50 protein-coding genes and 1 pseudogene (1 of these 51 running past the window's edge) are annotated in these 55,313 nt (G+C 67.3%); 26 read left to right on the plus strand and 25 right to left on the minus strand.

What is annotated here, in order from left to right; translation table 11 throughout:
- Positions 1–230 precede the first annotated feature (230 nt).
- Positions 231–845: a hypothetical protein gene (locus tag AC1Q6P_RS15900; RefSeq protein ID WP_492665050.1), complete on the minus strand. Its 615-nt coding sequence runs from the start codon at positions 843–845 to the stop codon at positions 231–233.
- A 448-nt stretch (positions 846–1,293) separates the two neighbouring features.
- Between AC1Q6P_RS15900 and AC1Q6P_RS15905 the strand changes: the two genes are divergently transcribed.
- From AC1Q6P_RS15905 to AC1Q6P_RS15915, 3 genes are all read left to right on the plus strand, one after another.
- On the plus strand, positions 1,294–1,770 hold the full coding sequence (locus AC1Q6P_RS15905) for a BlaI/MecI/CopY family transcriptional regulator (RefSeq protein WP_492665051.1): 477 nt from the start codon (positions 1,294–1,296) through the stop codon (positions 1,768–1,770).
- Entirely contained in the window at positions 1,767–3,044 is a 1,278-nt protein-coding gene (locus AC1Q6P_RS15910; protein WP_492665052.1) for a M56 family metallopeptidase, read from the plus strand. The genes AC1Q6P_RS15905 and AC1Q6P_RS15910 overlap by 4 nt, the downstream gene beginning before the upstream one ends.
- An 80-nt stretch (positions 3,045–3,124) precedes the next feature.
- On the plus strand, positions 3,125–3,883 hold the full coding sequence (locus AC1Q6P_RS15915; RefSeq protein ID WP_492665053.1) for an SOS response-associated peptidase: 759 nt from the start codon (positions 3,125–3,127) through the stop codon (positions 3,881–3,883).
- A gap of 12 nt (positions 3,884–3,895) precedes the next feature.
- Here AC1Q6P_RS15915 and AC1Q6P_RS15920 read toward each other — a convergent pair whose 3' ends face one another.
- The 3 genes from AC1Q6P_RS15920 to AC1Q6P_RS15930 all read right to left on the minus strand — a co-directional run bounded on the left by AC1Q6P_RS15920 (position 3,896) and on the right by AC1Q6P_RS15930 (position 8,301).
- Complete coding sequence (locus tag AC1Q6P_RS15920) at positions 3,896–4,516, minus strand: IMPACT family protein (RefSeq protein ID WP_171826633.1); 621 nt, start codon at positions 4,514–4,516, stop codon at positions 3,896–3,898.
- 47 nt (positions 4,517–4,563) lie between these two features.
- The gene (locus tag AC1Q6P_RS15925; protein WP_492665054.1) at positions 4,564–5,736 is read right to left on the minus strand and encodes a hypothetical protein; all 1,173 of its coding nucleotides are present in this window, start codon (positions 5,734–5,736) and stop codon (positions 4,564–4,566) included.
- 96 nt (positions 5,737–5,832) lie between these two features.
- Positions 5,833–8,301 carry a hypothetical protein gene (locus tag AC1Q6P_RS15930; RefSeq protein WP_492665055.1) on the minus strand — a complete coding sequence of 823 codons (2,469 nt, stop codon included), beginning with the start codon at positions 8,299–8,301 and terminating at the stop codon, positions 5,833–5,835.
- A gap of 242 nt (positions 8,302–8,543) precedes the next feature.
- Between AC1Q6P_RS15930 and AC1Q6P_RS15935 the strand changes: the two genes are divergently transcribed.
- Positions 8,544–9,221 carry a response regulator gene (locus AC1Q6P_RS15935; protein WP_271007532.1) on the plus strand — a complete coding sequence of 226 codons (678 nt, stop codon included), beginning with the start codon at positions 8,544–8,546 and terminating at the stop codon, positions 9,219–9,221.
- Here AC1Q6P_RS15935 and AC1Q6P_RS15940 read toward each other — a convergent pair.
- A complete protein-coding gene (locus tag AC1Q6P_RS15940; protein ID WP_492665056.1) occupies positions 9,145–11,490 on the minus strand; it encodes an ATP-binding protein in 2,346 nt (781 codons plus the stop codon). The genes AC1Q6P_RS15935 and AC1Q6P_RS15940 overlap by 77 nt on opposite strands.
- Positions 11,491–11,607: 117 nt before the next feature.
- Here AC1Q6P_RS15940 and AC1Q6P_RS15945 point away from each other — a divergent pair, with 117 nt between their 5' ends.
- From AC1Q6P_RS15945 to AC1Q6P_RS15975, 7 genes are all read left to right on the plus strand, one after another.
- Positions 11,608–12,882 carry a cyclic di-GMP phosphodiesterase gene (locus AC1Q6P_RS15945; RefSeq protein WP_102769016.1) on the plus strand — a complete coding sequence of 425 codons (1,275 nt, stop codon included), beginning with the start codon at positions 11,608–11,610 and terminating at the stop codon, positions 12,880–12,882.
- Complete coding sequence (locus AC1Q6P_RS15950; protein ID WP_492665057.1) at positions 12,879–15,674, plus strand: response regulator; 2,796 nt, start codon at positions 12,879–12,881, stop codon at positions 15,672–15,674. The genes AC1Q6P_RS15945 and AC1Q6P_RS15950 overlap by 4 nt, the downstream gene beginning before the upstream one ends.
- Positions 15,675–15,874: 200 nt before the next feature.
- On the plus strand, positions 15,875–16,294 hold the full coding sequence (locus AC1Q6P_RS15955; protein WP_102769018.1) for a DUF6249 domain-containing protein: 420 nt from the start codon (positions 15,875–15,877) through the stop codon (positions 16,292–16,294).
- Between the two features lie 15 nt (positions 16,295–16,309).
- The gene (locus tag AC1Q6P_RS15960) at positions 16,310–16,939 is read left to right on the plus strand and encodes an RNA polymerase sigma factor (protein ID WP_492665058.1); all 630 of its coding nucleotides are present in this window, start codon (positions 16,310–16,312) and stop codon (positions 16,937–16,939) included.
- Positions 16,936–17,370: a hypothetical protein gene (locus AC1Q6P_RS15965; protein ID WP_492665059.1), complete on the plus strand. Its 435-nt coding sequence runs from the start codon at positions 16,936–16,938 to the stop codon at positions 17,368–17,370. The genes AC1Q6P_RS15960 and AC1Q6P_RS15965 overlap by 4 nt, the downstream gene beginning before the upstream one ends.
- Before the next feature lie 48 nt (positions 17,371–17,418).
- Entirely contained in the window at positions 17,419–18,555 is a 1,137-nt protein-coding gene (gene tgt, locus AC1Q6P_RS15970) for a tRNA guanosine(34) transglycosylase Tgt (RefSeq protein ID WP_102769021.1), read from the plus strand.
- Between the two features lie 4 nt (positions 18,556–18,559).
- Entirely contained in the window at positions 18,560–19,279 is a 720-nt protein-coding gene (locus AC1Q6P_RS15975) for a UPF0149 family protein (RefSeq protein WP_492665060.1), read from the plus strand.
- A 34-nt stretch (positions 19,280–19,313) separates the two neighbouring features.
- On the opposite strand, the gene AC1Q6P_RS15980 is transcribed toward AC1Q6P_RS15975, so the two are convergent.
- The 6 genes and pseudogenes from AC1Q6P_RS15980 to AC1Q6P_RS16005 all read right to left on the minus strand — a co-directional run bounded on the left by AC1Q6P_RS15980 (position 19,314) and on the right by AC1Q6P_RS16005 (position 24,231).
- The gene (locus tag AC1Q6P_RS15980) at positions 19,314–19,904 is read right to left on the minus strand and encodes a malonic semialdehyde reductase (RefSeq protein ID WP_102769023.1); all 591 of its coding nucleotides are present in this window, start codon (positions 19,902–19,904) and stop codon (positions 19,314–19,316) included.
- Between the two features lie 115 nt (positions 19,905–20,019).
- The gene (locus AC1Q6P_RS15985; protein ID WP_102769024.1) at positions 20,020–20,616 is read right to left on the minus strand and encodes an NAD(P)H-dependent oxidoreductase; all 597 of its coding nucleotides are present in this window, start codon (positions 20,614–20,616) and stop codon (positions 20,020–20,022) included.
- Between the two features lie 81 nt (positions 20,617–20,697).
- Positions 20,698–21,153 carry a MerR family transcriptional regulator gene (locus tag AC1Q6P_RS15990; RefSeq protein ID WP_492665061.1) on the minus strand — a complete coding sequence of 152 codons (456 nt, stop codon included), beginning with the start codon at positions 21,151–21,153 and terminating at the stop codon, positions 20,698–20,700.
- 29 nt (positions 21,154–21,182) lie between these two features.
- Positions 21,183–22,496, minus strand: a pseudogene (locus AC1Q6P_RS15995) (MFS transporter); the annotation flags it as partial.
- Positions 22,497–22,554: 58 nt separating this feature from the next.
- Complete coding sequence (locus AC1Q6P_RS16000) at positions 22,555–23,241, minus strand: CAAX prenyl protease-related protein (protein ID WP_492665062.1); 687 nt, start codon at positions 23,239–23,241, stop codon at positions 22,555–22,557.
- Positions 23,242–23,325: 84 nt separating this feature from the next.
- Positions 23,326–24,231 carry a LysR family transcriptional regulator gene (locus AC1Q6P_RS16005; RefSeq protein WP_492665063.1) on the minus strand — a complete coding sequence of 302 codons (906 nt, stop codon included), beginning with the start codon at positions 24,229–24,231 and terminating at the stop codon, positions 23,326–23,328.
- A gap of 123 nt (positions 24,232–24,354) precedes the next feature.
- On the opposite strand from AC1Q6P_RS16005, the gene AC1Q6P_RS16010 reads away from it, so the two are divergent.
- The gene (locus AC1Q6P_RS16010) at positions 24,355–24,996 is read left to right on the plus strand and encodes an NAD(P)-dependent oxidoreductase (RefSeq protein ID WP_492665064.1); all 642 of its coding nucleotides are present in this window, start codon (positions 24,355–24,357) and stop codon (positions 24,994–24,996) included.
- 13 nt (positions 24,997–25,009) lie between these two features.
- Here AC1Q6P_RS16010 and AC1Q6P_RS16015 read toward each other — a convergent pair whose 3' ends face one another.
- Both AC1Q6P_RS16015 and AC1Q6P_RS16020 read right to left on the minus strand, forming a co-directional pair.
- A complete protein-coding gene (locus tag AC1Q6P_RS16015; protein WP_102769029.1) occupies positions 25,010–25,867 on the minus strand; it encodes a 23S rRNA (adenine(2030)-N(6))-methyltransferase RlmJ in 858 nt (285 codons plus the stop codon).
- A gap of 70 nt (positions 25,868–25,937) precedes the next feature.
- Positions 25,938–27,176, minus strand: coding sequence for a hypothetical protein (locus AC1Q6P_RS16020; protein WP_492665065.1), 1,239 nt, complete (start codon positions 27,174–27,176; stop codon positions 25,938–25,940).
- Positions 27,177–27,310: 134 nt separating this feature from the next.
- Between AC1Q6P_RS16020 and AC1Q6P_RS16025 the strand changes: the two genes are divergently transcribed.
- Entirely contained in the window at positions 27,311–28,387 is a 1,077-nt protein-coding gene (locus tag AC1Q6P_RS16025; RefSeq protein WP_492665066.1) for an alkene reductase, read from the plus strand.
- Between the two features lie 3 nt (positions 28,388–28,390).
- Here AC1Q6P_RS16025 and AC1Q6P_RS16030 read toward each other — a convergent pair whose 3' ends face one another.
- Both AC1Q6P_RS16030 and AC1Q6P_RS16035 read right to left on the minus strand, forming a co-directional pair.
- On the minus strand, positions 28,391–30,394 hold the full coding sequence (locus tag AC1Q6P_RS16030; protein ID WP_492665067.1) for an alpha/beta hydrolase family protein: 2,004 nt from the start codon (positions 30,392–30,394) through the stop codon (positions 28,391–28,393).
- Between the two features lie 130 nt (positions 30,395–30,524).
- Positions 30,525–31,097, minus strand: a complete 573-nt coding sequence (locus tag AC1Q6P_RS16035; RefSeq protein WP_492665068.1) for an MOSC domain-containing protein — start codon at positions 31,095–31,097, stop codon at positions 30,525–30,527.
- Between the two features lie 343 nt (positions 31,098–31,440).
- On the opposite strand from AC1Q6P_RS16035, the gene AC1Q6P_RS16040 reads away from it, so the two are divergent.
- Positions 31,441–33,321, plus strand: a complete 1,881-nt coding sequence (locus AC1Q6P_RS16040) for a phosphoenolpyruvate carboxykinase (GTP) (RefSeq protein WP_492665069.1) — start codon at positions 31,441–31,443, stop codon at positions 33,319–33,321.
- Between the two features lie 117 nt (positions 33,322–33,438).
- Here AC1Q6P_RS16040 and AC1Q6P_RS16045 read toward each other — a convergent pair whose 3' ends face one another.
- Positions 33,439–33,687 carry a hypothetical protein gene (locus AC1Q6P_RS16045; RefSeq protein WP_102769034.1) on the minus strand — a complete coding sequence of 83 codons (249 nt, stop codon included), beginning with the start codon at positions 33,685–33,687 and terminating at the stop codon, positions 33,439–33,441.
- A gap of 128 nt (positions 33,688–33,815) precedes the next feature.
- Between AC1Q6P_RS16045 and AC1Q6P_RS16050 the strand changes: the two genes are divergently transcribed.
- From AC1Q6P_RS16050 to AC1Q6P_RS16065, 4 genes are all read left to right on the plus strand, one after another.
- Positions 33,816–34,796: a LysR family transcriptional regulator gene (locus tag AC1Q6P_RS16050; RefSeq protein ID WP_492665070.1), complete on the plus strand. Its 981-nt coding sequence runs from the start codon at positions 33,816–33,818 to the stop codon at positions 34,794–34,796.
- Positions 34,793–35,572 (plus strand): UPF0149 family protein, encoded by a 780-nt coding sequence (locus AC1Q6P_RS16055; RefSeq protein ID WP_492665071.1) that lies wholly within the window; start codon positions 34,793–34,795, stop codon positions 35,570–35,572. The genes AC1Q6P_RS16050 and AC1Q6P_RS16055 overlap by 4 nt, the downstream gene beginning before the upstream one ends.
- 35 nt (positions 35,573–35,607) lie before the next feature.
- Entirely contained in the window at positions 35,608–36,405 is a 798-nt protein-coding gene (locus tag AC1Q6P_RS16060) for a metallophosphoesterase (RefSeq protein ID WP_492665072.1), read from the plus strand.
- 91 nt (positions 36,406–36,496) lie between these two features.
- Entirely contained in the window at positions 36,497–36,919 is a 423-nt protein-coding gene (locus AC1Q6P_RS16065; RefSeq protein ID WP_102769038.1) for a universal stress protein, read from the plus strand.
- A 14-nt stretch (positions 36,920–36,933) separates the two neighbouring features.
- On the opposite strand, the gene AC1Q6P_RS16070 is transcribed toward AC1Q6P_RS16065, so the two are convergent.
- Positions 36,934–37,149, minus strand: a complete 216-nt coding sequence (locus AC1Q6P_RS16070) for a hypothetical protein (protein WP_133155269.1) — start codon at positions 37,147–37,149, stop codon at positions 36,934–36,936.
- Positions 37,150–37,439: 290 nt separating this feature from the next.
- Between AC1Q6P_RS16070 and AC1Q6P_RS16075 the strand changes: the two genes are divergently transcribed.
- Entirely contained in the window at positions 37,440–37,625 is a 186-nt protein-coding gene (locus AC1Q6P_RS16075) for a hypothetical protein (RefSeq protein ID WP_133155270.1), read from the plus strand.
- A 10-nt stretch (positions 37,626–37,635) separates the two neighbouring features.
- On the opposite strand, the gene AC1Q6P_RS16080 is transcribed toward AC1Q6P_RS16075, so the two are convergent.
- The gene (locus AC1Q6P_RS16080; RefSeq protein WP_271007511.1) at positions 37,636–38,562 is read right to left on the minus strand and encodes a LysR family transcriptional regulator ArgP; all 927 of its coding nucleotides are present in this window, start codon (positions 38,560–38,562) and stop codon (positions 37,636–37,638) included.
- A gap of 79 nt (positions 38,563–38,641) precedes the next feature.
- On the opposite strand from AC1Q6P_RS16080, the gene AC1Q6P_RS16085 reads away from it, so the two are divergent.
- The 4 genes from AC1Q6P_RS16085 to AC1Q6P_RS16100 all read left to right on the plus strand — a co-directional run bounded on the left by AC1Q6P_RS16085 (position 38,642) and on the right by AC1Q6P_RS16100 (position 44,507).
- Complete coding sequence (locus AC1Q6P_RS16085; protein ID WP_492665073.1) at positions 38,642–39,274, plus strand: LysE/ArgO family amino acid transporter; 633 nt, start codon at positions 38,642–38,644, stop codon at positions 39,272–39,274.
- Positions 39,275–39,298: 24 nt separating this feature from the next.
- Positions 39,299–40,579 carry a D-amino acid dehydrogenase gene (locus AC1Q6P_RS16090; protein WP_492665074.1) on the plus strand — a complete coding sequence of 427 codons (1,281 nt, stop codon included), beginning with the start codon at positions 39,299–39,301 and terminating at the stop codon, positions 40,577–40,579.
- An 85-nt stretch (positions 40,580–40,664) separates the two neighbouring features.
- Positions 40,665–41,975: an Hsp70 family protein gene (locus tag AC1Q6P_RS16095; RefSeq protein ID WP_492665075.1), complete on the plus strand. Its 1,311-nt coding sequence runs from the start codon at positions 40,665–40,667 to the stop codon at positions 41,973–41,975.
- Between the two features lie 72 nt (positions 41,976–42,047).
- Positions 42,048–44,507, plus strand: a complete 2,460-nt coding sequence (locus AC1Q6P_RS16100; protein WP_492665076.1) for an alpha/beta hydrolase family protein — start codon at positions 42,048–42,050, stop codon at positions 44,505–44,507.
- Between the two features lie 10 nt (positions 44,508–44,517).
- Here the strand turns inward: AC1Q6P_RS16100 and AC1Q6P_RS16105 are convergent, their stop codons facing one another.
- Together AC1Q6P_RS16105 and AC1Q6P_RS16110 are read right to left on the minus strand one after the other, a co-directional pair.
- Positions 44,518–45,357 (minus strand): YecA/YgfB family protein, encoded by an 840-nt coding sequence (locus AC1Q6P_RS16105; RefSeq protein WP_223696631.1) that lies wholly within the window; start codon positions 45,355–45,357, stop codon positions 44,518–44,520.
- Between the two features lie 169 nt (positions 45,358–45,526).
- A complete protein-coding gene (locus AC1Q6P_RS16110) occupies positions 45,527–46,534 on the minus strand; it encodes a LysR family transcriptional regulator (RefSeq protein ID WP_492665077.1) in 1,008 nt (335 codons plus the stop codon).
- A 95-nt stretch (positions 46,535–46,629) separates the two neighbouring features.
- Between AC1Q6P_RS16110 and AC1Q6P_RS16115 the strand changes: the two genes are divergently transcribed.
- From AC1Q6P_RS16115 to AC1Q6P_RS16125, 3 genes are all read left to right on the plus strand, one after another.
- Positions 46,630–48,156 carry a CoA-acylating methylmalonate-semialdehyde dehydrogenase gene (locus tag AC1Q6P_RS16115; RefSeq protein WP_492665078.1) on the plus strand — a complete coding sequence of 509 codons (1,527 nt, stop codon included), beginning with the start codon at positions 46,630–46,632 and terminating at the stop codon, positions 48,154–48,156.
- Between the two features lie 76 nt (positions 48,157–48,232).
- A complete protein-coding gene (locus tag AC1Q6P_RS16120) occupies positions 48,233–48,727 on the plus strand; it encodes a GrpB family protein (protein WP_492665079.1) in 495 nt (164 codons plus the stop codon).
- A gap of 58 nt (positions 48,728–48,785) precedes the next feature.
- Complete coding sequence (locus tag AC1Q6P_RS16125; protein WP_492665080.1) at positions 48,786–50,459, plus strand: diguanylate cyclase domain-containing protein; 1,674 nt, start codon at positions 48,786–48,788, stop codon at positions 50,457–50,459.
- Positions 50,460–50,501: 42 nt separating this feature from the next.
- On the opposite strand, the gene AC1Q6P_RS16130 is transcribed toward AC1Q6P_RS16125, so the two are convergent.
- The 5 genes from AC1Q6P_RS16130 to AC1Q6P_RS16150 all read right to left on the minus strand — a co-directional run.
- A complete protein-coding gene (locus AC1Q6P_RS16130) occupies positions 50,502–51,269 on the minus strand; it encodes a DNRLRE domain-containing protein (protein ID WP_492665081.1) in 768 nt (255 codons plus the stop codon).
- Between the two features lie 33 nt (positions 51,270–51,302).
- A complete protein-coding gene (locus AC1Q6P_RS16135) occupies positions 51,303–51,890 on the minus strand; it encodes a PEP-CTERM sorting domain-containing protein (protein WP_171826663.1) in 588 nt (195 codons plus the stop codon).
- Between the two features lie 37 nt (positions 51,891–51,927).
- A complete protein-coding gene (locus AC1Q6P_RS16140) occupies positions 51,928–53,415 on the minus strand; it encodes a PhoX family protein (protein WP_102769718.1) in 1,488 nt (495 codons plus the stop codon).
- Between the two features lie 118 nt (positions 53,416–53,533).
- On the minus strand, positions 53,534–54,709 hold the full coding sequence (locus AC1Q6P_RS16145) for a GGDEF domain-containing protein (RefSeq protein ID WP_492665082.1): 1,176 nt from the start codon (positions 54,707–54,709) through the stop codon (positions 53,534–53,536).
- A protein-coding gene (locus AC1Q6P_RS16150; protein WP_171826666.1) for a GGDEF domain-containing protein crosses the window boundary here: on the minus strand, positions 54,706–55,313 show its 3' portion. 589 nt of this gene lie beyond the right edge of the window; the window shows 608 of its 1,197 coding nt (coding positions 590–1,197); the start codon falls outside the window, past its right edge — the gene reads right to left on this strand; its stop codon occupies positions 54,706–54,708. Before AC1Q6P_RS16150 ends, AC1Q6P_RS16145 begins: the two co-directional genes overlap by 4 nt.

Below are 55,313 nucleotides of genomic sequence, written 5' to 3' on the forward strand. Positions count from 1 at the left end.
CATCGTCACCGCGCTGGTCAGGCCGCGACCGCCTGACTTAAACCAACAGGCCTCCTCGGAACCCGGGGCGATTCAGCTTGTGTCTCTGCTTCGGCACTGGCAGGAGAGCCGTGAGGGTCATGTCTTTAATTTGAAGAGAACAGTTGCGAGCCGCGAGGTCCAGGCCTGACCCCAACGCACCTCTCGCGACTTGACCTGACCGCCCCTAGCGCCTCTGCTTCAGCCTCCCCTTACCGCCAAGACCCACCCCCACCCAGCAGCTTGCCGATCACCAGCAAGGGCACGCCCACCAGCAGCAGGACGCCGTCGGCCGCCACCGTGACGGGGGATTTCAGCAGCTTCTCGGCGCTGCGGTTCTCCACGCCTGTGCCCCACAGCGTGATGTTGTAGGTGTTGTGCAGGGTGGTGATGTCCTCGGCGGGCACGGGGACGGGCGCGTAGCGTTTGCCGACGAAGGCCAGCTCGATCTGGCCATCGGGCTTCAAGCCGATGCGCGCACCTTCTTTCTCATCCTCGGCGTTGCGCAAGACGACCGAGAGCCCGATGGCGCAGCGCACCGTCTGATCGGGCTCGTACCTGCAATCGCTGTTTTGTGACCACAGCATGCGGGCGGCCAGCCGGCTGCGGATCAGCTCCGCCAGTCCCGGGATCTCCTGGAACACATAGTGGTACTGCTTGCCGATGAAGACCACATGCTTCTGATCCTTGGCAATCAGCACCGAGGACACCGATTCGTTGTAGTGCGGCGCCTGGTCCGGACGCCAGAGCTTGCGTGTCATGCAGCCGGACAGCAGGGTCAGGGAGAGAAGCAGGGCGGTGGTCTTTTGGAAGCGGCTGGAACGCATGGTGTGGGGTTGAGGGCCTGTTGTGGGTGTCGGCATTGCTGTTTCTGTTGCCGTCGAAGTTGTTCATCACGGTGACGACAACGAGAACGAAAACTCAGACGAAAACTCAGACGAAAAGGCCGGCAAGTCTGAGGCCCCGGGCCGCAGCGGCGGCTCCGTGAATTCCCCAGGGCTGCATGCAGATTGGGGCGCCGAGCCCGAAGCCAGGCGAGAGGGGCTGGCGGCTGCTGCACGCTCAGATGTGCGGGCAGCGCCCGAACTGGCTCGCGTGCCATCCCGGTTGATGGGTCTGAAGGCCGGGTGAGGGCGCGGGCTTGAGTCCACCCCATCAGGGTTTCCACCCGCTTGCTCATATCGACAACAAGCGTAAACATTGCTTCCGTTAACGCTTGTTGTCGATTGCGGTCGCGAGGCCGCGAAGTGCAGAGAAAAGGTAAAAGGCCAGACGATGGGATCGATCTCCGACGCGGAAAGCCGCATCTTGCAAGTGCTGTGGGCGCAGCCCGGTCTGCAGCCTTTGGCGGCTGAGGACATTGCCGCTGCGCTGGCGGCCCAGGCGGCCGAGGCGCCGGGTGAGGCCAGCGAGTGGCAGCTGGGCACGGTGAAGACCCTGCTGAACCGCTTGCTCAACAAGGGGGCGATCAGCGCCGAGCGGGACGGGCGGCGCTACCTTTACCGCCCCGTGCTGGAGCAGCAGGCCTGGGAGGGGCAGGAGTCGCTGGGTTTGCTGGACCGGCTGTTCCGCGGCCGGCTTTCGCCGCTGGTGGCGCATTTCTCGGCCCAGCGGCAGCTGAGCCCCGAGGATGTGCAGGCCTTGCGCGAACTGCTGGACCAGCAGCCGCCAACGGTCGCACCCGCACCCGGCGCCAAGGCCAAGCCAGCGAACGCTCGGACAGCGGCCAAACGGCGAGGTGGTGTGCGATGAACGGCTTCGTTATCTCTGTGCTGGGCGACGCCGATGCCGCGTCGGCCTTGGCCCTGCTGGGCCGGGTGAGCCTGGGCTTCAGTCTGGGCTTGCTTGGGGTGCTGCTCTTGCGCCGGCCGCTGCGTGCGTGGCTGGGCGCGCAGGGCCAGTACAGCCTCTGGGCCTTGCCGCCGCTGATGGCGCTGGCGCTGGCGGCTGCGCCCGGCCTGGCGGCTCAGGCCAGCGGGGCTGAGGCCTTGTTGCAGCTGCCCGCGGTGGTGATGGTGTTGCAGGCCTGGAGCGAGCCCGCGCGGGGCCTGTGGCAGGCGGCCGTGCAAGCCTGGTTGGCGGGCAGTGAGCCGGTCGCCGCGCCGGCCTTGCTGCTGGCTTGGGCTCTGGGCGTGCTGGGCCTGGGCCTGTGGGCTGGCGTGCAGCACCGGGTCTACCGGCGCCGGCTGCGGCCGGGCCCGGGCCTGTGGTGGGCGCCGGCGGGCAGCAGCCCGGCCTTGCTCGGCTGCTGGCGGCCGCGCCTGGTGCTGCCGCAGGACTTTGCCCAACGCTTCAGCGCCGAGGAACGAGAGCTGGTGCTGGCCCATGAGCAAGGCCACGCCGCCCGCCACGACAACGCGCTGCGTGCACTGGCCTGGGGCCTGGCGGCGCTGCAATGGTTCAACCCCCTGGTCTGGCTGGCCTTGCCCCGCCTGCGCCAGGACCAGGAACTGGCCTGCGATGCGCAGGTCTTGGCCAAGCGCCCCGAGGCTTGGCCGGTGTATGCCCAGGCCTTGCTCAAGGCCCAGGGCCTGTCTTCGGCAGTACCGCCTCTTGCCACGGCTTGGCAATCCACCCATCCCTTGATTGAAAGAATCGCCATGTTGAAGAAGATGAACCGTCTGAGCCCTGCCTCATCCACATCCTCACCCGCCTCCCACCTGCGTCGTCACGGCGGTCTGGCCCTGGCTTTGAGCCTGGCCGTTGCCAGCCTGGGCGTGTCGGCGGCGTTGTCGACAGGTGGCCAGACCGAGGCCCCGCAGGACACTGCGGCCAAGCCAGAGAGCGCCAAAACCTACTGCCACCAGATGGCGCGCCCGGAAATCCCCGAGCTGAACATCCGCGGCGAATTCGTCCTGACGGCGCGCTTCAGCATCGATGCCTCGAACCAGGTGAAGGTGCTGAGCCTGCAAGGCGACGAGCGCCTGCAGCCCGCCGTGCGCCGCGCCATCGAGTCCTACCAATGCAGCACGGGCAAGAAGAAGTTGGTGGAGGCCATGCAGGAGTTCCGCTTCCGCTTCGATTGATTCGCGGCGGGGGCGGGCGAGCTGCGGCCCGCGACCAGCGGCCCGCCGTGGCTGGCCCCTTTCGCTACAGTCACCCCACCATGTGCAATCTCTACAACGTCAGCCCCAAGGAAGAGGTCGAGCGGCACTTCCGCGTGGTCGTGAAAGCCGGCGGGGCGGGCGAAGAGTCCTACCCGCAGGCGCCGGTGGGCCCATTCGGGCGAGGCCTGTTCATTCGCGCGGAGCCGCGTGCCGGCGATGGCAATGAACAAGCCCGGGAGGCCGTGATCGGCCAGTGGGGCATGGTGCCGCCTCGTTCCAAGCAGCCGCGACCGGCGGGGCGGGCGATTCTGACGAACAACGCGCGCATCGAATCGGTGGCCGAGCGGCCCACCTATCGCGATGCTTGGCTGAGCGGCCGGCGCTGTTTGATCCCGGCGCAGAGCTACCAGGAGCCCAACTGGGAGACTGGCAGCAACATCTGGTGGCCGCTGCGCCGCGCCGATGGTCTGCCCTGGGCGCTGGCCGGCATCTGGTCGGAGTGGCAGCACCCCGAGACGGGCGAGTTGATCCCCAACTATTCGATGCTGACGCTCAACTGCGACGCACACCCGCTGCTCAATCGCCTGCACAAGCCCGACCCGGCCCTACCGCCGGACGCGCAGGACAAGCGCGCCGTGATGACGATACGGCCCGAGGACTGGCAGGCCTGGCTGCGCGGCTCGGTCAGCGAGGCACAGGCCTTGCTGGCGGCCGAGCGCCTGCCGGCGCCGGAGGCGTTTGATCTGGGCCCGGCCGAACAGACCGACGCGCTACTGGCGCGCTTGCGCAAAGGGCCGCCGCAGGGCAGCCTGTTCTGAGCAGGACAAGGCTCAAGCCTCGTCCGCCCCCTCATCCTTGAGCCAGCCGATGCGCCCCTGGCCCGACTCCTGCAGCCGCGCCAGCAGGGGCGCCACGGCTGGCACAGGCAAGGCAAAGCGGAACTCGACCTGGCTGCCATGCTGCACGCCCAGCAGCTCGGCGCCGGCGCCTTCGATCTCGCGGCGCAGCAGGCCTTCGAAGGCATAGGGCACGGTGCAGCGCAGAGTGTGCAGCGCGACGCGCGGCACTTTCTCGGCCTGCAGCAGGGCCTGGGCCACGCTGTCGGTGTAGGCGCGCACCAGGCCGCCGGCGCCGAGCTTGGTGCCGCCCCAGTAGCGCACCACGGTGGCCAGCACGCCCTCCAGATCCTGGTGGCGCATCACCTCCAGCATGGGCCGCCCGGCCGTGCCGCTGGGCTCGCCATCGTCCACCGCTGCCGACTGGCCGCCGGCCAGCAGGGCCCAGCACACATGCACAGCGGTGGGGTGCAGAGCGCGAAGTTCCTGCACCCGCGCCAGCGCCGCCTCGCGCCCGCTGCAGGGCTCGACGCAGCCGATGAAACGGCTCTTCTTGATGATCAGCTCGCTGTGGACGGCCTGGGCGATGGAGAAGCTCGATGCAGGAGAGGACATGGGCGCGATTGTCCCCGAGCCCCCGGGGGCCTGCCGGGGCCTGAGCTTCAGAAGGGCTGATGCCAGGCCAGGCTCACTTCGCGCGCCCGGGCGCCGGCGCCGGGCCGGTCACCACCCAGGGCCATCTGCCAGTGCGTGCCCTGAAGGCGCAGGCTGAGGCGGCGCTCGTGCGCGGCCCAGTGCAGGCCCCAGCGTTGCAAGCCCAGGCTCTGGCTCCAGCCCTGCGGGGCTGCGGCCCAGTCCATGCCCAGCTCGGGCAGCAGCGGGCCGTAGCCCTGCAGCCGGATCAGGCGCAGCTGGGCGCGGCCCCAGCCGGTCTCGCCCTGGGCCCGCAGGGTCCAGCGCTGGCGCGCCTGCTGGCGGTAGGCGGTCTGGCTGTAGCGGCCGCTGAGCATGGGTTTGTAGATCAGGTAGCCGTCTTCGTCATAACTTTGGGTTTGCGTGGAGAGCTGCAGCCACTCCTGCGGCATTTGGCGCCAGCGCAGCTGGCCCAGGTTCTCGCCTCGCAGAGACAGGCACCAGGGCTGGACACCGGCCTGGCACCAGCCCAGCTCCGCCTGGGCCAGCAGGCCCCAGCCCTGGCGCGGGGGATCCTGCTGGAAGGGAAAGCGCAGCGTGTCCTGCACGCGCAGGCCTTGCAGATCGAAGGCATAGCTTTGTGAAGACGTCTGGTAACGGGCCGTGCCGTGGATCTCGGTCTCGCGCAGGCGGCGCAGCTGCAGGGCTTGCAGCTCCAGCTGGCCCTGCCAGCCTTGGCTGCCCAGGCTGGCTTCGCCCCAACGCCGCGCCAGGGCCAGCCCGAGGCCCGAGAAGCCGCGGTAGCTGAGGTCGACGCGGTAGTCCTGATCCTGGCCGGGCTTGCGGCGTTCGATCAGGCCCTGGGCCAGCTGCAGGCCCGAGGCGCCGGCCACGATGCTGGCGCTCTGGCGCCCCAGGGCGCTCAAGCGCCAGGGGCCTTGGTTCCAGGCCAGGCGGATCTCGTTCTCCTCGTACGCGAGGTTGTCACCCGCGCGGGGTTGCAGCGCGGGCGCGCCTTCGCGGCCCATCTGGCTGAGGCGGGTGGCATCGTTGAAGTGCTCGCTGCTGAGGCTGAGGCTCAGGCCGGCGCTCGAGCCCTGGGCAAGTGCGGCACTGCTGGCCAGCAAGAGCCAGGCGGCCCGCCAGGCGCGGTTCAGGGTGAGAGGTGCTGAGCGAGCGGTGAAGGGGAGTGGAGCGGGCATGTGGCTGCTTCCTGGGCGCACAAAAGAACACGGGGGCATGATGCCCCCGTTGTGGCGGGGCGCAGCCAGGGCTGGCCCCGAGGTGGTGGTTCAGGCTCAGTTGAGCGACCAGAACTCGCCGTTGGTGAAGGTGATGCGGCCATTGTCCAGATCGATCACACCGATCTTGACATCGCCCTTCTTCAGGTCGAGCACGCTTTGCTTGCCGTCGGTGGCGAAGTTCAGGCCCGAGGTGGCCTCGCTGAGCTTGAAGCTCGCTTTGCCGTCGCTGGTGGCCTGGCTGGCGCTCAGGTTGATGACCAGGGTCTCGACCTTGTCCTTGTTCAGCACCTTGTACTGGCCGTCCAGCTTGGCGTCGTTGGCGCCGCTCCAGGCCGAGCCGCCCAGGCCCAAGTTGAGCTTGAGCTGCGGACGCTGGTCGGCGGTGAGGCTGCCTTCCAGGGCCAGGTTGACCTTGAAGTTGTTGGTGGCGGACTTGGGCAGGGTGTTGTCGTACTGGGCGTAGCCGGTCTGGCTGGCGCTGATCTTGCCTGCGAAGAAGCTGGGCTGGGCCTTGCCGTCATCGCCCTTGTTGCGCACGGCGCCGCTGAGCAGGGCCTCGCTGGGCATGACCGAGGTGCCGCTCTTGTCGCTGATCAGCTGGGAGACCTTGAACTGACCTTCGATCTCGGCCTTGGGCGTGCCTGCCAGCAGCTGCAGATTGAAGCCGCCCATTTCGCGCGCTTGCGAGCCGTCGGCGACGACCACGCTCTGCAGCTGGCTGCCGGTCAGGATGGAGAGCTCGCTGTCCAGGCTGCCGGCGCCGTCTTTGTAGATGGCCAGCTTGCCCTCGACGTTGACGGTCTCCACATCCCCCTTCTTGGCGGTGGCCGGCACGATCACATTGCGGCTGCCCTTGAGGGTGAAGCTGGCCTTGCCGTTGGGGTTGTAGAGGATGTCGGCCGAGCTCTTGGGTGCCGACACCTCGTCCTTGAACTTGGCCGGCAGCTCGCCCTGGATCTCAAAGCTCTTGATGCGCAGGGCTTCGACCGTCACCTTGACCGTGCCGCTGAAGTCCACGGCCGGTTGGGATTGCAGGTCGTAGACCTTGAAGGCCTGGCCGGTGGAGCAGAAGTTGGTGTCCTTGCAGACGATGGCCTGGGCGCGTGCGCTGTAGCTGTACTCGCCGGCATTGCTGCCGGGTGTGATGAAGAGGCGATGGCGCACATGGGCCAGCACGTACTTTCCGCCCTGGTTGACATCGTTGAAGGCGGTCACGCCATAGCGCACCGAGCAGCCCAGGAAGCGGGCGTTGTCGGCCGATGTGGCGGCCACCGTGCGGGCCTCGTCCTGGTAGATGGTGCAGCCCACGGCATTGAGCTGGGCCGGACCCCCGGGCACCTCACCGTACAGACCGCCGCCGTTGTTGGGGCCCAGACCTTCCTTGTAGTCGATCAGACCCTGGATACCGCCCAGCAGGGCCGAGCTGGTGTGGGTGGCCAGCATGACCGGGGCCTCCACGCTGTCCAGCGCGGCGCCGAAGCGTTCGGCCTCCTTCTGCAGTGCGCCGGTGGTGGCGCCCGCATCGGGCTTGACCAGGGCCTGGGCTGAGCTGCGCAGCTCGTCGAAGAGCTTGCGCGCGGCGGCCACGTCACCACTGTTGCTGATCGGGGCCGGCTTGCCGTCGCCCTTGAGGTTGCCCAGGGCTACGTTGACGATCTTGTCGTCGACCTTGCCCTGGTTCAGCTCGGGCGTGGTGACGACCTTGTTCACCGCTTCGACCAGCTTGTCGGCGACATTGACGCCGCCCACGGTGCCCGGCTTGGTCGAATCGATCTTGGCGGATTCGGCCAGCTTCTGCACCACGCAGCGCACGCGCTCGCCGGCCTGGGTCTGGTCGGCGCAGCCGAGGGCGCCGTCCTTGGCCAGCTGGGCCACCGAGGTCAGCATGACGGCCAGCTTCTTCTCTTCGTCGGTGCTGGCGTTGGCGATGTCGGTGGGCTTCACCTTGGCCGGATCGAAGCCCAGCATCTGCACCACATTTGACTGCGCCTGGTCCTTGTTGGCCACGGTCAGGCCGCCACTGGCCTTCTCGGCGGCGGCGGTGGCCATTTCAGTGAAGGGGGTGATGTTGAGGTCGGTCTTGGTGACGCTGGCGCTGGCGGCCACCACGGCGCGCAAGGCGAAGCTGGCGGGCAGGGCCTGGGCTTGGCCGGTGATTTCATCCTTCTGCGTGGTGCTGCCATCGGCCTTGGCGCTGATGCGGATCACGTAGAGCTTGCCGGGCGTGGTGGGCACGCTGAGCGTGTACTTGCCGTCTTGATCGGTCTCGGTTTCCTTGAGCACGGTGGCGAGGTCGGCCTGGCCGTCGTCCTTGACCGGGTGGGCGCGCACGATGGCCTTGGCCAGCAAGCCCTTGGAGGCCACGCCGCTGACTTCCACCGGAGTGGGCGCAGGTGCCGGTGCGGGGGCTGGCGCCGGTGCGGGCGCAGGTGCAGGGGCTGGATCAGAACCGCCGCCGCCGCCGCAGGCGGAGAGCAGGCTGGCGGCCAGCAATGCGGCCAGGGTGGGATGCGGAGCTTTCATGGGTCGGGCCTTTGGTTGCAGCTGCAAACGAGACGGAATGACAGGGCCGCCGGCGGTGCGGGCCGCTCATGCGCCCGCGCCGAGGCGAGGCGGCCTGCAGCGGAGCGGATGCTAGAACCGTCTCAGCGGGCACACCATCGTCCATTTGGCCGAGGTGTGGGTTTTTGCCGAAAAGTCTGGCGAGCTGCCTCGTGGCGCGCGCCGAGCTGGCCTGTCATGGGCCGCTGACATAATTTCCGCTCATGAACATCGCCTTGGTTGATGACCATACCCTGCTGAGGGAGGGGCTGGTGGCCCTGTTGTCACAGGCGCACCCGCAGATGCAATGCCTGCAGTACGCCAGCCTGGGCGCCTTGCTGACCGGGCTCGAGTCTCAGGGGGCGCCCGATCTGGTGCTGCTCGATCTGGGGCTGCCCGATGCACAAGGCCTCGATGCGCTGCAGCGCTTGCGCGAAGCGCTGGAATGGGTGCCGGTGATCGTGGTGTCGGCAGACGAGCGCCCGGCCACGGTGCTGGCCTGCCTGGAGGGCGGCGCGGCCGGCTTCATCCCCAAGACGGCGCATTTCGAGCTGCTCTGGTCGCAGCTCTCGGCGGCGCTGGAGGGGCGCATTGCCCTGCCGGCCAGTTTTCGGCTGCAGAGTGAGGAGCTGGGCGAAACCCCGCATTTTTCGGATCGCCAGCAGGAGGTGCTGGGCCTGCTCTTGCGCGGCCTCAGCAACAAGTCGATTGCGCGGCGGCTGGAGATGTCGGAATCCACCGTCAAGACCCATCTGGCCGTGATCTTTCGCAAGCTCAATGTGAGCCGTCGCGCCGAGGCCATGGTGGTGGCGGCCCGGCTGGGCTTCAGGTTGCCGGCTTGGTCGGCAGAACCGGCGCTGTTGTCGTCTGCGACAGCAAGGCTTGCAACACCTGCGGGCTGAAGGGCTTTTGCAACGTCGGCCATGCGGCGCTGCGCAGGATGGCGCCCGAGGCAGGGTCCAGGTCGGCGGTCATCAGGGCCAGGCGGCTGGGCCCGCCGAGGCTGGCGATGCGTTGCAGCAGCGTTTCACCCTTCATGCCGGGCAGGCGATGGTCGGCCAGCACCCAGTCGGGGGCCGGGTCGGGCGGCGCCGGCCATTGCGCCCACAAGGCCTCGGCGGTGTCGAAGCTGCAGACGCAGTGCCCCCAGGCTTCCAGCTGTTGGGACAATGCCTGCTGAAGCTCCACATCGTCCTCCACCAGCCAGATGGTTTGCGGCGCCACGGCCGGGCTCTTGTCGGCCTCGCTGGGGCCGCTGGGCGCGGGCGCCGCGGAGGCTTCGCTGGGCGCTTCGCAGAGCGGCAGCAGCACGCTGAAGCAGCTGCCGCGGCCCGGCGCTGAACGCAGCTGCAGCGAATGGCCCAGGCGGCGCAGCGCCTGGTCGACGATGGCCAGGCCAAGACCGCTGCCATGCTGTCGGCTGCGCGCGGGGTTGCCCAGCTGCACAAAGGGTTCAAAGATGCGCTGCTGCGCTTCGGGCGGGATGCCAGGCCCGCTGTCGCGCACCTGCAGGCAGAGCTGGGCGCCCCGCCGGCGCGCGACCACCATCACTGAGCCCTGGCTTGTGTGCGTGATGGCATTGCTGACCAGATTGCGCAGCACTTGCTCCAGCAGCAGCGGTTCAGAACGCACCCACAAGGCGCAGGGCCGCACGCGCAGACGCAGGCCGCGCTCGCGCGCCAGCGGGCCGGCGTGCACCAAAACCGCATCCAGCAGGGGCTGCAATCGCAGCGGCGTGGTTTGCACGGGCCGGTCCTGTTGATCGAGGCGCGAATGATCGAGCAGGCCTTTGAGCAGGCGCTCAAGCCCGCGCACGCCTTCGCCGGCTTGGTCGAGCAGCTGGCGCAGCCGCGGTTCCTGGGTCTGGAGTCGCGCCATGCCCACCAGCAGGCCCAGGGCGGTGACGGGCTGGCGCAGGTCGTGGCTGGCGGCGTCCAGCAGCCGGCTCTTGGCCAGATGGGCGGCTTGCAGCTGGGCGGTGCGCTCGGCCACCTGGCGCTCCAGTTCGGCCTGCTGGCGCTCGCTCTGGCGCAAAGCCACCACCAATCGCTCCGCCAGCAAAGTGGCGAAGGCGATCATGGCCAGAGGCTGGATCCAGGGCATGGAGTAGGCATGCATGACGCTGAGCCGGCCCTGACCGACCAGATAGTCGAACACGGCTGCCCCCATCATCAGCAGCATCGCCCCCGCCAGGGCCAGTCGGCGCCAGCCGCCGACGCGGAAGGCGCGCAGCCCCACCAAGCCCAGGGCCGGCAGGCCCAGCAGCAGCACCACGGGATAGGCCCAGCTGCGCCAGGTTTCCAGGGCGCCCAGCCACGAGGCCAGCACCCCTCCCAACAGCAAGGGCCAGGCGGTCCAGCGCAGGCTGTGGCGGTACCAGGGCAGGGCGCGTTCGGACCAGGCGAGGGCAAAGCGACCGAGAAGCTGGATGCTCGCCACCTGGGCCAGGTAGAAAAACAGGTCCAGGGCTTGCACCCAGGCGAGCGGCAGGCTCAGGCCGTACACGCTGTTGCGCAGCGAGGTGAGCAGGCACAGCCAGGCGAACAGGCCCAGGCTGCGTTCGTGGCGACGCTCCATCCACACCAGCAAAAGCAGCAGCGAGAAGCCGGCAGCCAGCATATTGATCCACTGCGGCAGCTGGGCTTCGCGCCAGCGCATCCACTGGTAGCCGGGCTCCAGCTCGGCAGCGGGGCCGATCCAAAGGTCGGAGAGGCCGGCGCGACGCTGGTAGTACAGCTCCAGCACGAGTTCGTTGGGCCCCGGTCGCAGCAGGGCGCTGGGCAGCTCCAGCCAGGTTTGGGCCGGGGAGGCATGCAGGCGCATGGCCTCCGAATCGGCTTGCTCGTGCACCACGGCGCCGTTGAGCAGCACGCGATGCAGCCGGCTCAGGCGCTCGGCGCGCAGCGCCCAGGCCTGGCCATGCGGGGGCGCCTGGTCCAGCGTGAAGTGCAAGCGGTAGCGCCCCTGCCCTCGGGCGGGCAGACCGCGTTGGCGCCAGGTGTCGGGCAGGCTGATCTCTTGCTCAAGCGGCGCCAGCTCATGCGAAAACTGGGCTTGGCGCAGGTTCAGGCGCTCCTGGCCCTGCGCGTGGGAGATTTGCCCAAACAGGACGAAGAGGATCAACAGGCTGGGCCAGAGCTGGCACCCGCGCAAAACGAGGCGTGGGAACATGGAGTCATTGTCCCGTGATCGATCCTGGCCGGACTTGGGGGTGATCCTGGGGGGCAGCGCTTGAAGGAGGCTTCGGCGGCCCCAAGCCCTTGGGAACATGCTTAAATCATCTCCGCCATGTCTGCATCAGAAAACGAACATCGCATCTCCGTTGATCAGTTGCGTGTGGGCGTTTACGTCTACCTGGATGTGGGTTGGATGGAGCATCCCTTCAACTTCAACAACTTCAAGATCAAGACCGAAGAGCAGCTGCAGACCATTCGCAGCCTGGGCCTGGCCAGCGTGCGCTGGGCGCCGTCCCTGAGCGATGTGAAGCCTTTGCCCAAGAGTGAGCAGCCCCCGGCCGCCCCCACTGCGGAGGAACTGGCCCGCCAGGCCGAGCTGGCCGCCTTGATGGCGGCCAAGCAGCAGCGCATCCGGCAGATGGCCGAACACCGCGAGAAGATCGAGCGGGTGGAGCGTGCCTTTGCCAATGCCGCCGGGGTCATCAAGGGCATCAACAAGACCATTTACTCCCAGCCCCAGCAGGCGCTCAGTGACACCACCGAGCTGATCGGCGGCATCGTTGACGAGATGCTGGCAGCGCCGGACCTGGCCATTCAGGTGATGGGCGACAAGCCCGGCAATGAGGATGTCTATCTGCACTCGCTCAATGTGGCCGTGCTGGCCATGGTGTTGGGCAAGGAGATGAGCATGCCGGCCGAGCTGGTCAAGATGGTGGGCATGGCCGCGGTGTTCCACGACATCGGGCTCAATGACATTCCCGAGAACATCATGCGCAAGGCCGGGCCCTTGAGCAAATTCGAGCGCGAGGCGCGCGAGCTGCACTGTCAGTACGGCCTGGACCTGGCGAAGAAGATCGGCCTGTCCAATGTGCTGTGCAACATCATCCATCAGCACCACGAGGCGTATGACGGCAGCGGCTACCCGAAGAAGCTGGTGGCTGAGGCGATCGATCCCTTGGCGCGCCTGGTGGCGGTGATCAACACCTACGACAACCTCTGCAACGCGCCCCATATTGCCCACTCGCTGACGCCGCATGAGGCCTTGTCCCAGATGTTTGCCCAGCAGCGCAGCCGATTTGACCCGCGCTTTTTGCAGGCCTTCATCAAGTTCATGGGCGTGTACCCGCCGGGCACCATCGTGGGTCTGTCCAATGATGTGATCGGCCTGGTGATTCGCGTCAACGCCGCGCGGCCGCTCAAACCCACCGTCATCACCTACGACGCGGGCGTTCCGAAAAGCGAGGCCATGATGCTGGACCTCAACGAAGAGGGCGATGTCCACATCAGCAAGGCCTACCGCCCCAGCCAGCTGCCGGCGGCGGTGTACGAATACCTGGCACCGCGCAAACGCGTCAATTACTACTTTGACGGGGGCAAGCCCACATGAGCTGGGACCCTGCCACTCTGGATCGCGTCATGTGCGACCAGAGCTCCGAGATGCTCTTGGTGGTGGACCCCAAGTCGCTCCAGATCATCGCGGCCAATCGGCAGGCTGAAGTCACCCTGGGCTACGAGGCCACCCCGCTGGTCGGCCGCGCCATCACCGAGGTGGAGAGCAGCCTGGCCGATATCTTCTACTGGGAAGATGTGCGCGTGGGCGGGGGCAGTGATATCGACAACGCCGAGTCCATGTACATCTGCGGCGATGGGGTGGCGCTGCCGGTGATCAAGTCAATCCGCCGCCTGCGTGGCGATGTTGAAGACGTCTTGGTACTGCGGGTGCGGGACGGTGCCAGCCTGAAGCGCGGCGAGGCCCAGTTGGCGGCGCTGTCGGGTCAGTTGCAGGCCACCTTGGAGTCGATCTGGGAAGGCGTTTTGGTGCTCGATTCGGCCGGCCATATCGTCAATATGAACCGCCGCTTCAGCGCCATGTGGGAGATCCCCGAGGCGGTGCTGCTGCAAGACAGCGAAGCCATCATCGCCTTCCTGATGGAGCAGCTGAGTACGCCGTGGCAGCTGCAAGACGACTTCACGGCCTTCAGCCAACAGGTCGGCCTGGATTCGCAAGCGGGCTGTGAAATCACCAAGCTCAAGAGCGGCCGCTTGTTCGAGCGTCGCGTCCGCCCGCAGATGGATCGTGGCGAGGTGATCGGCCTGGTCTACAGCTTCCATGACATCAGCGATTTTGTGCACGCCCGCCAGGAGGCCGAGGAAGCCTCGCGCTCCAAGAGCCGCTTTCTGGCCAATATGAGCCACGAGATCCGCACGCCCATGAATGCGATCCTGGGCCTGCTCAAGCTGCTTCAGCGCACCGAACTCAGCACGCGCCAGCGCGACTACGCCAGCAAGACCGAGGGCGCGGCTCGTTCGCTCTTGGGGCTGCTCAACGACATTCTCGATTTCTCCAAGGTCGAAGCCGGCAAGCTGACGCTGGATCCGCAGCCGCATGCCCTGACGCAGATCTTCCGCGACTTGTCGGTGATCCTGGCTGCCAATGTGGGCGCCAAGCCGGTGGATCTGCTGTTCGATCTGGACCCGCAGTTGCCGCCCTTGCTGCACGTGGATGGCTTGCGCCTGTTGCAGGTGCTGATCAATCTGGCCGGCAATGCGCTCAAGTTCACCTCAAGCGGTGAGGTGGTGGTCGGCGTTCAGCTCATGCAGCGCCTGGAGGATGCGGTGCGGCTGGAGTTCACGGTGACGGACACCGGCATCGGCATCGCGCCAGAGCACCACGCCAAGATTTTTTCGGGCTTCAGCCAGGCGGAAGCATCCACCACGCGCAAGTTCGGTGGCACGGGCCTGGGGCTTGCCATCAGCCTGCGCCTGCTGGAGCTGATGGGCGGCCAGATCACGCTGGAAAGCGCCCTGGGGCGAGGCAGTCGTTTCAGCTTTCAACTCGACTTGCCGGTGGTGCAGGGCGAGGCTGACGGCGCCCAAGCCCCGGCACCGGCGAGCCAGGGGCTGGTCTTGTTGATCGACGACAACGCCCGTGCCCGCGAGCTGCTGAGCCGCATGTTGATGGCTGAAGGCTGGCAGGTGGTGGCGACAGCCAGCGTGGCCGAGGCGCAGGCCTGGATGGCGGCGGCGCCCGATGGTTTGGCGCTGAACCTGGTGCTGGCGGATGCACGGCTGCCGGGTGAGGACGTTTGGGCCTGCCTGGCGCAGCTGCGTGCCCGGCCCGGCTGGGCCGAGCTGCCCCTGGTGATGAGTGGCACGCCGCTGCAGCTGGAGGCGCTGACACCGGCCGAGCAGGCGTTGCTGAAGGCCTTCCTGGTCAAACCCCTGATGGCGGTCGCCTTGCGTGAGGCGCTCTGTCCCGCCACGGCCCCGCCCTCAGACGGCCAGCACGACGGGGAGGGCGCCGCTGCAAACGCCGGGGCGGCGCCGCTGGCAGGCATCCGCCTGCTCGTGGTGGAGGACAACCTCAACAACCAGCAGGTCGCGCGTGAACTGCTCGAGGATGCCGGCGCCTCGGTCCGCCTGGCCTCGAATGGGCAGGAGGCAGTGGACATCATGCGGGCCGATGCGGGCGCGGTGGACCTCTTGCTGATGGATGTGCAGATGCCTGTCATGGATGGCTACACGGCCACCCGCATCTTGCGCGAGGAGCTGGGCCTGCGTCTGCCCATCGTGGCCATGACGGCCAATGCCATGGCTTCGGACCGCGAAGAATGCCTGGCCGCGGGCATGGATGAGCATGTGGGCAAGCCCTTTGATCTGGACCGGCTGGTGCGTCTGATCCAGAAGCTGGGCCGGCCCACCGGGCGCAGCTCGGACGGTTCGATTGAAAGCGCAGCAGAGGGCGTTGCAGAAACAGCAAAGTTTGCCTTTCCCACCTTGCTGGTGCCCGGGCCTTTGCTGGAGCAAGCCCTGGCCGATGGCATTGAGATCCAGCTGGCCATGGACCGTTTCATGGGCAAATTGCCGAGGTATCAGAAGAGCGTGGCGAGCTTTTCCCGGTCCGCCGCCGAGTTGCCTGCGCAGATCGAGGCGGCGCTGCAAGCCCGCGATTGGCCCGCGGCCCAGTTGCAGGTTCACGCCAGCAAAGGCATGGCGGCCATCTTGGGCGCTGAGCGCCTGGCTCAAATGCTGGCCGAGGGTGAAGCGCGGCTGGAACAAGGCGAGGCGCCAGACGCCGTCTGGTTGGCCGCCTTGCCCGCGCAGCTGCAGGGCACGGTCGCCGCCTTGACGGCGCTGGCCGATGCCTTGAAGGCCGTCGCGTCGGGTGGCGAGAAGTAGCGCAGCGGCTTCGGGGCAGACTGCGCCCATCGCCCATCGCACATAGGCCTCGAATGCCAGGCGCTCGACCTGGCATGCCCAAACTATTTGGCGCTGGATGAATCCAAACACCGCCGTCCGCGCATCCAAGCCTGCGTCCCGATCAGTTTTCTCTTCTTGATCGCCCGAGCATTCCCCCAACCTCTGCAGGAGCAGCGCCCATGGACTTCCTCAATATGCGTCACGTCCTTCCCTTCCTGGTGCCCATCATGGCGCTGATGATTCCCATCGTGGCCATCATCATGGGCATCCAGGCCAAGATGCGGCGCGAGCAGCTGCTGCACGAGACCCTGCGCCAGCTGGCCGACAAGGGCCAGCCTCTGCCGCCGGAACTCTTGAATCAGCTCTCCGGTGATGGCCAGGCGAGCCTTGATGCCCAGCGGCGACGCACAAACGGCGGCCTGCAAGCGGGCGCGATCAATGTGGCCGCCGGTCTCGGCTTGGCGGTGATGTTCTACCTGATGAACCCAGGCAGTTGGCTCTGGGCCATCGGCTGCCTGCCGGGCTTCATCGGCATCGCTTTGCTGATCGTATGGCGGGTGGAGACGCGCGGCCAGAAGGATGCTCAGGCGAAGGTTTGAGATCAGGCTCCGCGCATGGATGACGAGGCCTTCAGTCGCGAGGATGCACAAGACGCCCAGGACCGCCTCTGGGTGCGCCAGGTCCAGCAGCACGACGACCGTGCCGCCTTTGCCTGCCTGCTGCGGCGCCACCAGGGCATGGTGCGCGCCCTGCTGCGCCGCCTGACCCGGGGCGATGCGGCGCGTGCCGATGAGCTGGCGCAGGAGGCGTTCTTGCAGGCCTATCGGGCGCTGCCCGGTTTTCGCGGCGAGGCGCGCTTTCGCAGCTGGCTCTACCGCATCGCCTGCAACTGCTTTTTGCAGCAGCAGCGCCTGGGCGCGAGCGAGCTGGCGCAGCGCAGCGAGAGCTTGGCGGATGACGATGGGGCTTGGCAGGGCGAGACCGAGGCTGATGCACAGGCCGAGCTGCCGCAGCAGGTGGCTCTGCGCCTGGACCTGGGCCGGGCGCTGGCGCGGCTGAGCGCGCCGGAGCAGGAGGCCATCGTGCATTGCTATCTGGCCGAGCTCTCGCACAGCGAGGCGGCGGCCCTGCTGGGCTGGCCGCTGGGCACGCTCAAGACCCATGTGCTGCGTGGCAAGATCAAGCTCAAGGAATATCTGCAGGCCTGGGCGCCACACGCGACTGAAGAAGAGGTGTTGCCATGACCCCAACCCCGCCATCGATGCAAACCAGCGAGCGGCTGGACGCTGCCGACGAGGCCTGGCTGGACGGCCTGCTGCGCGAGGCCGCGGCCGATCTGGCCCAGGAGGCCGCGGCGCTGAGCGAAGACGCCGGTTTCAGCGCCGCGGTGCTGGCCGCCTTGCCGGCTGCCTTGCCGGCGCCGCGTGCTGCGGCGAGCGCGGTGCCCCAGCCTTCAGCCGCGGCCCGCCTGCTGGCCTGGCTGATGCCTCTGGCCCTGGGCCTGGCCGCGGCGGCCTTGCTCTGGCTGCTGCCCGAGGGCCTGCACGCCTGGGGCTCGCCCGAGGCCTTGAGCGTCAAGGGCCTGGAGCGCTGGCTGCCGCCGCTGGCGCTGGCGGTCTGGCTGGCCTGGGGCTCGACCCAGCAGGCCCTGGGCCGCTGGGATGGCGGTGTCTGAGGCGCTGCCCCCACCCCGGCGGCCACGCCTGCTGCGACAATCGCGCCCATGCTGAAGTTCGAACTCCTCAAGACCGAAGGCCACGCCCGCCGTGGCCAGATGACGCTCAACCACGGGGTCGTGCAAACGCCGATCTTCATGCCGGTGGGCACCTATGGCACAGTCAAGGGCGTGATGCCGCGCTCGCTCGAGGAGATGGGCGCCCAGATCATCCTCGGCAACACCTTCCACCTGTGGATGCGCCCGGGCCTGGACATCATGAAACAGTTCGGCGGGCTGCATCAGTTCGAGAGCTGGAACAAACCCATCCTGACCGACAGCGGCGGTTTCCAGGTCTGGAGCCTGGGCGAGATGCGCAAGATCAGCGAAGAGGGCGTCAAGTTCGCCTCGCCGGTCAACGGCGACAAGCTCTTCCTGACGCCCGAGATCTCGATGCAGATCCAGACGGTGCTCAATTCCGACATCGTCATGCAGTTCGACGAGTGCACGCCCTACGAAACCAAGGGCCACATCACCACCGAGCTGGAAGCCCGCAAGAGCATGGAGATGAGCTTGCGCTGGGCCAAGCGCTGCCAGGATGAGTTCGCCCGCCTGGAGAACCCCAATGCGCTCTTCGGCATCGTCCAGGGCGGCATGTTCGAGAACTTGCGTGACCATTCCCTGGCCGGCCTGGCCGAGCTGGATCTGCCGGGCTATGCCATCGGCGGCCTGTCGGTGGGCGAGCCCAAGGCCGATATGCAGCGCGTGCTGGCCCATATCGGCCACCAGCTGCCTGCGCAAAAGCCGCGTTATCTGATGGGCGTGGGCACGCCGGAAGACCTGATCGAAGGCGTCAGCCGCGGCATCGACATGTTCGATTGCGTCATGCCTACCCGCAATGCGCGCAACGGCCATCTGTTCACCCGCTTCGGTGACCTGCGCCTGCGCAACGCCCGCTACAAGACCGACGAGCGGCCGGTGGACGAGACCTGCACCTGCTACACCTGCAAGACCTTCAGCCGCGCCTACCTGCACCACCTGGACCGCTGCGGCGAGATGCTGGGCCCCATGCTGACCAGCATTCACAACCTGCACTACTACCTGAACCTGATGCAGGAAGCGCGCGACGCGCTGGACCTGCCCGGCGAGGGCGGCTTCGCCGCCTTCCAGGCCAAGTTCGCGGCCGACCGCGCCCGAGGGGTCTAGCACGGTGTTCGTCGGCAAGGCGCTCAATGTCGAGCTGGGCTGGTCGCTGGACGACATCGCCCTGCTGGAAGAGGCCTTGTTTGCCGAAGACGCCGGCCTCGACCAGCCCATGCAGGCGCCCATGATCGATGGCTTCATCTGCGCCCTGGTCAGCGGCCCCGTGCCCATCACCCCCGAGCAGGCCATGGCCTGGGTTCTGGATGCCGAGCAAGGTGTGCAGCAGCCCACTTTTGCCGACCCGCATCTGCACGCCCGACTGCAGGCCCTGCTGCTCAAGCAATGGCAGGCCACGGCCGCAGCGCTGCGCGAGCCCGATCGCCCGGTTTACCAGCCGCTGTTCGGCTGCACCGAGGGCGAGGACGGCCGGCCTCTGGTGATCCTGGATGACTGGTGCCGTGGCTACCTCTGCGGCATCGAGCTCGCTGCGCTCGCCTGGCAGCCGCTGCTGCAGGCTCACCCGGACTGGTTCAGCACCTTGCAGCTCTACGGCAGCGAGGCCGGCTGGCGGCGCCTGGAGCAGCAGCCGCCCAGCGAGGCCGCGCACGATGCGGCCGCCGCCGGCCTGGCCCAGCAGGCGCGGCGGATCCAGCGCTACTGGCAGGCGCAGCGCGATGCGGCCGAGGCCGCAGCAATGGCCGGGATGGCAGACCGGGCCGCCAGTGGTGCGGCGCTCTGCCCCTGCGGCAGCGGCCGCCCCTACCCGCTCTGCCACGGCGCGAACTGAGCCGGCGCCTGGCTGCGGATCTGCTCTTCGTTTTTCAGAGCACCTGCGCCACCTGCTCGAAGCCCAGGCGCGGGCCGCGCGGGTAGTTGCCGGCCGGGTCGCCGTAGCCCAGGTTGATCAGGAACTGCGATTGAAAACGGCCGTCGGGGAAGAACTCGGCGTTGACCTTGGCATTGTCAAAGCCGGCCATGGGGCCGCAGTCCAGGCCCAGCAGGCGAGCGGCGATGATGAAGTAGGCGCCTTGCAGGTGCGAGTCGCGGCTGGCGGTGCCGGCGGCCATGGCGGCATTGCCGGCAAACATGTCACGCGCACCGGGCACGGCCGGGAACTGGGTCGGCAGGTGTTCGAAGAACTGGCTGTCAGCGGCCACGATCACGGTCACGGGCGCGGCCAGGGTCTTGGCCAGATTGCCGGCGGCCAGGGCCGGCGCCAGGCGCTGCTTGGCCTCGGGGCTGCGCACGAAGACATAGCGCACCGGCTGGCCATTCATGGCCGTGGGCCCCCACTGGGCCAGCTCGACCACCTGCTGCAGCAGGGCATCGCTGACCGGCTCCGGGCGGAAGGTGTTGAAGGTGCGGGCTTGGCGGAAGGCCTGGTCCAGGACCTGGCTGTCGATGTGGCTCATGCGCGGGCTCCAGTGCAGTGGTGGTATGCGCTGAACTGTAGGGCGCTTCGAGGCCGCGATCGGCGCGCTGGCTTGAAGTCAGGCTTCAATCCGATTGAACGCTGCAGCGCCGCCCTCACCGGCCTTGTCGGCCCAGGTCCGCAGCCTGTTCCAGCCATTGGGCCCGCTGCTCCGGTGTGCTCTTGATCACGGGCGCAAAGCTGCTGATGCGAATCGGCGCGATACCGCAAAAACCCAGCACGGCGTTCTTCATCATGCGGTGGGCCGGGGCCCCCTGGAACCATCGGAAGTACCAGGCGGGCGTGTCCATGCAGACCAGCAGGCGGGCGCTGCGGCCTTTCAACAGTTGTTCGGGCAGGCTCTGGCTGCCGTCGTAGCGGAAGGCGAAGCCGGGCAGCAGCAGTCGGTCCAGCAGGCCCTTGAACAAGGCTGGCACCGAGCCCCACCAGACGGGGTAGGCCAACACCAGGTGTTCGGCCTCCAGGATCTGCCGCTGCAGCTGCTGCAGATCGGGCTCCAGCACTTGCGGGTTCGCGTAGCCGCCGCGCAGATCGGGCTCGAAGCGCAGCGCATGCAGATGCACCAGCTGAACGGCATGACCAGCCGTGCTGGCGGCCTCGGCATAGCGCTCGGCCAGGGCCTGGCTGAGGCTGGCGGGTTTGGGGTTGGCGTTGAGGACGAGGATGCGGCGGGGCGGGTGGATGGAGGACATCGGCGGATGGGTGTCGACAAGGGACTGCAGCTGGGCGCGAACGCGAGGCCGCCAGTGTCCTGTCTGCCCCTAGGGGCAGAGTCAAGTGCTGCCGGATCGCGCGTCCTGGGCTGAAGGTTGGGGCTGCTCCGTGCTCCCCTTCGTGCAAAGCGCCGTGAGCAGCCGTGGGTCACTCAAGGCGGCAATGCAGCGGTCCAGCGTGCCGGCCCGTGCTTGCAGCTCATGGATCTGCTGGTCCAGCTGCCGGCGTTTGTCGCGCAGCGCCGGCAGCGCAGTGTCGGGGTTCAGGGCCTGCGTCAGCGGCACTTCGGCCGCCATGGCCTGGAGTTCATGCAGCTTGAAGCCCAAGGCCTGGGCTTCGCGGATCAGCCGCACCACGTTCAGATGCACGGCGCTGTAGACCCGGTACTTGCCCTCGCGTGCCGGTGCGGGCAGCAGGCCCATTGCTTCGTACAGGCGCAGCGCGCGCGGTGTGGCTCCGCTGAGCCGGGCCAGGGCGCCGATGCGCAGAGCGGGCGTGTCGCCGGCGATGTTCACAGGGCGCCCGGGGCGCGCTGGAACAATCCCACGAAGCGCTGCAGATACTCCGGCACGCGGATGAAGACGTAGAGGCTGACGGCCAGATTTGCCAGGCCCACGGTCAGGAAGAGCTCGGGGATGCTGAAGCCGGCGGCGCTGAGCAGCAGGCCGGCGCCCAGGGAGCTGGCAATCATGAACAGGGCGTTGAGGATGTTGTTGGCGGCGATGATGCGGGCGCGGTAGGCCGGCTGCGAGCGCAGCTGGATCAGCGCGTACATGGGCACGCTGTAGAGGCCGGTGAACAGGGCCAGCAGGCCCAGATCGGCCATCACCCGCCAGTGCGCGGGCTGGGCGAAGAAGACCGCCAGGCCCTCAAGTGCCGCCTTGGCCGGCAGGCTGCGCGAGGCGAAGTACAGGTCCACCGAGAACAGCGTCATGCCGATGGCGCCGACCGGCACCAGGCCGATCTCGACCGCGCGGCGCGAGAGCAGCTCGCACAGCAGGGAGCCGATGCCGATGCCGACCGAGAACATCACCAGCAAGGCGGTGGCCACTTGCGCGTCGCCATGCAGCACCTCCTTGGCAAAGGCCGGGAAGTTGCTCAGATAGACGGCGCCGAAGAACCACATCCAGGAGATGCCCAGCAGGGAGCGGAACACCACCGGCTCTTCATGCGCGAGCTTGAGGTTGCGCCAGGTCTCGGTGAAGGGGTTCCAGTTGATGGTGAGGCCGGGGTCGGTGGGCGGCGAGGCGGGGATGTAATGCGCCAGCCAGCGGCCGAGCACGGCGGTCAGCAGGCAGGCGATGGCCACGTACTGCGCGCCCACGCCGGGCAGGGCGATCAAGAGGCCGCCCAGCACCTGGCCCAGCAGGATGGCGACAAAGGTGCCCATCTCGACCATGCCGTTGCCTCCCAGCAGCTCGCGCTCGCTGAGCTGCTGCGGCAGGTAGGCGTATTTGACCGGGCCGAACAGGGTGGAGTGCAAGCCCATCAAGAGCACGCAGGCCAGCAGCACTGGCACATGGCTGGCCAGATAGCCCCAGGCGGCCAGGGCCATGATGGCGATCTCCACCGACTTGACCCAGCGCATCAGCCGCGCCTTGTCCAGCTTGTCGGCCAGCTGCCCGCTGGTGGCCGAGAACAGCACATAGGGCAGGATGAAGAGTGCGTTGACCACCAGCCCGGCCTGCGATGCCGGCAGCCAGGCCAGCTGCAGCTGGTAGGTGATCAGGATGATCAGCGGGAACTTGAAGAGGTTGTCATTGCCGGCATTGAGGAACTGCACCCAGAAATAGGGCGCGAAGCGGCGTTGGCGCAGCAGCGCGAACTGGCTGCTGTGCGTCGAATCGGCTTGGGACATGGGGGGCGGTTCCGGCGTGTGGGGTCAGGTCTTGCGGCGAGCGGCGTCGTTCAATCGATCACCAGAACTGCCACTGCCCCGAATGGACCACCCAGATGCCCAGCAAGCCATTCGTCACGGCATGGGCGATCACGGCGCACCAGAGCCGGCCGGTGCGCACATAGAGCCAGGCATAGGCCAGGCCGGCGACGATGGCGGCCAGCCACAAGGTGTGGGCCAGCATGAAGACAAAGGTGGACAGGGCGATGGCCTTGAGGCCGACGCGCTGCGGGTCCACGGTTTCGAACTGCGGGCTTTCGATCCAGCGCATCAGAAAACCGCGCCAGAACAGCTCTTCCATCACCGGCACCAGCAGGGCCGCGCCGATCCAGCGCAGCACAATCAGCGGCCAGTCGAGCTGGCCCTGGTCGTTCACCGGCACAAAGCTGGCGGTGGCTTCGCCCAGCTGCATCCAGGGCGCGTCGAGGTGGATCCACAGGCCGAACACCGCCACGCCGACGCCCACGCTCCAGAGCGTCTGGCGGGCGTTGGGGCGGTTCTGGCGGGCCAGCTCGCCGTAGTCCTTCCAGAACCAGAACAGGGCGCCGCCGACGATGGCCACGCTCAGGCCGTAGACCCAGCGCGGGTCCAGCACCCCGCCCGCTGGCAGCGCGCCCCGCAAGGCCAGCAAGCCCATGAAGAGGACAAAAGGAATGCTGCGCGCCAGGGCGGCGGAACTCAGGCCGAGGGGTGGGGCGGTCTTCATGGTCGTTGGGCGGTGCGGGCGGATGAAACGCAATCGATCAAAGACGCGCAGCGTACCGCGAAACCATGACAGGCCTTCCCGGGGTCAGCCCGGTGGGGCGGCACTCAAAAAAGCCCGCAGGGCGGCGATGGCGTGGCGCACCTTGGCAGGCTGGGCATCGCGTTGCGGCGTCAGCGCATGGATGGGCAAGGGCGGCAGTTGCAGGCCCGGCAGCAGGGGCAGCAGATGGCCGGCCTGGACCGATTCGCTGACATCGTCGCCGCCCAGCATGGCCAGGCCCAGGCCGGCTTCGCACAGCTGCTGCAGGCTGAGCTGGTTGTTGCTGCTGGCGCGCGGCCGCAGGCTCAGCTGCAGGGCTTCGTCGCCGCGCCGCAGGCTCAGGGCGAGGGGCTGGTCGGTGCCGCTGCGCAGGGCCAGCCAGTCGTGGCCCGGGGCGGCCAGGTCCGACAGCTGGGCCGGCACGCCGCGCTGCGCCAGGTAGGCCGGTGCGGCGTAGAGAGCGATGCTTTTTTCGCCGATGCGCTGCGCCACCCAGCTGCTGTCGGGCAGGCGGCCGAATCGGATGGCCAGATCGATGCGCCGGTCGACCAGGTCGGTGAAGCTGTCTTCCACCTCCAGATGCAGGCTCAGGCCCGGATGGGCCTGCAGCAGCGGCGCCAGGGCCGGGCCCAGCTGGCGGGCAAAGCCCACGGGCGCGGCGATGCGCAGCTCGCCCTCGGGCGCGTCGCGCAGCTGGATCAGCTGCTGCTGTGCGCCCCGGGCCGCGCTGAGCATGGCGGCGCAGCCGGCGTGAAAGCGCTCGCCCGCCGGGGTCAGGCTGAGCTTGCGGGTGCTGCGGTGCAAGAGCGTGACGCCCATATCACGCTCCAGCGCCCGCACCTGCTGGCTGACGGCCGAGGTGGTGGTCTGCAGCTGGCGCGCGGCGGCGACAAAGCTGCCTTGCTCCACCACCGTGGCCAGTACGGCCATGCGCTTGAGTTGGTCCAGCATGAAGTTTTTCTAAAGAGTCCAAGGCGATTCTGAGGACTTATGGCTTGATTGTGAAGTCCATAAAGTTGAGCCCATCACAACACGCCGGCCGCTGTGGCGGGCATCTGGACGGAAGGACTGAAGATGAAGATCGCATTGATTGGCGCCACCGGTTTCGTGGGCTCGGCGCTGCTGAAGGAATTGCTGGCGCGCGGCCACGAGGTGCGAGCGCTGCTGCGCGACCCAGCCAAGCTGGCCGCGCAGCCGGGGCTGGAGGTGCATCAGGCCGATGCCACCGAGGCCGAGGCCGTGGCTGCGGCGGTGCAGGGCGTGGACGCGGCGCTGAGTGCCTACAACCCCGGTTGGGGCCACCCGGCGCTGTTCGAGGAGTTCCTGCGCGGCTCGGCCGCCATCACGGCCGGTGTCAAGCAGGCCGGCGTGGCGCGGCTGCTGGTGGTGGGCGGCGCGGGCAGCCTCTACGTGGCGCCCGGCGTGCAGCTGGTGGACACGCCGCAGTTCCCGGCCGAGTGGAAGGCCGGCGCCCTGGCGGCACGCGAGGCGCTGAACCGCCTGCGCGGCGAGCAGGAACTGGACTGGGCGTTTGTCTCGCCGCCGGCGCACTTGGAGCCGGGCGAGCGCAGCGGCCAGTACCGCCTGGGCGGGGAAGAGTTGCTCAGCGATGCGCAGGGCCAGTCACGCATCAGCGTGGCCGACCTGGCCGTGGCCTTGGTGGATGAGCTGGAGGCGCCGCGGCACCACCGTCAGCGCTTCACCGTGGCCTACTGAATCGCAAAAAGGCTCAGGACGTGCGCTGTTCCAGCAGGAAGTTGGCGCCGTCGTACTGCCCCAGCTTGTCGACGAGATAAGGCATGGAGGCCTGCAGATCGTCGTGCAGGGTGAAGGGCGGGTTGACCACGAACATGCCGCTGCCCAGCATGCCGAAGCCGCGCACGTCTTCCTGCTGCTCGACAGTCAGGCGCACATGGAGCCAGCCCTTTTTGGCGCCGGCATCGGCGGCGGCCTTGAGGCGCTGCACCAGCTGCGCCGCTTCCAGCAGCTGCAGCTGCGGGTACCAGATCAGGAACACGCCCTCGGCAAAGCGCTCCAGGCCTTCGCGCAGGGCGGTGACGACCTTGCCGTAATCGGTCTTGAGCTCGTAGGACGGGTCCATCAGCACCACGGCGCGGCGCGAGGGCGGCGGCAGCTCGGCGCGCATGGCGCTGAAACCGTCTTTGTCGCTGACCTGGGTGTTGGGCCGGGTGGAGAGGTAGGTTTCGAGGATGCGGTAGTCGGTCGGGTGCAGCTCGTAGACGCGCAGGCGGTCGGTGTCGCGCATCAGCAGGTTGGCGATCGCCGGCGAGCCCGGGTACTGGCGCAGCTGGCCGTCGGGGTTGAACAGGCGCACCGGCTCCATATAGCGGGCCAGGGGTTCGGGCAGGTCTTTGGCATCCCAGAGCTTGGAGACGCCGTGGACGTATTCGCCCTTCTTCTGCGCGTACTTGCCTTCGATCGAGTAACCACCGGCACCCGCATGGGTGTCGACGAGGGTGTAGGGCTTCTCTTTTTCCGCCATATAGCGGAGCACCTGGGTCAGAACCAGGTGCTTGAGAACATCGGCATGGTTGCCGGCATGGAAGGCGTGACGGTAGGCGAGCATGGGCGAACTGTAGCGTGCGCAGCCCGCGCGAGGGGTTTTCGCCCGCCCCGGCGAGGCCCGGAAACCGTGCTCAATCGAGCGGAAAGGCGCCCGGGCTCAGGCTCCGGCCGGCGGCGTCGGCCAGGGCCACGCTGTGGTGCGGGGCCTGGAACTGGCGCTCGGGGCGCAGGATCAGGCGCGGGCTGCCGGGCGCATGGGCCAGGCCGGCGTCCACGGCCCGACCCTGCCAGCGCGAGCCGGGGCGCAGGCGGTAGTCGCCCTCAGACGCGTTGACGAAATCGTCCCAAGCGGCGTGGCCATTGCCCGAGGCTTCCCAGTCGCGCGCTGGCACCATGCGGCCGGGGCCGGCGAACAGGTTGTTGAGCAGGCGCACGCGCACCGGCGCCGGGCCGCTCTGCGTGTTCAGCTGCAGATAGCTGCCACCCGAGGGCCGCCGGTCGATCAGCGTGTTGTGCACCAGGATCAGTTCGTTCTCGGGCCAGACCTGGCCCTCGGCGCCGTAGGCCAGCAGGGCCGGGTTGTCGGTCTGCGCGCCTTGCACGATGAGATTGCCCATCACCCAGGCGCGGCCGCCGTTGGGGAACTCCAGCTCGTAGCTGGCCCGGCCCTCGGGTTCGTCGCTGAGGCGGCTGTAGAGCAGCTGGGTGAAGGCGGCGCGGCTTTTCAGCAGGTGGCCGAAGTGGCCATGGTGCAGATGGCAGCCGATCACGCGCAGCTCGGCGATGCGGCCGATGTAGAGGTTGTGGTTGTGGCGCTGGCCCGGCAGGATGGGGCCGAATTCGCAGTCTTCGAGGCTCAGGCGCGCGTCGGCCTCGTTGTTGGTGAGCAGGCCTGTCTGGTTGCCGTGGAAGCGGCAGCCGCGAAGCTGCAAGGAGCCGCGGTCCATGCGGATGCCGGCGCCATTGCCATCGGGCACGTGGGCGCCGCTGAAGTCAAAGCCTTCGATGCGCTGATCCTGGCCGGCCGTGACGAAGATGCCTTTGCCCATGATGTGGGCGCCTTCGGCCTTGAGCTGCACGCGGCCGCCCACGGCGCGCAGCTGCAGGCCGTTCTGCGGCCAGTAAGCCACGTCGGCCCGGTACTCGCCGGCGTCCACCTCGATCAGGCAGCCATCGCCCGCGGCTTGTGCGGCGGCGGCGAGGCTGCGCAGCGCGCGGCGCGGGCCGACTTGCAGCACTTGCCGCGGCTGCGCCCAGGCCGCCACACTGCTGCCGGCCAGGGCAGCGGCCAGCCAGCGGCGCCGCGTGAGCTGGGCTTGGGCAAATGCCAGGGGATTGGCAAGGGGATAGGTAAGGGGAGAGACCGGCATGGCGGCAGAGTCTATCCAGCTCCGGCATCCCGGCGCTGAGCGAGCCTTGCCACAGCACGCAAGAACTTGCAGCCCAAAGGCCGTGCTGCGGGGGCGTTAATCTGCGCGTCCTACTTGCTCGTTTGTTGCAGCTCATGTCCAGTCTTTTCGACCCCATCCAGATCGGCGATCTTTCGCTGGCCAACCGCATCGTCATGGCGCCGCTGACGCGCAGCCGCTCGCCTGGCCTGGTGCCCGGCGAGATGGTGGTGGAGTACTACCGCCAGCGCGCCACGGCCGGCCTCATCATCAGCGAGGGCACGCAGATTTGCGCTGAAGGGCAGGGTTATATCGACACGCCCGGCATCCACACGCCCGAGCAAGTGGCGGGCTGGAAGCGCGTGACCGACGCAGTACATGCCGCCGGCGGCAAGATCGCCGCCCAGCTCTGGCATGTGGGGCGCATCTCCCACACCAGCTTTCAGCCCGAAGGCCGGGCGCCGGTGTCCTCGACCGCGCGCCAGGCTGCGGGCCAGAGCTTCACGAAAGAGGGGTTTGTGCCCAACTCTGCGCCGCGTGCGCTGCGCACCGAGGAGATCGCCGGCGTGGTGGCCCAGTTCGCGCATGCGGCCCGCTGCGCCATGGAGGCGGGCTTCGATGCGGTGGAGGTGCACGGCGCCAACGGCTATCTGCTAGACCAGTTCATGCGCGACAGCATCAACGACCGCACAGACGACTACGGCGGTTCCATCGCCAACCGTGCACGCTTCACCATCGAGGTGATGACGGCGGTCAGCCAGGCCATCGGCAGCGGCCGCGCCGGCATGCGCCTGAGTCCGGTCACACCGAGCAACGACGCTGCACCTGACAGCCAGGCCCAGACACTCTTCAACCATGTGGCTGAGCAGCTGGCGCCGCTCAAGCTGGCCTTCTTGCACGTGGTGGAAGGCCAGACCGGCGGCGCGCGCGACTACGCGCCGTTTGACTACGCCGCCATGCGCGAACGCTTTGCCGGCCCCTGGATGGTCAACAACGGCTACACCCGTGAGATGGCGCTGCAAGCCGTGGCCGACAAGCGCGCCGACCTGGTCGCCTTCGGCCGTCCCTTCATCGCCAACCCTGACCTGGTGCGCCGCCTGCGCCTCAACGCCGAGTTGCAAACCCCGGACCGCGCGACGATGTACGGCGGCGGGGCGCAGGGGTACACGGACTATCCGGCTTTGGGCGGCTGAGGTTCAGCTGGCGACACGGCCGGGACCGATGGTCTTGGCGAGGAACTTCTCCAAGTCGCCAAACAGCCGCAGGCGATAGGGATAGTGGCTCAGCTGGTGGTCGCCGTTCTCCAGGGTCACAAACTCGTGGGGCTTGCCGGCGGCCTTGAGGGCTTCGGCCATCCAGACGCTGTGCTGGTATGGAACTTGGCGATCGTGCGTGCCATGGATCATGTAGACAGGGATTTGCACCTTGTCGGCATGCAGCCGCGGTGACGTCGCTTTCAGACGGCTTGCGTCGTCCTTGTGATGGCCAATCTGCTTGCGGATCGCTTCCTGGCTCAAGCCTTGGCCTTCGTCGCTGGTGAGCTCAAGGAGGTCAGTCACGGGGGCAAATGCAAAGGCCCCCTTGAAAAGCGAGGGCGTCTTGATGGCACCCATCAGGGCCGCGTAGCCGCCATAGCTGGCGCCCACGATGGCGATGCGCGTTTTGTCTGCAACACCGAGTTTGACCATTTCATTTGCGGCATCGGTGAGGTCGTCCTGCATCTGGAGGCCCCATTGCCGTTTCCCCGCTTCGAGGAAGGCTTGGCCCCTCCCGGTGGATCCTCGGTAGTTGACCTGCAGCACTGCATAGCCACGATCTGCCATGAAGGCGGCCCATTCGTCGAAACCCGGACCGTCTTCTGCATGGGGCCCGCCGTGGGGGAAGAGAACCAGAGGCAGTGGTTGGTCGGCCTTGGCGCCAAGAGGGCGTGTGAGATAGCCCTTGATGAGCAGACCGTCTCTTGCCTGGTACTCCACAGGGTTTTTGGTGGCGATGCGCGGGATCTCGAGTTCGGGGTATCGCTGAGCGAACAAACGCAGACTGGGGCTCTCGCCCTCTTCGCCCAGGTACCACTGACCCGGCAAACCGGTTGAACTGGAACTCAAGACGTAGCGCTTGCCATCGCGGCTGACGCTGCCGATCTGATTGAAGCGGCGCGGCAGCGCTTCGTCCAGTGCTTTTTGCCACTCCTTGTACTTGGCATCCCAGTAGAAGATGCTGGAGTCGCCCTCTCGTGAAATATTGATTCCGACAGCCTCCCCTTGGCCGTTGTGGATCAGATCACCGTCCAGCTCATAACGCTCATCGCTGAGCTTCAAACTCAGCGTGAAGGCTTTGTCCCGCAAATTGATGGTATGGACGGCCTGCAATCCTTGGTGCGGCGCAAGTACGTACAGCAGATAGGGGTCAATGCCGAAGCCCAAGGGTTCAAGGTCTTGTGTTTGGCCCGGCGCATAGCGCCGCAGTTGGCGCCAGCTCTCGTTGTCCGGCGTGTTCACCCAAAGTGTGGTGGCGCCTTGTTCATCAATGCAGCGAGCCAGGCGAGCTCGATGTTGGTGATCGGTGATCCAGTCGATCGACTCGGCAAGGCCTCCGGCATAGAAGCTTCTGTCGCCAGTGTCCACATTCACTTTGTAGAGCACGCGGGTGTAGCTGAGATGGCTGTTCGGCAACTCAAGCAGCAGGTGCTTGCCGTCCTCTGGCATCCAGTCCACGACATGGTCTTGTGAAATGGCCCAGCGCAAGGCATTGCTGCCGAGTTTGGATTTGACCAAATTGACCAACTGACTGCCGTCCGCGTTGACTGCGACCAAGCGCGTTTCCTGGGTCGCGATGCTTTGCACAAAGTCCCTCATGCGCTGCGATGGGAAGCGCAGGCTGAGCACCAAGCGATCATTGTTGACCCAACGAAACCATTTGATCGTGAACTCCAGATTGTCGGTAGACAACACGGATTGCACCGGGCCGCCAGCGAAGCCCCGGGTGATCAAAGTGCTGGTCGGACCGTTGTTGATGATGGCGGCAAGGCGTTCGCCGTTGGGCGAAAGCGCGACCCGCTCCATCAATGGGCGGCGAGCGAAGGACTCGATGGGGTGCTGCTTGTGAGCGGGCTCGGTGTCGGCCCAGCTGCGCAGCAGCGGGTGTGCGACGCAACTGCCGGCTATTCCCTTGAGAGCCCAGCGGCGGGTTCTGTTCTTCATTCTCCCTGCTCCCCCCTGGGCCTGTCGCCCGTCCTTGTGGAAATGGGGCGCATTTTTGGGGGTAGTGGGCCGCGCTGCGATGGGTATTTGCCCGGCCCTCCAAGGAGGGAGTGTTATGGCTCGTCTTTTCTCAGCGCTTGGTTTTCGCTCGGAACAGCTCCGTGACCCCGACCTCACGTGGCCCCGCGATCAACTCAAACGTCTCACCCGCACATAACTCGCCAGCCACCTTGACCGCCAAGTAAAAACCGCACCAGCCGCTTTCACTCATCAGCTTGGCGGCTTTGTTGAAGCCCATCACGGCATTGAACTTGAAGCAGGGGAAACGCGGCTCGGTGACGATCAGTTCGACCTGCTCGAAGCGCAACACATCGCCGATCCAGACCTGGCTTTCCAACAGGCCGGACAGGGTCAGGTTTTCGCCCAGGCTGCCCGGCGGCAGCGGCGCACTCCATTCAGCCACGCCAGCCTGCGCGCGAACGGTTTGCCAGAAGGTGTAATGCTCTTGCGGGTAGGCGTAGAGGGCCTTGCTCAGCCCACCGTGGACGCTGAGGTCTGCTTGCTCATCGCCGGCCAGCCCCAGGGCCGTGAGGGCAACCGGTCCGTCGACCGAGCGCTTCTTGATGCCGCTCAGGGTTTCTCGGCCGTCGAGGGTGCGCAAGGCTTGCGCCTTGGCGATGTTGATGCGGGTCAGGGTGCTCATGCCCCGGAGTGTGACAAATCTGGCGCCAGACCCGGCGGCATCCGTTGGATTTCGCCCCAGGCATGAATCTATTCAGGAAATGCATGACCTCGGGTTCTCCGAGAGTTACGGGGTCGTTACATTGGGGTGACAATTGTTCACTCGCCGAAAACCGGCGGAGTTTTGGACACCAAACCGCCGCTTTCCCACGAGGACCGGCGTTGCCTGAGAGAGCCAATGCCGGACACGCCGGTGCTGGTCATCAGCGGCATTGGGTCAGGCCCGGCTTGCATCCGCTCCTGAAAATGTGAGCGCATGCTTACGAGCTTGACCCAATTCTGCTTTTATATTGATTGGGAACGCTATGAACCAACCCGTGATGGAAGGGCTGCGCCTGAACGTGCCGGCTTTTGTGAAACACCAGCGCTTGATCGCCTGGGTGGCCGAGGTCGCTGCATTGACCCAGGCCAAGGATGTGTATTGGTGCGACGGCTCTGAAGAAGAGTACGACCGCCTCTGCGCCCAGCTGGTCGCCGCCGGTACCTTCAAGAAACTCAATCCGGCCCTGCGCCCGAACAGCTACCTCGCCTGCAGCGACCCCAGCGATGTGGCGCGCGTGGAAGACCGCACCTACATCTGCTCGGCCAAGAAGGAAGACGCCGGCCCGACCAACAACTGGATGGACCCGGCCGAGATGCGCAGCCTGCTGCAGACCGGCGACAAGGCTCTGTTCAAGGGCGCCATGGCCGGCCGCACGCTCTATGTCGTGCCCTTCAGCATGGGTCCGATCGGCTCGCCCATTGCTCACATCGGCATTGAGCTGTCCGACAGCCCCTACGTCGCCGTGAACATGCGCACCATGACCCGCATGGGCCGTGCCGTGCTGGACGTGCTGGGCCAGGACGGCACTTTCGTGCCCTGCGTGCACACCGTTGGCGCGCCGCTGCAGCCGGGCCAAGCCGATGTGAAGTGGCCGTGCAACCAGACCAAGTACATCGTCCATTTCCCGGAAACCCGTGAAATCTGGTCCTACGGCTCGGGCTATGGCGGCAATGCCTTGCTGGGCAAGAAGTGCTTTGCCCTGCGCATCGCTTCGACCATGGGCCGCGATCAAGGCTGGCTGGCCGAGCACATGCTGATCCTGGGCGTGACCTCGCCGGAAGGCAAGAAGTACCACTTCGCCGCCGCCTTCCCCAGCGCCTGTGGCAAGACCAACTTCTCCATGCTGATTCCGCCGGCTGCGTTTGAAGGCTGGAAGGTCACCACCATCGGTGATGACATCGCCTGGATCAAGCCCGGTGCCGACGGTCGCCTGTACGCCATCAATCCTGAAGCCGGTTACTTCGGTGTCGCCCCGGGCACCAACACGCTGACCAACTTCAACTGCATGGCCAGCCTGAACAAGAACGTGATCTTCACCAACGTCGGCCTGACCGACGAGGGCGATGTCTGGTGGGAAGGCATGACCGACACCCCGCCGGCCCACCTGATCGATTGGCAAGGCAAGGACTGGACCCCGGCCATCGCCAAGGAAACCGGTGCCAAGGCCGCGCATCCCAACGCCCGCTTCACCGTCTCGGCCATCAACAACCCGGCGCTCGACGCCGATTGGGACAACCCGGCCGGCGTGCCCATCGACGCCTTCATCTTTGGCGGCCGCCGCTCGACCACCGTGCCTCTGGTGACCGAAGCCCGCGATTGGGTGGAAGGCGTCTACATGGCCGCCACCATGGGCTCGGAAACCACCGCCGCCGCTGCCGGCCAGCAAGGCGTGGTGCGCCGCGACCCCTTCGCCATGCTGCCCTTCATGGGCTACAACATGAGCGACTACTTCCAGCATTGGCTGGACATGGGCAAGAAGTTGCATGCCCTGTGCGCGACGTCTGGCGCCAAGCTGCCGGCCATCTACTGCGTGAACTGGTTCCGCAAGGGCGCCGACGGCAAGTTCGTCTGGCCCGGCTATGGCGAAAACATGCGCGTGCTGAAGTGGATGCTGGACCGTGTCGAGGGCAAGGGCCAAGGCGAGGAACATGCGTTCGGCGTCACCCCGCGCTACCAGGACATCAACTGGCAAGGGCTGGATTTCAGCCAGGAGCAGTTCAACATCACCACCCACATCGACAAGGCCGCCTGGGCCGTCGAATTGGGTCTGCATGAAGAGTTGTTCGCTCAACTGGCCTACCATCTGCCGGCTGAGCTGCCCGCCACCAAGGCCAAGATCGAAGCGCGCCTGGCCGCTGAGTGATGTGTCTCTGAGCCTGGCCTTTGCAGCAAGCGCAGCAAAGGCCGGTTCGTAAAGCAAAAAGCCCGCAGAAGCGGGCTTTTTTACGTCCGTAGGCAGCGTGAGGCTGCCGAAGCGGTCTCAGCGGCGGCAGTTGGCGGCGCGCAGTTCGGCGGCAAACGTGGGCATGCTGTCCTGGTAGAAGTCGGCCAGGGCCAGCAGTTCGCGTTGGGCGCGGGCTTCGGCGGCAGCGGCCATGCGGGCCTTGACGGATTCGATCAGACGCAGCCAGACGCGGGCGCCGATGGCGGTGAAGGTGCCGCCATGACGCACGTTTTGACGCAGGTTCTGACGTGCGGGGAGGCCGAAAGTTTGGGTCGCGATGCTCATGGCAATTCCTGTTGGGTGGTTTTTTGAACCGATGCGTGATTTTCGGGTAAACCCTAGTGCGATTGCCAATGAATTGTGGGAATTGAAGATATAAACAAGTCATATATCTTGGAGCTCCGGGCGCCACCATGAACTTCCGCCATCTCGATCTGAATCTGCTCCGGGTCTTCGATGCCGTGATGGCCGAACAAAGCCTGACCCGGGCGGCGCAGCGCCTGTCCATGACCCAGCCGGCGGTCAGCCATGCGCTCAAGCGCTTGCGCGAGGCCATGGGCGAGGACCTGTTCGTTCGCCAGGCCTTCGGCATGAAGCCGACCTCGCGGGCCGAAGGCCTGTGGCCCGAAGTGCGCCTGATCCTGCAGCGCTTGCAGGTCTTGCTGGCGCCCGGCGAATTCGAGCCCGAGCGTGAGGACTACACCTTCCGCATCGCCATGGCTGACGCCACGGCGGCCTTGCTCCTGCCGCCCCTGGTGGCGCAGCTGGAACAGGCGCGCGCCCTGGCCAATGTCCATGTGCTGCCGCTGACGACCCGCGATCCGCGTGCGTTGCTCGATCAAGGTGAGGCCGATGTGGCGGTGGGCTACTTCCCGGGGGCGGTGGCGGCGCTTCGTGCCCAGGGCAGCCAGTCGGTGATCCGTCAGCACCGGCTCTATGACAGCGAATACGTCTGCGTCATGCGGCGCGGCCATCCGCTGGCGGAACAGGTGTTGGATCTGGATGCCTACTGTGCGGCCCACCACCTGCTGGTCAGCTTCTCCGGTCGGCCGCATGGCTTTGTGGACGAGGCCTTGAGCGCGATGAACCGCAGCCGGCGCATCGTGCTGACGGTCAACCAGTTCTTCACTGCCGGCCGGGTGGTCGCGCAGTCGGACTTGCTGACCGTGCTGCCGGCCAGCTTTGTCGAGGCCACCGGCTACCGCAGCCAGCTGATCGAGCGCCCCTTGCCCGTGCCTTTGTCGCGGGTGCATGTGGACATGCTCTGGCATCTGCGCAGCGAAGGGCGCAGCGCCGAGAACTGGCTGCGCGAACGCTTGATCGAGGCTGCGCGGCGCGCGCAGGCGGCGGGCGTGCTTGCGCAAGAGGCCACTGCGGCGACAATCGCGCCATGAGCATCGATCTGACCGACACCGAGTTCGCCGAACTCGACGAACTTCTCGCCACCACACCCGCCCCGCTGCAGGCCCTCGACGCCTCCATGCTGGACGGCTATCTCTGCGGCGTGCTGGTGCAGCCCCGCATGATTGACATCGAGGAGTGGCTGCCCAATATCTTCGATTACGACGGTGGCGTGCTGCCCGAAGAGGTCGATGCCAGCTGGCTGGCCCGCATCCGCGAGCTGGTGGAGCGCCGCTACACCGCGCTGAACAAGAGCATGGTGGAAGACGGCTGGTTCGACCCGGTCGTGCTGGACCTGGAAGAACCGGCTGAAGGCGAAGGCGTTGAGGCCGAGGCGGAAGCCGCGTCTGAGGGCGAAGGCGCCGAGGATGCGCAGGCCCGCGCCACCTATGCCGGCATGAGCCTGATCTCTCGCACCCTGATGCCCTGGGTCGCTGGCTTCCAGCATGCCACCCTGTGCTTCCCCGATCTGGCCGATATGCCCGACGATGCCGTGATGACGGCCCTGGCCCGCCTGTACCGCCACCTTCCGGCTGAAACGCCGGAAGAGAAGGAAGTGGTCGCCACCCTGGACCGCGAGCACCCGCTCAAGGACCTGGACGAGGCGATCGAGGAGCTGGTGGTCACCGTGGCCGATTTGCGCGACCTGACCGAAGAGCAGCGCTACCGCGTCGAAACCCTGCGCCGCGAAGGCCCCAAACTCGGCCGCAACGACCCCTGCCACTGCGGTTCCGGTCGCAAGTACAAGCAGTGCCACGGCGCCAACTGAGCGTGGCGTCGTATTGCTGAGAAGGCGCAGCTGCCATGCGCCTGCAACTGCTGTCCGATCTCCATCTGGAGACGGAGGCCTTCGATCCTGAGCCCGCTCCCGGCGCTGATCTGCTGATCCTGGCAGGGGATGTGGACAGCCGCTGGGACGGCCTGCGCCGCTTCCGCGATTGGCCGGTGCCGGTGATTTTTGTGCCCGGCAATCACGAGTACGACGGCCGCGATGTCGATCAAGCCCGCTTGGGCTTGCAGGCCTTGGCGGCCGAGCTGGGTTTCACCCTGCTCGACGACAGCGCCTGCATTCGCCCTGACGCTGCCGGCCGCCGCGTGCGCTTTCTCGGCAGCACGCGCTGGAGTGATTTCGACACCTTCGGCCCGGCGCAGCGCGAGCGCGCCATGCGGGCTGCCAGTTATTTTCAGCGGGTCATGGGCGCCAGCCGCAACGGTGCCAGTTTCGATGCGGCCGCCGTTCGCGAGCAGGGTTTGCGCTGCCGCGAATGGCTGGCCCAGCAGCTCAGCCTGGGTGAAGTTGACACCAGTGAGGCGGCGGCCTGGGATGCCACGGTTGTGGTCACCCATTTCGCCCCCAGCTTGCGCAGCGCCGATCCGCGATACGGCAAGCAGCCGGGCACAGCCAGCTTCTGCAACGACGATGAAGCCTTGTTGCCAGGCGCGCGCTTGTGGCTGCACGGGCATTTGCACTGCCAGAACGACTACCGCTTTGAGCATGCGAACGGCGCCACACGCGTCATCTGCAATGCCCGCGGCCATGCCCGCAAGGGCGAGCCGGCTCGGTTCGACCCCCAGATGCTGATCGAGGTGTTCTCGGCCTGAGCTTGACGTGGCTCAGCTTCTTTCTCGCGGTCTGTGTCAGACTGCGAGCACGCGATGCAGTCCCGCGCCCATGAACCCGGAAGGAGTCCTGATGAAAATCCTCGTTGCCGTTGACGGAAGCAGTTACACCAAGCGCATGCTGGCTTATCTGGCCGCGCATGATGAGTGGTTGGGTGGCGCCCATCAGTACACCGTGCTGCATGCCGTGCCGGCCGTGCCGCCGCGCGCAGCTGCGGTGCTCGACAAGGAATTGTTGAAGGGCTACTACGCCGATGAAGGTGAGAAAGTTCTCAAGACCTTGCGCACCTTTTTTGCCAAGCAGAAGCTACCGGCTGAGTTCCTCAACAAGGTGGGCCCGGCGGCCGACGTGATCGCCAGCACAGCCGAGAAGGGCAAGTTTGATCTGCTGATCCTGGGTTCACATGGCCACAGTGCGATCGGCAATCTGGTGCTGGGGTCTGTGGCCACCAAGGTGATGGCGCACTGCTCGACGCCGGTGCTGTTGGTGCGCTGAAGCCAGCGCAACGCTCAGTTGCGTTTGGAGGACAGCCAGGCCAGGGGGGATTCGAGTGCGGCGCGGGAGCGCTGTGACTCCAGCTCGATCTCGCTGACGCTGGCGCGGTAAGCGTCGCCGTCCTCCAGGCTGGCCTCCATGCCAAAGGCGGTACCCAGGTCGGCGGGGTCCTGCTCCTGCGGGAGCGTCGAATTGCGACGGAAGAAGCGCAAAGCTGGGGTGAATCGCATATCGAACCTCGCACATCCAGGGGAAGCAGTCATGCTGCAGGGGCGATTCCAGTGTGCTTGATCCGCGACGGTGACGAATCCCCGAACTGGGTGCTCTTCGCGGTCTAGTTGGGAAAACCACACGCTCCCGCGGAGGTGAAATTTCCCTTTGCATACTTCATATCGAGGGATAAAGGGTGAAAACCCGATCATCCCCCCTTAGATGGGTGTTCGCGCGGCGGGTTTATGGCTATTCTGCCGGTCCTGCTGTGATGCCAACTGCGTCACACGCCACTGCCACAAGATCAGCTATGAACGCACTTTTGATGAAGTATTTGGCCCTGGGCATGGTTGCGCTGGTCATGGTGTGCGCCCTTGGCCTTGCGCATTCCATCCAGGATCGCAAGAAGCCGGGCCAGCAGCGCATGGCCTTGCTGGAATCCAAGTCCATGGTGGCCTCGGTGGCCCTGGCCGCATCGGCCGCCGGCCGCGACTGACTTTTCTGACCTATTTCAAGGCCGCGCGCGCACCTCGCGCCAGGGCCTGACCGATCTGGTCCAGCAGCGCCACCCGCGCGGGGGCCGGTGCCAGATCTGAAACCAGCTTCCACTGGTGCCAATACAGCGTGACATCCACGCTCAACTCCGGCCGCAGCGCCACCAGGGCGCCACTTTGCAAGAGCGGACGCACCTGCAACTCCGGCGCCACGCCCACCCCCCAGCCCATGCAGACCGCCCGCACATAGGCTTCGCTGGACGGCACATAGCGCTCCTGCAGCCGCGGTGACTGCACCTGGAAGGCCTTGGCCACCCACTGCACCTGGCTGTCGTCCTTGCGGTTGAAAACCAGGAAGGGCGTGCTGGCGAAATTGGCTTCGTTCAGGCCCTCGGGCAACTGCCGCTGCAGAAACTCAGGGCTGGCCACCGCCACATAGCGCATCACGCCCAGCGGTTGCACCAGGCAGCCCCGCAGCGCCTGGCTGACCGTGCTGACGCAGCCCAGCACCTCGCCCTGGCGCAGCCAGTCATGGGTGAAATCCTGATCGTCCACCACCAGCTCGAGGCCGTAGCCTTCGCGCAGGCCGACCTGCACCACCGGGTCCAGCGCCGGCAGCACCCAGGTGGCCAGGCTGTCGGCATTGATGGCGATGGCGATGCGCTCGTTCGGCGCCACCTGGGCGCCCAGCTCGCGCGCCACATCGGTGCGCAGCGCCTGCAACTGGCGTGCAAAGCGAAGCAAGACCTTGCCCGGCTCGGTCAGGCGCAGCGGCCGCGAGCGCACCACCAGCAACTGGCCGACCTGCGCCTCAAGACTGCGCAAGCGTTGGGAGATGGCGCTCTGGGTGATGGACAGGCGCTGAGCGGCACGCTCGAAGCTGCGTTCATCGGCCAGGGCGGCCAGGCAGTCCAGTCCGGCGGAATCCAGGTCTTTCATAAGTACGGCTAATGTACGCCGACAAATATGAATTGCGCTTCTGGTTTGCACGGACTCTGCCGACAATCCGCCACCCATGATGGACAGCAGCCCCAGCGCCTTCGGCGCTTTGACCCAAGGCTGGCTCAGCGGAGCCAGCCTGATCATGGCCATTGGCGCGCAAAACGCCTTGGTGCTGCGTCAAGGACTACTGAGAAGCCATGTGGCGCCGGTGGTGGCTCTGTGCGCGCTGTCAGATCTGTTGTTGATCTGCCTCGGCGTCTTTGGCCTCGGCGCCGCCATTGCCTCCAATGCAGGCTTGATGAATGCGTTTCGCTACGGCGGCGCCCTGTTTCTCATCTGGTACGGCGTTCAGGCCGCCCGGCGTGCCTGGCGTGGCTCGGGTGCGCTGGAGGCCGCTTCCGGTTCGGCGGGTTTGTGGGCCACCTTGCTCAGCGCGCTGGCCATGACCTATCTGAACCCTCATGTCTATCTGGACACCGTCGTGCTGCTGGGCCTCTTGGGCAACCAGCAGCCGCTTGATTTGCGTTGGGCCTTTGCTACAGGGGCCTCACTGGCTTCCGTGATGTGGTTCACGGTTTTGGGGTTCGGTGCGGCCGCGGCTGCCGGGCCTTTGAGCCGGCCGTTGGTTTGGCGCGGCATCGACGCACTGATCGCTTTGCTGATGTTTGCCTTGGGATTACAACTGCTGCTGGGTCCCCTTGGCGTTTGAATTTGAACTTGTGGAGTACACGCAATGAAAGTCGTCGTCCTGGGAGCCGGCATCATCGGCATCAGCACCGCCTGGTACCTGCTGGAGCAAGGCCATGAGGTGACCGTGGTGGATCGCCAGCCCGATGCGGCGCTGGAAACCAGCTTCGCCAACGGTGCGCAGATCTCGGTCAGCTTCTGCGAACCCTGGGCCAATGCCGGCGCACCTTTCAAGGTGGCCAAGTGGTTGCTGCGCGATGACTCGCCGCTGCTGTTCCGCCCCAGCCTGGACCCCAAGCAGTGGATCTGGGGCCTGAGCTTTCTGACCCAATGCACGAACGCCGCGTTTGAGCGCAATGTCGAGCAGCTGGTGCAGCTGGGCCGCTACAGCCACGAATCGTTGAAGGCCCTGGTCAGCCAGACCGGCATCGAGTACGAGCGCCTGGAGCGGGGCATCCTGCACTTCTTCTCCTCGCAGGCCGATTTCGAAGCCGGCGCCGCCGGGGCCGAGATCATGCGCCGTCACGGTGTGGACCGTCGCGTGCTGGGCCGTGACGAGGTGCTGAAGATCGAGCCGGCCCTGGCCGCTTTCGGCCGCAACATCCACGGCGGCACCTTCACGCCCAGCGATGAGTCGGGCGACGCCAAGGTCTTCACGCAAAAGCTGGCCCAGCTCTGCCAGCAGCGCGGCGCCACCTTCCTGTACGAGCACGACATCCTGCAGCTCTCGCGCAGCGGCCAGCAGATCGACGCGGTGCAGATCGCCGATGTGCGCAGCGGCAAGAAGCGCGAGCTGCGCGCCGATGCCTTCGTCGCGGCCATGGGCTCCTACACCCCCATTCTTCTCAAGCCGCTGGGCGAGTTCCTCAACATCTACCCGGCCAAGGGCTACTCGGCCACGCTCAAGCTCAAGAAGCCGGAGCGGGCCAGCGTCGTCAGCCTGCTCGACGACACCCGCAAGATCGCCATTTCGCGCCTGGGTGACAGCATCCGCATCGCCGGCACGGCCGAGCTCTGCGGCTTCGACAGCGACCTCAATCGCCCGACCTCGCGCACCCGCTGCGAAGCCCTGGTCAAGCGCTACGAAGAACTCTTCCCCGGCGTGGCCGACCTCAGCGAAACCAACTACTGGACCGGCCTGCGCCCGAGCACACCGACCAACATCCCCTACATCGGCCGCAGCAAGAAGGCGTCCAACCTCTGGCTCAATGCCGGCCACGGCACCCTGGGCTGGACCCATGGCGCCGGCTCCGGTCACGCCCTGGCCGAGTTGATGGCCGGCCGCCGCCCGCCCATGGCGTTCAATTTCTACGGCGCGGTGGCTTGACCCTGCGCCCGCGCTTCGGGCGATTCAGGGCGGCCCGGTACAATCCGCGCCCCCCTGCCGTTCGGCTCATCACAGCCGCTTCTCCATGAGCCACGCCTCCGCCCCGTCCTTCTGCGCCATCGACTTTGGCACCTCCAACTCGGCCATTGCCGTGCCGGCGGAGGGCGGTGGCATGCGCCTGGTGGCGCTGGAGGGCGAGCACACCACCATGCCGACGGCGGTCTTCTACTTTGTGGAAGGCCGGCATGACGCCGACGGCCCGCCGCGCGCCTTCGGTCGCGCCGCCGTGGCGGCCTACGTCGAGGGGGCGGACGGCCGGCTGATGCGCTCGATGAAGAGCATCCTGGGCTCGGGCCTGATCGAGCAGACCACCGATGTCGGCGGCGGCCGTGGCGTCAAGTACTCGGACATCCTGGCCGGCTACCTCAAGCGCTTGCGCAACACCGCCCTGGCCTCGGGCGCGCCGGGCCCGCTGAACAAGCTGGTGCTGGGCCGGCCGGTCTTTTTCGTCGATGGCGAGCCGGCGCGTGACGCCGCGGCACAGGCCTCGCTGGAGGCGGCCGCCCACAAGGTCGGCTTCGACGAGGTGCATTTCCAGTTCGAGCCGATCGCCGCGGCCTTCGACTTTGAGCACCAGATCGACCGCGAGCAGATCGTGCTGGTCGCCGACATCGGCGGCGGTACCTCTGACTTCTCGGTCGTGCGCGTCGGCCCCGAACGCATGAACCGCCTGGACCGCCGCGACGACATCCTGGCCAACCATGGCGTGCACATCGCCGGCACCGATTTCGACCGCCACATCGAGCTGGCCAGCATCCTGCGTGAGTTTGGCTACCGCAGCTTCGGCCCCGAGCGCGCCGGTTCGCCGCCGCGCGAAGTGCCCAGCGGCGTCTACTTTGACCTGGCCACCTGGCATTTGATCAACACCGTTTACAGCCCGCAGCGCGTGGCCGAGCTGCGCCAGATGCGCAGCTTCTACGGCAACCTCAAGCACCACCAGCGCCTGATGACGGTGGTGGAGGATCACCTTGGGCACGAGCTGGCCGGCCGTGCCGAGGGTGCCAAGATTGCCGTCTCCGGCGGGGGCGACACCGTCATCGACCTGGGCCTGGTCGAAAGCGGGCTCGAGGTCGCCCTGAGCGAAACGGTGGCGGTGCAGGCCCTGGAGGCTGACATCGGCCGCATCGTCCAGGCCGGGCGCGAGGCCGTGGCCCAGGCCGGCCTGCGGCCCGATCAGGTCAATGCGCTCTACTTCACCGGCGGCTCCACCGGCCTGCGTTTCCTGGCCGAGAAGATCGCCGCCGACTACCCGCAGGCCCAGCATGTGCGCGGCGACCGATTTGCCTCGGTCGCCACCGGCCTGGGTCTGCACGCCGCACGCCTGTTCAGCCAATAAGCCGGCGGGGCGCGGCGCCAGGGCGGGCGCTGCTAGAGTCGTCGCTTCGTTTCAAAACGGCGACACCTCACCATGCGCTTCAGCCCCGTTCCTCGTCTTTTGCCCCTGGCCATCGCCCTGGCCCTGGGTAGCTTGAACATCGCCTCGTTCGCACAGGCACCACAAGCCACGGCCGCCGGCCCGGCGAGTGCCGAGGGCTATCAGCAGCCCTCTGCGGCCATGCGCGCCGTTCTCGATGCGCCGGGCCTGCCGGCCCACCAGCTCTCGCCCGATCAGAAAACCCTGGCCGTGGCCCAGCTGCAGCGCCACCGCACGATTGCCGAGCTGGCCCGCCCCATCCACCGCCTGGCCGGTGGCCGTTACGACGCTGCGGCCGGCGGCCCGCAGATGATCACCGCGATCGAATCGCTGCAGCTGCGCGACCTGGCCCGGCCCGAAGCGCCGGCGCGTGAGGTGCGCTTGCCGGCCGGTGGCGCCTTCCACCAGCTGCGCTGGTCGCCGGACGGCCGCCGCTTCCTGCTCAACCGCCGCACCGACAAGGCCATCGAGCTCTGGGTTGGTGATGTCGCCAGCGGCGCGCTCAAGCCGCTGCGCGGCCTGCGCCTGAACCCCATGTTCGAGCGCAATGTGGCCTGGCTCAATGCCGACGAGCTGGTGGCCGTGGCCGTGCCCGACCAGCGCGGCCCGGCACCGCAGTTCAGCGTGCCTAGCGGCCCGTCCATCCAGGAGTCCATGGGCCAGACCTCGCCCGAGTTCACGCGCCAGGACCTGCTCAAGAACCGCCAGGACGAGGCCCTGTTCCAGCACCAGGCCAGTGCCGTGCTGCGCCGGGTGGACCTGCGCAGCGGCGCCTCGCGCGAGATCGGCGCGCCGGGCCTGATCGCCCAGGTGCAGACCGTGGGCACGCAGGGCACGCTGTTGGTCGAGCGCCTGGTGCCGCCCTTCAGCTACCAGGTCGGCGCCAATGACTTCGGCCGCGAAGTCGAGCTGCGCGACGCCCAGGGAAAGCTGTTGCGCAGCCTCGGCGCCGTCAAGATCCGCCAGGGCGTGCCGGTCGAGGGCGTGATCACCGGCCCGCGTGACTACTGGGCCTCGCCCCTGGCCGATGGCGCCGTCTACTGGGTGGAAGCCCTGGACGGCGGCGACCCGAACACCAAGGTCAGCCACCGCGACCGCCTGATGCGCCTGGATGCGCCCTACCAGGGCGAGGCGCGCGAAGTGCATCGCACCGCCGGCCGCGTGGTCAACCTGAGCTTTGTCGAGGCCAAGCCTCGTGCCTTGGTGGCCGAGTACGACCGGGACCGCCGCTGGCTCAGCGTCGATCTGCTGGCGCTGGACGGCAGCGCGCCGCCGCAGCGCCTGCAGGACCGCTCGCAACGTGACCGCTACAAAGACCCCGGCCAGCCGCTGACCCGCGTGCTGCCCAACGGCCACAGCGTCGCTCGCCTGGACGCCGAAGACCGCCTGCTGCTGGTCGGCCAAGGCGCCAGCCCGGCCGGTGACCGGCCTTTCATTGACCGCCTGAGCCTCAAGACCGGCCAGACCGAGCGCCTGTTCCAGTCCGGCAGCACGCACTACGAGCGGCCCATCACCTTGCTGGCCGATGGCCGCCTGCTGAGCAGCCGCGAGACCTTCAACGAGCCGCCCAATCTGGTGCTGCGCAGCGGTGCCGATTTCGGCCAGATGCAGGCCCTGACCCAGCACCGCGACCCGACGCCGCAGCTGCGTGACATCCAGCGCGAGCTGGTCAAGTTCAAGCGCGCCGATGGCGTGGAGCTGAGCTTCTGGCTCTACCTGCCGCCCGATTTCAAGAAGGGTGAGCCGCGCCCGACCTTCGTCTGGGCCTACCCGCTGGAGTTCACCGATGCCTCCACCGCCGGCCAGGTCAGCGGCTCGGCCACGCGCTTCAACACCTTCGGCGGCACCAGCCCGCTGATGTTGCTGCTCGACGGCTATGTGGTGTTGATGGACGCCACCATGCCCGTGGTCGGCGATCCGAAGACGGTCAACGACAGCTTTGTCGAGCAGATCACCGCCAATGCCCAGGCCATCATCGACAAGGCGGTGGAGTTGGGTGTCAGCGAGCGCTCGCAGATGGTGGTGGGCGGCCACAGCTACGGCGCCTTCATGACGGCCAATCTGCTGGCCCACACCGATCTGTTCAAGTCCGGCATTGCGCGCAGCGGCGCTTACAACCGCACTCTCACGCCCTTCGGCTTCCAGAGCGAACGCCGCACCTACTGGGAGGCGCAAGACGTCTACCTGCGCCTTTCACCGTTCAATTACGCCAACAAGCTCAAGGAACCCATCCTGCTGATCCACGGCGAGAACGACGACAACCCGGGCACTTACCCGATGCAAACCCAGCGCTTGTACCAGGCCCTGGCTGGCACCGGCGGCAATGTTCGTTATGTGACCCTGCCGCTGGAGTCTCATGGCTATGCGGCACGCGAGTCGCAAGGCCATGTGCTGCGCGAGATGAGCGACTGGATGAAGCGCCAGACCCGCGATCCGCGGGCCCCCAAGCCCTGAGTCGGCTTTTTCAGTAGCGGCCGCGCGGCGGCGGGCCGCGCCGGGCCGGCGGTCGCTGCGGGGCGGCAGGTTTCGCCTGCGGCCGGCTGACGTCGGCCAGCATCAGGCAGGCGCTGACCAGGCCTTCGACCGCCTCTTCCAGATCCTTGGGCGGCTCCAGCGACTCGATCTCCTCGAGCAAGTCGTCGGCGTCCTCGAGGTCGTCCGGGTCCAGGTGCATGAAGAGGGCGGCCAGGGGTTCCAGCAGATCGGCCGCGTCCTCGCGCATCAGCTCGGGGAACAACTCGGTGGCCAGGGCGAAGCCGGCCACCCAGGGGAAGACCACCTCGGAGGGCTCGGCCTCTTCGTCTTCATCCTCCCCCTGCATCTCGAACACCCAGGGGTCGAACCACTGGCGGTCGACGATGGCCTGGTTCAGCTGCTGGTAGCGACGCTTGACCAGGGCCAGCAGGGGCCGGCTGTCGAAGCGTTCGGGCGGGTTGCGGCCTTCCTCGCTGTCCAGCACATGGCGGGTCCACTGAAAGGCTGGCACGGCCTTGGGCTGCAGCAGCACGCCGACCAGATAACCGTCCAGCATGCTGACATCGAGCGGTTCCAGCGGCGCCGGCACCTGGTCGAGCAGCGCCTGCAGCTGATCCAGCTCGGCCTCGCTGAGCGGCTGGATTTGCGGCTTTGCCAGCGGCGGCTTGGCGGCCGGGGCTGCGTGGCTGCCACGCGGGCCGGGGCGGCTGGTGGCGCCTGGGCTTGATGCGCCGGGGCCTGGCCGGGGGCCCGGACCGGAGCGGTGGCTGGAGCCCGGGCGCGCAGGGGCGGCGGACGAACGCGGGCGGGACGGCTTGTTTGAACTCATGCCGCTATTGTCCGGCCGAACCGGTAGCCGTGGCGTGCCGTGCAAGTCAAGCCTGAGCGACTCCTACCCATTGGGGATACCGCGTCGGGCGTCGGCCCTCTAGAGTACGCATCAAGCAAGTGCCTCACGGCCTCTTGCAACCGTCCCAACGACGTCCTTTCGAGGACTTTCAACGCTCACCCGGCTTGCTTGGTGGGCGTTTTTTTTGCCCGCCTCCGCTGGGCGCAGCGGCAAAGCCACCCGCCAGCGCCTCGCGCAAAGCCGCCACCAGCAGCTGCACCGGCCGCGACGTGGCGCTGCTCCAGGGTCGCAGGGCGTAGATGGCGTCACCGAAGAAGCCGACCGGCCGCCAGGCCGGCAGCAGCTCGACCAGCTCACCACGGGCCAGGGCCTCGGCAGCGCTGAAATCGGGCAGCAGGGCCAGGCCCAGGCCGCTCAGCGCCGCCTCGCGCAGGATCTCGCTGTTGCCGGCGCGCAGCGGGCCTTGCACCTGCACCTTCACGCGTTCCACCTCGGCGCCGTCGTCCTGCCGCTCGAACAGCCACTGCGCCGGCCCGGGGCGCAGATAGGCCAGGCAGGCATGGGCGGCAAGGTCCTCCGGCGATTGCGGCGCCGGGTGCTGGCGCAGATAGGCCGGGCTGGCGAGCAGCAGGGCGCGGCTGTCGCAGAGCTTGACGGCGACGTGGCTGTCGGGCGGCGCGCTGCAGTGGCGCACGGCCAGGTCGAAGCCTTCCTGGGCCAGAGAGACCAGGCGGTCGGACAGATCGAGCTCGATCTGGATTTCGGGGTAGGCCTGGCAAAAACGGTTCAAGAGCGGCGCCAGATGCTGGCGCCCCAGGGCCACCGGTGCGCTCAGGCGCAGGCGGCCGCGCGGCTGGCCGACGGCGTCGCGGCTGGCGCCCAGGGCGGCCGTGATCTGGGCCAGCGGCGCCGCCGTTTCGGCCACCAGGCGCTGGCCGGCCTCGCTCAGGCGCACCGAGCGTGTGGTGCGTGCCACCAGGCTCTGGCCCAGCTGGCGCTCCAGATCGGCGATGCGCTGGCTGACCGCGGCCTTGGACAGGCCCAGGCGCTGCGCTGCCTTGGTGAAGCTGCCGAGCTGGGCGATCACGCTGAGGGCGTGGAGCTGGCCCCAGAGCTGATCGGGGCGGGCCTCGGTGGGTGGCGGTGTGGTGCTCATGATTGTTCACTTTACCGAACAATCAAGTTGCCGAATCTGGATTGGCAGCCGTGTCTGCTCTGCCTAGACTGGGCCATCCCCTGGAGAGCCCCGCCATGAGCCACAACCCTGTTCCGCCCTTCGACCGCCGCGACGATGTCGGCCACTTCATCAACGGCCGCGTGCACGTCACCAGCGCCGCGCGCAGCCAGCCGGTCTACAACCCGGCCACCGGTCAGGTGGCGCGCCAGGTGCAGCTGGCCAGCGCGGCCGATGTCGAGGCCGCCGTGGCCGCCGCACAAGCTGCCTTCCCGGCCTGGGCCGATGCGCCGCCGCTGCGCCGTGCCCGGGAGATGTTCAAGTTCCTGGAGCTGCTGCATGCGCACAAGGACGAGCTGGCCGCCATGATCACGGCCGAGCATGGCAAGGTCTTCACCGACGCGCAGGGCGAGGTGGCGCGCGGCATCGACATCGTCGAATTCGCCTGCGGGGCACCGCAGCTGCTCAAGGGCGACTTCAGCGACCAGGTCTCGTCCGGCATGGACAACTGGACCCTGCGCCAGCCGCTCGGTGTGGTGGCCGGCATCACGCCTTTCAACTTCCCCTTCATGGTGCCCATGTGGATGGCGCCGCTGGCCCTGGTGACCGGCAACACCTTCATCCTCAAACCCAGCGAGCGCGACCCCTCGCCCAGCCTGTTCGTGGCCGAGTTGCTGCAACGCGCCGGCCTGCCGGATGGCGTCTTCAATGTGCTGCAGGGGGACAAGCTGGCCGTGGACGGCTTGCTGCACCACCCCGATGTGAAGGCGCTCAGCTTCGTCGGCTCCACCCCCATCGCCCAGTACATCTACCAAACCGGCGCGGCCCAGGGCAAGCGCGTGCAGGCCCTGGGCGGGGCCAAGAACCACATGGTGGTGATGCCCGATGCCGATGTCGAGCAGGCGGTCGATGCCTTGATCGGCGCCGCCTACGGCTCGGCCGGCGAGCGCTGCATGGCGATCTCGGTGGCAGTGCTGGTCGGCGATGTGGCCGATCGCATCATCCCGGCCGTGGCCGAGCGGGCCCGCCGCCTCAAGATCAAGAACGGCATGGAACTCGATGCGGAAATGGGCCCCATCGTCAGCCGCGAAGCGCGCGACCGCATCGAGCGCTGCATCGCCCTCGGGGTGGAAGAGGGCGCACAGCTGGTGGTGGACGGGCGCGGCCTCACAGTGCCGGGCCTGGAAGGCGGCTTCTTCACCGGCGGCACCTTGTTCGACCATGTGCGGCCCGAGATGCGCATCTACCGCGAGGAGATCTTCGGCCCGGTGCTGGCCTGCGTGCGCGTGCCCGATTTCGCCGCGGCGGTCGATCTGGTCAACACCCATGAGTTCGGCAACGGCGTGGCCTGCTACACCAGCGATGGCCACATCGCCCGCGAGTTCGTGCGCCGCATCCAGGTGGGCATGGTGGGCATCAATGTGCCCATCCCCGTGCCCATGGCCTGGCAGGGCTTTGGCGGCTGGAAGAAGAGCCTGTTCGGCGATATGCATGCCTATGGCGAAGAGGGCGTGCGCTTCTACACCAAGCAGAAGAGCGTGATGCAGCGCTGGCCGGCCAGCGTGGCCAAGGGCGCCGAGTTCGTGATGCCGACCAGCCGTTGATCGGCGGTGCCCCTGGTCATGCCGGGCGCGGCCCGAGCTGGGCGAAGATGGAGGACCTTTGCCCTCTTCTCACACCATGGAACTCTTTCCGGCTGATGCCTACCAGGCCGCCCTGGCGGCGCGTTTCGATGCCGTGGCGGCGCAGCTGCGCGCCTGGGTGCCCGAGGGGCGGCTGGAGCACATCGGCTCCTCGGCCGTGCCCGGCGCCGTGTCCAAGGGCGATCTCGACCTCTGCCTGATCGTGCCGGCCGCCGCCCATGCCGACACCGTGGCCTGCTTGCAGGCCCAGGGCTATGTCGAGCAGCAGGACACCTTGAGCACGCCTGAGCTGTGCATGCTCATCGCACCCGCCGCCTTGCCCGAGCATGCGGTGCAGGTGGTGGCCGCGGGCTCGGAGTTCGAGGACTTCCTGCAATTCCGCGACGCCTTGCTGGCAGATCCCGAGCTGGTGCAGCAATACAACGCCATCAAGCAGGCCCATGCCAGCTCGGGCGAGGCGGCCTACCGTGCGGCCAAGAGCGATTTCATCGCCCGCGTGCTGCAAGGCCAAGCCACCCCACCGCTCGCCTGAGGGGGCGCAGGCGCGCCCAGATCGGCTACGCTTGCGCCTCCATTGATTTGAGACGCCCATGCAAGCAGTACTGCACAGCGACGAGGATGCGGCCGCGGCGGCGGTTGGTGGCGAGACCCTGGCGGATTGGCTGGCGGTGGCGCGCGCACAGGCCCAGGCCGATCTGGGCCTTGGTTTTGCCGCCGCCACGCGAGCCTGGGAGGTGGCCAGCAGCCAGGGCCAGTTCAGCGAATACCTGGAAGCCGGGCGCTGGCGCTGCTTCTACATGTACCGCCGGGGCGAGATGGCCGGCATGCTGGCGGCGGCCCAGCAGCTGATGCCCGCCTTTCGCGAGCAGGGCAGCAGCGCCTCCCTGTGCGAGCTGCTGCGCTGGATGGCGTTTGCCGCCGCCGAGATGGGCGACTTCGAATCGGCCCTGGCCCATGTCAACGAAACCCTGGCGCGCGCCCGCGAGTTGGCCGAGCCCAAGCTGGTGGCGCTGGCGCTCAATGCCGTGGGTGCCGTGCTGGAGCGCATGGGCGACCCCTGGCAGGCCGAACGCCTGATGAACGAGGCAGCCGCTCTGGTGGCCGAGCAGGCCGGTCCGACCGAGCGCCTGATCGCCCACAACAATCTGGCCACCGTGGGCCTGAGCCACTACAAGCTGCTGCGCCACAGCCAGTCGCCCGAGCAGCGCCGCGAAGGCCAGGATGCACTCTCGCGCGCCTTGCAGCACACCTTGGCGGCGCGGCCCCATGGCCTGGCGGTGGGGGAGTGTTTTGTGCTGGCCATCAGCGACAGCAACCGCGGCGAGATCCTGCTCCATCTCGGCCGATTGGACGAAGCCGAGGCCGTGCTGCACGAGGCCTTGGCCGACATCGATGCCCATGGCTATCTGGGCCTGGGATGGCGGGCGCGTTGCTCTCTGGCCGAGCTGCAGCTGGCGCGTGGCGATGCGGCAGGCGCCGCCCAGGCCCTGGCGGCCGTGCTGGCCGAATCCGCCGGGCGGGCGCAGAGCGAGCTGCTGATGCGTTTGCACCATGCTGCCTACCGTGCCACGCAAGCCTTGGGCGACGCCGCCCAGGCCTTGCACCACCTGGAGCAACACCTGGCCGTGGCGCGCAGCCGCGCTGTGGCCCAGCTGGCGGCCCAGGCGCGTTTCTTTGTCACCCGGGTCGAGGCGGAGCGCTCGCTGGAAGAGCGGCGCCTCTCTCCGGCCAACGGACGCGAGGCCGCCGTCGGCAGCGAAGTGGCCGAGCCGCCAGACGCGTCCTGGCGCGACCCGCTGACCGGCCTGGGCAACCGCGAATGCATGGCGGCGCGCATGCCGGCCCTGGTGCGCGCCGCCGAGCTGACGGCCGCGCCCCTGACCCTGGCCTTGATCGATGTCGATCGCTTCACCGCCCTGACCCGCCAGCATGGCCTGGACGTGGGCAACCAGGTGCTGCAGGTGCTGGCCCAGATGCTGCGCGACAACACCCGCGCTCGCGACCTGCTGCTGCGCCTGGCCGATGACCAGATCCTGGTCGCCCTGCCCGACACCGTGGCCGATCGCGCGGTCGAGGTCTGCGAACGCCTGCGCAGCGCCGTCGAGCTCTACCCCTGGTCGCAGCTGGCCGAGGGCCTGGATGTCACCCTGAGCATCGGCCTGGCCAATGCGCCGCCCTACGCCACCGATCTGTTGGTGGCGCGCGCCGAGAGCGCGATGTACCGCGCCAAACACCTGGGCCGCAACCGCGTGGCCTTGGCCTGAGGGACGGCGCGCGGCACGGGCCGCGCCTGAGCCCGGTCGGTCTCAGTGTCGGCGGCTGCGACGACCTTGCAGGCCCAGGATCGCCATCAGGCCGGCGCCCAGCAGGGCCCAGCTCTGCGGTTCGGGCACGCTGGACACCAGCTGCACGCTGAGCAGGGGGCGCAGGCTGGCGTTGCTGGCTTCGCTGCTGTGGAAGTCGATGCCGTTGCTGCCGGCGGCAAAAGGCTGCAGCAACCAGCCATGGTTCGCCACCGTGCCGGCCTGCATGGCTTGCAGCGAAGCGGTGAGGTCGATGCTCAACAGGCCGGTGCCGATATTGGCATTGCTGTTGTTGGCACCCACGCTGGCCAGGCTGCTGGTGCCGGCTTCAACACCGTTGGTCTGAATGCCGGCGCCGACCAGGTTCCAGCTCACGGTGGATTGGTTCCAATCGCGCAGCATCTGGTGCACGGTGAAGCCGCTGCCGGCGTCGAAGACCTGCAGCTGCAGGGTGGCCGAGACGATGGTGTCGCCGCCGCGGATCTGGCCGGCAGCCGTGCCGAACAGCTGCTCGAAACGGATCAGACCTTGGTTGGGCTTGGCGCCCGGGCTGCCGTCGTCGCCGTCGATGCTGAGGTGATCGAGGCTGCCGTAGTTGACGCCGCGGCTGTCGCCACCGCTGGTTTCATTGCTGCGGATGTGGGCGTCTTGCGCGCCGGTGTAGCCGTTCACGCCTTGCTGGAACTTCAGCGTGACGGGCGCGTCGGCCGCCAGGGTCTGGCCCCATGGGGCCAGCAAGAGGGCGGTGGTGAGTGCGAGGGTGGTTTTCATGACGGTGCGTTCGGTGGGTTCTGGAACTCGGGATCAAACGCTTCGGCGGCGTGCGGCCCAGCCGAGCACGGCCAGGCCGGACAGCAGCAGGGCATAGGTTTGCGGCTCCGGCACTGCCACGGTGATGCTGAAGGTCTCGCCGACCTGCCGGCCGCTCAGGTCCAGCGACCAGTCTTGGGCGCCGGCTTCGAGCAAGGGGTTGCCGATGGAGAACTGCGTGGTCACGCCCGGGCCGCCAAACTGCGCCCAGAGGCTGTCAGCGCTGTGGCCCGAGGCCAGCACCGGCTGGAAGCCATCGGTGCTCACCGTGCCGGCCGGCGCGGCAAAGCGCGCGCCGTTCAGTCGCACGCTGGCGGCCTCAAAGCCCAGACCGGACAGGTTGCTGACCAGGGCGTTGAAGCTCAGGGTCTGGCCGAGGTCTTGGGCCTCGACCAGGAAGTTCAGCGTGACCTGGCCTTGCCGGGCGAAGCTCAGGTCGAAGAACAGCTGGCTGGCGCTGGCGAAGCTGCTGTCCACGCTGGCGGCGCCGGTGTTGGCGCTGCTGCCGGTGTAGACGGCGGCCTGGGCCTGAGCGGCCAGGGCGAACAGGGCGGCTGCGGCGATGGAGGAAATCTTGTTCATGGAAGGGTCCTGGGTTCGGTGAATGGGCGGGGCGGCTTCAGAGCGGGCCCTTGCCCCAGGGGCCGGTGATGGCCAGGGTGATGCCGGGGGTCTGGATGTTGACGAAGAGGTAGCGGCCGGTCGGGTCGAAGCAGGCGCCGCAGAACTCGGAGCTGCGGCGGTCACCGGCCAGGCTGCTGAGCTTGCCCGCGGCAGTCAGTTGGGCGGCGCTGACGTTGACGTTGTTCTTGACCAGGATGAAGGTGTCGCCCTCCGGGGTCAGGCTCATCAGGCGGCTGCCGAAGCCAAAGCTGTCGGTGGCGCCGCCGCCGTCCTCGCAGATGACGATGCCGCCACGCGGGCTGACAGTCAGGTTGTCGCCGGCATCGCCGACCAGCTCGGAGGCACTGGCGTAGATGCAGACCAGGGTCTGCGTGGCCAGATCGAGTTCCCAGATGGCACCACGGCCGACATTGCCGCCCGAGGTGTCCATCACATACATCTTGCCGGCGTGGTGCCAGATGCCTTCGCCGCGATTCATGCGCAGCGCGCCCTGCGCCCAGCCCTGCACGAAGGGGCCGGCGCAGTCGTTGATGTTGACGCCGTTCAAGCCCCTGGCGGTGCCGCGGTTCTGGTCAGGATCGGCGATGTCCACCCACTCCAGCTCATAGCTTTGCTCCAGCTGAGCCGGAGCGATGTTGACGTTGTTCTGGCCCTTGACCTTGGCCATCTGCAGGCGGCCACCTTGCGCCAGGCTGCCCAGGCTGCCGGGCGTGACCAGGGGGATGTAGCGGTAGAAGCCGGATTTGCCCGACAGGTCTTCGGTCAGGTAGGCGATGCCCGAGACGGGGTCGATGGCGACCGCCTCGTGGCCAAAGCGACCCATGCCGACGATGGGCTGGCCGGTGGTCTGGCTGGGGTCGGCGGCGCACTCGAACACATAGCCGTGCTTCTTGCCTTGGCTGCTCATGCTGTCGGAGCTGACCTCCTCGCAGCTCAGCCAGCTGCCCCAGGGCGTGGGGCCGCCCGCGCAGTTGCTGCGGGTGCCGCCCAGATTGGCGTCGGTGCGCACCCAGTTGCCGTCACGGAAGACCAGATTGGTGGTGCCGCCGTTGAAGTAGTTGCTGCCGGACATGCCGGTGTCGTACACCGCGGGCGCGCCGAAGTAGCTGGCGTCCGGGCCGGTTGAGACTTCATGGTTGCGGATCAGCACCAGCTCGGTGCTGCGGCCCACACGGCGGCTTTGCACCACGGCCATGCCATCGTGGGCGCGCGGCGTGGGCTTGCCATTGCTCATGGCATCACCGGTCCAGCCATAGCTCTTGTAGCTGAAGCCGGCCGGCAGTTGCAGCAGGGGCAGGCCGGTGCTCAGGTCATTGACCGGTGCGATCGGGCCGTAGGGGCTGTCGATCAGCTGGGTGTTTCCGGCAGCCTGGGCCTCGCGGCTGTGCAGGGCGCCGAGGGTGGCGATGAAGGGCAGCGCGGCGGCCGCCGAGGCGCTCTTCAGCAGATGGCGACGGGAGGGGGCGAATTCTTGTTCGGACATGATGGGGGGTGGCAGCGTGGCGACCGGGTGGTTGAAAGCCCGGCGCATTCTGTTCAGCCATCACGACAGCTCCGTGGAAGCCCTCACACGTTTCTGTAAGCCATTCGGCTCATGCTCGTCAGGCGTCCAGCGCCTGCACCACATTGCGCCCCTGCGCCTTGGCGCGGTACATGGCGCGGTCGGCGCGGCTCAGCACGGCGTCGGCGCTGATGTCGCCGGGCTCCGCCTCGGCGATGCCGAAGCTGGCGGTCAGCGGCCAGCTCTGGCCCTGCCAGAGGAACTCGCTTTCTTCCAGATTCAGGCGCATGCGTTCGGCCACCAGGGCGGCGCCGGCAATGTCGGTCAGGGGCAGCAGCATGCAAAACTCTTCGCCGCCGAGGCGGCCCAGGGCATCGACCTCGCGCACGCAGGGCTTGAGCACCTCGACCAGGCGCTGCAGGGCCGCGTCGCCGGCGGCGTGGCCGAGGCTGTCATTGAGCTGCTTGAAGCGGTCCATGTCGATCATCACCAGGGCATAGGGCTTGCCGCGTTGAAGGCGGGCATGCTCGGTGTCGATGGCCTCGCTGAGGGCGCGCCGGTTCAGCACATCGGTCAGTGGGTCGTGGCGGGTCAGGCGCTGGATGCGCCGGATCAGCTTGGCCAGGATCAGAAAAGCCATGGTGGTGTTAAGCACCAGATTCATGGCCAGCATGGACCAGAGCCAGGCGATGTTGAAATCCCCCGAGCCCAGGATGTCGGTGTTGTTGCCCGGCAGGACCAGGGACTCGATCAAACGCCCGACCAGCAGCACGCTGATCAGGAACAGCGGCCCCGAGAGCAGCAGGGACATGGCCACCGACACCCGCTGGCGCAGCGCCCGCCAGGCGTCCAGAGCGCTCATCAGGGCCAGGGCACCCAGGCTGCCGAAGACCACCCGGGTTTCATTGCGCATATCGCCGCTGTAGGGCAGATGGGCCAGCAGCAGGGCGGCCGGCACGAGCAGGGCCAGGGCGCTGCGCCAGGCGAGGCGCCCTCGGACCAGGGTCGGGACCACCGCACGCAGCACGGCAAGGGCGCCGATGGACAGCACGTCCGAGGCCCAGAAGCTCAGCCAGTGCGGCGCTTCGCCGCGCAGGGCATGCAAGGTCAGCGAGGCGGCCAGCATGGCATTGACCAGGGCCAGGCCGAAGGACGCGCGCGGAGCCAGGCGCGCGCCCTGGGCCATCACCCACCAGAACAGGCTGGCCACGGCAAACACCAGCACCGTGGCGGCCAGCAGCGTCAGTGCATCCGTGGGGCCGCCACCGAGGTTCATGCTGACAGCTCCCGACCCAGGCTGGCGCCCGGTTCAGCCACGCAGACGCGGTCGCGGCCCAAGGATTTGGCACGGTAGACCAGCCAGTCGGCCATGGCCAGACTGCTGTCGCCCTGCGGATCGCCCGCCTGGCAGGGCACCACGCCGAAGCTGGCCGTCAGTGGCAGCGACTGCTCGCGCCAGACCAGGGGGCTGCGACGCAGGGCTTCGCACATGCGCTGGGCCACCCGCGCGGCGTCGGGCAGTGGGGTGTGCGGAAGCAGCACACAGAACTCCTCGCCCCCCAGCCTACCCAGGCGGTCGAGTTCGCGCATCGAGGCGCGCAACACCTTCACCAGATGCAGCAAGGCGGCATCGCCCGCGGCATGGCCCAGGCTGTCGTTGATCTGCTTGAAATGGTCCACGTCCAGCATCACTAGGCTGTGGGTCTGGCCCCGCTCCACCTGGGCCTGCAGCTGGGCCAGCTCGGCCGCCAGGGCGCGGCGGTTCAGCGCGTCGGTCAGCGGGTCGCGCAGGGTCATGTAGCGGATGCGGTCGATCAAGCGGGTCACAACGACGCCCACCAGGCCGATACCGATGGCCAGGCTCAGCACCAGATAGGCCC

The organism is Roseateles sp. GW835-FHT13E02, from assembly GCF_058794035.1.

Coding starts and splice junctions, on each gene's coding strand:
- AC1Q6P_RS16145 (WP_492665082.1), bottom strand. CDS start 54,709: ATGAACCTCGGTGGCGGCCCCACGGATGCACTGACGCTGCTGGCCGCC.
- AC1Q6P_RS16060 (WP_492665072.1), top strand. CDS start 35,608: ATGCGCCTGCAACTGCTGTCCGATCTCCATCTGGAGACGGAGGCCTTC.
- AC1Q6P_RS15980 (WP_102769023.1), bottom strand. CDS start 19,904: ATGAGCCACATCGACAGCCAGGTCCTGGACCAGGCCTTCCGCCAAGCC.
- AC1Q6P_RS16080 (WP_271007511.1), bottom strand. CDS start 38,562: ATGAAAGACCTGGATTCCGCCGGACTGGACTGCCTGGCCGCCCTGGCC.
- AC1Q6P_RS16125 (WP_492665080.1), top strand. CDS start 48,786: ATGCAAGCAGTACTGCACAGCGACGAGGATGCGGCCGCGGCGGCGGTT.
- AC1Q6P_RS16110 (WP_492665077.1), bottom strand. CDS start 46,534: ATGAGCACCACACCGCCACCCACCGAGGCCCGCCCCGATCAGCTCTGG.
- AC1Q6P_RS15960 (WP_492665058.1), top strand. CDS start 16,310: ATGGATGACGAGGCCTTCAGTCGCGAGGATGCACAAGACGCCCAGGAC.
- AC1Q6P_RS16090 (WP_492665074.1), top strand. CDS start 39,299: ATGAAAGTCGTCGTCCTGGGAGCCGGCATCATCGGCATCAGCACCGCC.
- AC1Q6P_RS16055 (WP_492665071.1), top strand. CDS start 34,793: ATGAGCATCGATCTGACCGACACCGAGTTCGCCGAACTCGACGAACTT.
- AC1Q6P_RS15965 (WP_492665059.1), top strand. CDS start 16,936: ATGACCCCAACCCCGCCATCGATGCAAACCAGCGAGCGGCTGGACGCT.
- AC1Q6P_RS16040 (WP_492665069.1), top strand. CDS start 31,441: ATGAACCAACCCGTGATGGAAGGGCTGCGCCTGAACGTGCCGGCTTTT.
- AC1Q6P_RS15930 (WP_492665055.1), bottom strand. CDS start 8,301: ATGAAAGCTCCGCATCCCACCCTGGCCGCATTGCTGGCCGCCAGCCTG.
- AC1Q6P_RS16105 (WP_223696631.1), bottom strand. CDS start 45,357: ATGAGTTCAAACAAGCCGTCCCGCCCGCGTTCGTCCGCCGCCCCTGCG.
- AC1Q6P_RS16020 (WP_492665065.1), bottom strand. CDS start 27,176: ATGCCGGTCTCTCCCCTTACCTATCCCCTTGCCAATCCCCTGGCATTT.
- AC1Q6P_RS16065 (WP_102769038.1), top strand. CDS start 36,497: ATGAAAATCCTCGTTGCCGTTGACGGAAGCAGTTACACCAAGCGCATG.
- AC1Q6P_RS16140 (WP_102769718.1), bottom strand. CDS start 53,415: ATGTCCGAACAAGAATTCGCCCCCTCCCGTCGCCATCTGCTGAAGAGC.
- AC1Q6P_RS16100 (WP_492665076.1), top strand. CDS start 42,048: ATGCGCTTCAGCCCCGTTCCTCGTCTTTTGCCCCTGGCCATCGCCCTG.
- AC1Q6P_RS16050 (WP_492665070.1), top strand. CDS start 33,816: ATGAACTTCCGCCATCTCGATCTGAATCTGCTCCGGGTCTTCGATGCC.
- AC1Q6P_RS16135 (WP_171826663.1), bottom strand. CDS start 51,890: ATGAACAAGATTTCCTCCATCGCCGCAGCCGCCCTGTTCGCCCTGGCC.
- AC1Q6P_RS16070 (WP_133155269.1), bottom strand. CDS start 37,149: ATGCGATTCACCCCAGCTTTGCGCTTCTTCCGTCGCAATTCGACGCTC.
- AC1Q6P_RS15955 (WP_102769018.1), top strand. CDS start 15,875: ATGGACTTCCTCAATATGCGTCACGTCCTTCCCTTCCTGGTGCCCATC.
- AC1Q6P_RS16035 (WP_492665068.1), bottom strand. CDS start 31,097: ATGAGCACCCTGACCCGCATCAACATCGCCAAGGCGCAAGCCTTGCGC.
- AC1Q6P_RS15950 (WP_492665057.1), top strand. CDS start 12,879: ATGAGCTGGGACCCTGCCACTCTGGATCGCGTCATGTGCGACCAGAGC.
- AC1Q6P_RS16115 (WP_492665078.1), top strand. CDS start 46,630: ATGAGCCACAACCCTGTTCCGCCCTTCGACCGCCGCGACGATGTCGGC.
- AC1Q6P_RS16010 (WP_492665064.1), top strand. CDS start 24,355: ATGAAGATCGCATTGATTGGCGCCACCGGTTTCGTGGGCTCGGCGCTG.
- AC1Q6P_RS16030 (WP_492665067.1), bottom strand. CDS start 30,394: ATGAAGAACAGAACCCGCCGCTGGGCTCTCAAGGGAATAGCCGGCAGT.
- AC1Q6P_RS15920 (WP_171826633.1), bottom strand. CDS start 4,516: ATGTCCTCTCCTGCATCGAGCTTCTCCATCGCCCAGGCCGTCCACAGC.
- AC1Q6P_RS16085 (WP_492665073.1), top strand. CDS start 38,642: ATGGACAGCAGCCCCAGCGCCTTCGGCGCTTTGACCCAAGGCTGGCTC.
- AC1Q6P_RS15900 (WP_492665050.1), bottom strand. CDS start 845: ATGCGTTCCAGCCGCTTCCAAAAGACCACCGCCCTGCTTCTCTCCCTG.
- AC1Q6P_RS15915 (WP_492665053.1), top strand. CDS start 3,125: ATGTGCAATCTCTACAACGTCAGCCCCAAGGAAGAGGTCGAGCGGCAC.
- AC1Q6P_RS16005 (WP_492665063.1), bottom strand. CDS start 24,231: ATGCTGGACCAACTCAAGCGCATGGCCGTACTGGCCACGGTGGTGGAG.
- AC1Q6P_RS16045 (WP_102769034.1), bottom strand. CDS start 33,687: ATGAGCATCGCGACCCAAACTTTCGGCCTCCCCGCACGTCAGAACCTG.
- AC1Q6P_RS16120 (WP_492665079.1), top strand. CDS start 48,233: ATGGAACTCTTTCCGGCTGATGCCTACCAGGCCGCCCTGGCGGCGCGT.
- AC1Q6P_RS16075 (WP_133155270.1), top strand. CDS start 37,440: ATGAACGCACTTTTGATGAAGTATTTGGCCCTGGGCATGGTTGCGCTG.
- AC1Q6P_RS15985 (WP_102769024.1), bottom strand. CDS start 20,616: ATGTCCTCCATCCACCCGCCCCGCCGCATCCTCGTCCTCAACGCCAAC.
- tgt (WP_102769021.1), top strand. CDS start 17,419: ATGCTGAAGTTCGAACTCCTCAAGACCGAAGGCCACGCCCGCCGTGGC.
- AC1Q6P_RS16015 (WP_102769029.1), bottom strand. CDS start 25,867: ATGCTCGCCTACCGTCACGCCTTCCATGCCGGCAACCATGCCGATGTT.
- AC1Q6P_RS15905 (WP_492665051.1), top strand. CDS start 1,294: ATGGGATCGATCTCCGACGCGGAAAGCCGCATCTTGCAAGTGCTGTGG.
- AC1Q6P_RS16025 (WP_492665066.1), top strand. CDS start 27,311: ATGTCCAGTCTTTTCGACCCCATCCAGATCGGCGATCTTTCGCTGGCC.
- AC1Q6P_RS15910 (WP_492665052.1), top strand. CDS start 1,767: ATGAACGGCTTCGTTATCTCTGTGCTGGGCGACGCCGATGCCGCGTCG.
- AC1Q6P_RS15940 (WP_492665056.1), bottom strand. CDS start 11,490: ATGTTCCCACGCCTCGTTTTGCGCGGGTGCCAGCTCTGGCCCAGCCTG.
- AC1Q6P_RS15935 (WP_271007532.1), top strand. CDS start 8,544: ATGAACATCGCCTTGGTTGATGACCATACCCTGCTGAGGGAGGGGCTG.
- AC1Q6P_RS15925 (WP_492665054.1), bottom strand. CDS start 5,736: ATGCCCGCTCCACTCCCCTTCACCGCTCGCTCAGCACCTCTCACCCTG.
- AC1Q6P_RS15945 (WP_102769016.1), top strand. CDS start 11,608: ATGTCTGCATCAGAAAACGAACATCGCATCTCCGTTGATCAGTTGCGT.
- AC1Q6P_RS16095 (WP_492665075.1), top strand. CDS start 40,665: ATGAGCCACGCCTCCGCCCCGTCCTTCTGCGCCATCGACTTTGGCACC.
- AC1Q6P_RS16130 (WP_492665081.1), bottom strand. CDS start 51,269: ATGAAAACCACCCTCGCACTCACCACCGCCCTCTTGCTGGCCCCATGG.
- AC1Q6P_RS16000 (WP_492665062.1), bottom strand. CDS start 23,241: ATGAAGACCGCCCCACCCCTCGGCCTGAGTTCCGCCGCCCTGGCGCGC.